The 50,250-nt window shown below is 57.0% G+C and carries 40 protein-coding genes and 1 pseudogene; 29 read left to right on the forward strand and 12 right to left on the reverse strand.

The features are described from left to right. From B498_RS20085 to B498_RS20040, 10 genes are all read left to right on the forward strand, one after another. Positions 1 to 828: type VI secretion system Vgr family protein (locus B498_RS20085; protein ID WP_008499493.1), on the forward strand; the 828-nt coding region annotated here is incomplete at its 5' end. Beyond that, on the forward strand, positions 821 to 1,318 hold the full coding sequence (locus B498_RS20080) for a hypothetical protein (protein WP_072205790.1): 498 nt from the start codon (positions 821 to 823) through the stop codon (positions 1,316 to 1,318). The genes B498_RS20085 and B498_RS20080, both read left to right, overlap by 8 nt. Before the next feature lie 75 nt (positions 1,319 to 1,393). Beyond that, a complete protein-coding gene (locus B498_RS20075; RefSeq protein WP_230964495.1) occupies positions 1,394 to 1,948 on the forward strand; it encodes a hypothetical protein in 555 nt (184 codons plus the stop codon). A gap of 3 nt (positions 1,949 to 1,951) precedes the next feature. Beyond that, positions 1,952 to 3,028 (forward strand): hypothetical protein, encoded by a 1,077-nt coding sequence (locus B498_RS20070; RefSeq protein WP_008499496.1) that lies wholly within the window; start codon positions 1,952 to 1,954, stop codon positions 3,026 to 3,028. A gap of 75 nt (positions 3,029 to 3,103) precedes the next feature. Next, positions 3,104 to 3,544 carry a DcrB-related protein gene (locus B498_RS20065; protein ID WP_008499497.1) on the forward strand — a complete coding sequence of 147 codons (441 nt, stop codon included), beginning with the start codon at positions 3,104 to 3,106 and terminating at the stop codon, positions 3,542 to 3,544. A 3-nt stretch (positions 3,545 to 3,547) separates the two neighbouring features. Further along, the gene (locus B498_RS20060) at positions 3,548 to 7,936 is read left to right on the forward strand and encodes an RHS repeat-associated core domain-containing protein (RefSeq protein WP_008499498.1); all 4,389 of its coding nucleotides are present in this window, start codon (positions 3,548 to 3,550) and stop codon (positions 7,934 to 7,936) included. Beyond that, on the forward strand, positions 7,936 to 8,595 hold the full coding sequence (locus B498_RS20055; RefSeq protein ID WP_008499499.1) for an Imm43 family immunity protein: 660 nt from the start codon (positions 7,936 to 7,938) through the stop codon (positions 8,593 to 8,595). The genes B498_RS20060 and B498_RS20055 overlap by 1 nt, the downstream gene beginning before the upstream one ends. Before the next feature lie 146 nt (positions 8,596 to 8,741). Then, complete coding sequence (locus B498_RS20050; RefSeq protein WP_008499500.1) at positions 8,742 to 9,305, forward strand: hypothetical protein; 564 nt, start codon at positions 8,742 to 8,744, stop codon at positions 9,303 to 9,305. 116 nt (positions 9,306 to 9,421) lie between these two features. Further along, complete coding sequence (locus B498_RS20045) at positions 9,422 to 9,844, forward strand: hypothetical protein (RefSeq protein ID WP_008499501.1); 423 nt, start codon at positions 9,422 to 9,424, stop codon at positions 9,842 to 9,844. Positions 9,845 to 9,986: 142 nt separating this feature from the next. Continuing rightward, a complete protein-coding gene (locus tag B498_RS20040) occupies positions 9,987 to 10,505 on the forward strand; it encodes a hypothetical protein (protein WP_008499502.1) in 519 nt (172 codons plus the stop codon). Positions 10,506 to 11,011: 506 nt separating this feature from the next. On the opposite strand, the gene ychF is transcribed toward B498_RS20040, so the two are convergent. Together ychF and pth are read right to left on the reverse strand one after the other, a co-directional pair. Beyond that, positions 11,012 to 12,106 (reverse strand): redox-regulated ATPase YchF, encoded by a 1,095-nt coding sequence (gene ychF, locus B498_RS20035; RefSeq protein WP_003856650.1) that lies wholly within the window; start codon positions 12,104 to 12,106, stop codon positions 11,012 to 11,014. Positions 12,107 to 12,232: 126 nt separating this feature from the next. Next, on the reverse strand, positions 12,233 to 12,817 hold the full coding sequence (gene pth, locus B498_RS20030) for an aminoacyl-tRNA hydrolase (protein WP_008499504.1): 585 nt from the start codon (positions 12,815 to 12,817) through the stop codon (positions 12,233 to 12,235). 274 nt (positions 12,818 to 13,091) lie between these two features. Here pth and ychH point away from each other — a divergent pair, with 274 nt between their 5' ends. Both ychH and B498_RS20020 read left to right on the forward strand, forming a co-directional pair. Next, positions 13,092 to 13,367, forward strand: a complete 276-nt coding sequence (ychH, locus tag B498_RS20025) for a stress-induced protein YchH (protein ID WP_008499505.1) — start codon at positions 13,092 to 13,094, stop codon at positions 13,365 to 13,367. Positions 13,368 to 13,488: 121 nt separating this feature from the next. Beyond that, positions 13,489 to 14,547 (forward strand): MerR family transcriptional regulator, encoded by a 1,059-nt coding sequence (locus tag B498_RS20020; protein WP_008499506.1) that lies wholly within the window; start codon positions 13,489 to 13,491, stop codon positions 14,545 to 14,547. Here B498_RS20020 and dauA read toward each other — a convergent pair. From dauA to lolB, 4 genes are all read right to left on the reverse strand, one after another. Continuing rightward, the gene (dauA, locus tag B498_RS20015) at positions 14,533 to 16,212 is read right to left on the reverse strand and encodes a C4-dicarboxylic acid transporter DauA (RefSeq protein ID WP_008499507.1); all 1,680 of its coding nucleotides are present in this window, start codon (positions 16,210 to 16,212) and stop codon (positions 14,533 to 14,535) included. The two genes, B498_RS20020 and dauA, sit on opposite strands and share 15 nt — an antisense overlap. Before the next feature lie 124 nt (positions 16,213 to 16,336). Next, the gene (gene prs, locus B498_RS20010) at positions 16,337 to 17,284 is read right to left on the reverse strand and encodes a ribose-phosphate diphosphokinase (RefSeq protein ID WP_003856663.1); all 948 of its coding nucleotides are present in this window, start codon (positions 17,282 to 17,284) and stop codon (positions 16,337 to 16,339) included. Positions 17,285 to 17,409: 125 nt separating this feature from the next. After that, entirely contained in the window at positions 17,410 to 18,279 is an 870-nt protein-coding gene (gene ispE, locus B498_RS20005) for a 4-(cytidine 5'-diphospho)-2-C-methyl-D-erythritol kinase (RefSeq protein ID WP_008499510.1), read from the reverse strand. Beyond that, entirely contained in the window at positions 18,276 to 18,887 is a 612-nt protein-coding gene (gene lolB, locus B498_RS20000; protein WP_008499511.1) for a lipoprotein insertase outer membrane protein LolB, read from the reverse strand. Before lolB ends, ispE begins: the two co-directional genes overlap by 4 nt. 201 nt (positions 18,888 to 19,088) lie before the next feature. Here lolB and hemA point away from each other — a divergent pair, with 201 nt between their 5' ends. From hemA to kdsA, 5 genes are all read left to right on the forward strand, one after another. Then, on the forward strand, positions 19,089 to 20,345 hold the full coding sequence (hemA, locus tag B498_RS19995; RefSeq protein ID WP_008499512.1) for a glutamyl-tRNA reductase: 1,257 nt from the start codon (positions 19,089 to 19,091) through the stop codon (positions 20,343 to 20,345). A gap of 41 nt (positions 20,346 to 20,386) precedes the next feature. Then, positions 20,387 to 21,469: a peptide chain release factor 1 gene (gene prfA, locus B498_RS19990; RefSeq protein WP_008499513.1), complete on the forward strand. Its 1,083-nt coding sequence runs from the start codon at positions 20,387 to 20,389 to the stop codon at positions 21,467 to 21,469. After that, complete coding sequence (prmC, locus tag B498_RS19985; RefSeq protein ID WP_008499514.1) at positions 21,469 to 22,299, forward strand: peptide chain release factor N(5)-glutamine methyltransferase; 831 nt, start codon at positions 21,469 to 21,471, stop codon at positions 22,297 to 22,299. Before prfA ends, prmC begins: the two co-directional genes overlap by 1 nt. Positions 22,300 to 22,420: 121 nt before the next feature. After that, positions 22,421 to 23,230, forward strand: coding sequence for an invasion regulator SirB1 (gene sirB1, locus B498_RS19980; protein ID WP_008499515.1), 810 nt, complete (start codon positions 22,421 to 22,423; stop codon positions 23,228 to 23,230). A gap of 36 nt (positions 23,231 to 23,266) precedes the next feature. Then, positions 23,267 to 24,121 carry a 3-deoxy-8-phosphooctulonate synthase gene (gene kdsA, locus B498_RS19975; RefSeq protein ID WP_008499516.1) on the forward strand — a complete coding sequence of 285 codons (855 nt, stop codon included), beginning with the start codon at positions 23,267 to 23,269 and terminating at the stop codon, positions 24,119 to 24,121. A gap of 115 nt (positions 24,122 to 24,236) precedes the next feature. On the opposite strand, the gene chaA is transcribed toward kdsA, so the two are convergent. Then, positions 24,237 to 25,337, reverse strand: coding sequence for a sodium-potassium/proton antiporter ChaA (gene chaA / locus B498_RS19970; protein WP_008499517.1), 1,101 nt, complete (start codon positions 25,335 to 25,337; stop codon positions 24,237 to 24,239). Between the two features lie 270 nt (positions 25,338 to 25,607). Between chaA and chaB the strand changes: the two genes are divergently transcribed. Continuing rightward, the gene (gene chaB / locus B498_RS19965) at positions 25,608 to 25,838 is read left to right on the forward strand and encodes a putative cation transport regulator ChaB (RefSeq protein ID WP_008499518.1); all 231 of its coding nucleotides are present in this window, start codon (positions 25,608 to 25,610) and stop codon (positions 25,836 to 25,838) included. A gap of 177 nt (positions 25,839 to 26,015) precedes the next feature. After that, the gene (locus B498_RS19960; protein WP_008499519.1) at positions 26,016 to 26,711 is read left to right on the forward strand and encodes a gamma-glutamylcyclotransferase; all 696 of its coding nucleotides are present in this window, start codon (positions 26,016 to 26,018) and stop codon (positions 26,709 to 26,711) included. 29 nt (positions 26,712 to 26,740) lie between these two features. On the opposite strand, the gene B498_RS19955 is transcribed toward B498_RS19960, so the two are convergent. The 3 genes from B498_RS19955 to B498_RS19945 form a co-directional block, all read right to left on the reverse strand. Further along, positions 26,741 to 26,980 (reverse strand): DUF1883 domain-containing protein, encoded by a 240-nt coding sequence (locus tag B498_RS19955; RefSeq protein ID WP_008499520.1) that lies wholly within the window; start codon positions 26,978 to 26,980, stop codon positions 26,741 to 26,743. A gap of 211 nt (positions 26,981 to 27,191) precedes the next feature. Then, positions 27,192 to 28,976, reverse strand: a complete 1,785-nt coding sequence (locus B498_RS19950) for a methyl-accepting chemotaxis protein (protein WP_008499521.1) — start codon at positions 28,974 to 28,976, stop codon at positions 27,192 to 27,194. Between the two features lie 106 nt (positions 28,977 to 29,082). Further along, positions 29,083 to 29,436, reverse strand: a complete 354-nt coding sequence (locus B498_RS19945; RefSeq protein WP_008499522.1) for a DsrE/DsrF/TusD sulfur relay family protein — start codon at positions 29,434 to 29,436, stop codon at positions 29,083 to 29,085. A 72-nt stretch (positions 29,437 to 29,508) separates the two neighbouring features. On the opposite strand from B498_RS19945, the gene nasR reads away from it, so the two are divergent. The 7 genes from nasR to B498_RS19915 all read left to right on the forward strand — a co-directional run bounded on the left by nasR (position 29,509) and on the right by B498_RS19915 (position 41,825). Then, complete coding sequence (nasR, locus tag B498_RS19940; protein WP_008499523.1) at positions 29,509 to 30,693, forward strand: nitrate regulatory protein NasR; 1,185 nt, start codon at positions 29,509 to 29,511, stop codon at positions 30,691 to 30,693. A 229-nt stretch (positions 30,694 to 30,922) separates the two neighbouring features. Then, entirely contained in the window at positions 30,923 to 32,170 is a 1,248-nt protein-coding gene (locus B498_RS19935) for a CmpA/NrtA family ABC transporter substrate-binding protein (RefSeq protein WP_008499524.1), read from the forward strand. 2 nt (positions 32,171 to 32,172) lie between these two features. After that, entirely contained in the window at positions 32,173 to 33,051 is an 879-nt protein-coding gene (gene ntrB / locus B498_RS19930; protein ID WP_008499525.1) for a nitrate ABC transporter permease, read from the forward strand. 9 nt (positions 33,052 to 33,060) lie between these two features. Continuing rightward, entirely contained in the window at positions 33,061 to 33,849 is a 789-nt protein-coding gene (locus tag B498_RS19925; protein WP_008499527.1) for an ABC transporter ATP-binding protein, read from the forward strand. 13 nt (positions 33,850 to 33,862) lie between these two features. Further along, positions 33,863 to 37,849 (forward strand): nitrite reductase large subunit NirB, encoded by a 3,987-nt coding sequence (gene nirB / locus B498_RS0121150; protein ID WP_008499528.1) that lies wholly within the window; start codon positions 33,863 to 33,865, stop codon positions 37,847 to 37,849. Further along, positions 37,846 to 40,371: a nitrate reductase gene (locus B498_RS19920; protein WP_008499529.1), complete on the forward strand. Its 2,526-nt coding sequence runs from the start codon at positions 37,846 to 37,848 to the stop codon at positions 40,369 to 40,371. The genes nirB and B498_RS19920 overlap by 4 nt, the downstream gene beginning before the upstream one ends. Positions 40,372 to 40,418: 47 nt before the next feature. Beyond that, positions 40,419 to 41,825 (forward strand): YchO/YchP family invasin, encoded by a 1,407-nt coding sequence (locus B498_RS19915; RefSeq protein ID WP_008499530.1) that lies wholly within the window; start codon positions 40,419 to 40,421, stop codon positions 41,823 to 41,825. Between the two features lie 3 nt (positions 41,826 to 41,828). Here B498_RS19915 and narL read toward each other — a convergent pair whose 3' ends face one another. Both narL and narX read right to left on the reverse strand, forming a co-directional pair. Beyond that, positions 41,829 to 42,479, reverse strand: a complete 651-nt coding sequence (gene narL / locus B498_RS19910; RefSeq protein ID WP_008499531.1) for a two-component system response regulator NarL — start codon at positions 42,477 to 42,479, stop codon at positions 41,829 to 41,831. Next, the gene (narX, locus tag B498_RS19905) at positions 42,472 to 44,268 is read right to left on the reverse strand and encodes a nitrate/nitrite two-component system sensor histidine kinase NarX (RefSeq protein WP_008499532.1); all 1,797 of its coding nucleotides are present in this window, start codon (positions 44,266 to 44,268) and stop codon (positions 42,472 to 42,474) included. Before narX ends, narL begins: the two co-directional genes overlap by 8 nt. Positions 44,269 to 44,577: 309 nt before the next feature. Here narX and B498_RS19900 point away from each other — a divergent pair, with 309 nt between their 5' ends. The 3 genes and pseudogenes from B498_RS19900 to narH all read left to right on the forward strand — a co-directional run. After that, entirely contained in the window at positions 44,578 to 45,975 is a 1,398-nt protein-coding gene (locus tag B498_RS19900; RefSeq protein WP_008499533.1) for a NarK family nitrate/nitrite MFS transporter, read from the forward strand. A 379-nt stretch (positions 45,976 to 46,354) separates the two neighbouring features. After that, positions 46,355 to 50,098: a nitrate reductase subunit alpha gene (locus tag B498_RS19895; RefSeq protein WP_008499534.1), complete on the forward strand. Its 3,744-nt coding sequence runs from the start codon at positions 46,355 to 46,357 to the stop codon at positions 50,096 to 50,098. Further along, positions 50,095 to 50,250 (forward strand): annotated as a pseudogene (narH, locus tag B498_RS23045) (nitrate reductase subunit beta); the annotation flags it as partial. The gene B498_RS19895 and the pseudogene narH, both read left to right, overlap by 4 nt.

Below are 50,250 nucleotides of genomic sequence, written 5' to 3' on the forward strand. Positions count from 1 at the left end.
CAGACCGCGAAGGTGGTGGGGCCGAAGGGCGAGAGTATCTGGACGGACAAATACGGCCGGGTGAAGGTGAAGTTCCACTGGGACCGTCTGGCGAAGGGCGATGACACCAGCTCCTGCTGGGTGCGCGTGTCGAGCGCGTGGGCGGGCCAGGGCTACGGCGGGGTGCAAATCCCGCGCGTGGGCGATGAGGTGGTGGTGGACTTTATCAACGGCGACCCGGACCGTCCGATCATTACCGGGCGCGTGTACAACGACGCGAGCATGCCGCCGTGGGCGCTGCCGGCTGCGGCGACGCAGATGGGCTTTATGAGCCGCACAAAAGACGGTTCCGTGGACAATGCCAACGCCCTGCGGTTTGAGGACAAGGCTGGCGCAGAGCAGGTATGGATCCAGGCCGAGCGCAACATGGACACCAGCGTTAAAAATGATGAAACGCACAGCGTCGGCGGAGCGCGCAGCCATTACGTGAAGAAAAATGAACTGCATCGCGTGGAAGCGAATCAGACCCAGGCTGTGAAAGGTGGCACCGAGATCCTGACGGGGAAAGGCAAGCTGGATGCGGCGGTGGAGCAGTACGTCATTGCTTCCGGGACGAAGCTGCGGCTGGTCTCCGGTGAGAGTGCCATTGAGCTGAATGCTAACGGCAAGATTAACCTGATCGGCAAAGAGTTTAACTTCTTTGTCGAAGGGGATGGTTATATCACCACGGGCGGTAAGCTTCATCTGAACACGTCGGGAACCAAGCCGGGCACGACGGCGCCGGGATCGGGGCATAAAGGGGATATTGATGCGGCGGTGCAGGCGAAATTTACGCCAAAAGATGAGTAAGGCCGGTGCGGTACTTATCGCATTATTAACGACGGGAATGGCTGAAGGAGACGCTCAGAAAAAGGATCTTTGGATGTTTATTTCCGGGATGAGCGCATCGCTTAAGACCTTATCCGTTACAACCCTTAGTAATGCGCCGTTATCGTTTAAGATGACCAGGCAAAATGAATATATCAATTTCTACAATGCCGACGATATCAAACTCGCTGATGGGACGAACATAACCGCAATTGAGTTACGTTTAAGCAAAGATAACGACGGCATGGCGCCTTTACTGAATTTTTCACCCTCCTCAGGTCAATGCATAACGCTTGATACCGTTAAAAAGCGCTATCCGCAGTTGAGGTTAACTGATTATCCGCGCGGCCGTTCGGAGAACGAAGCGACCAGCTATACAGCCCGAAAAGATATGAATGGACAAAAGGTGAGCTTCAGTTTCACCGTGAAAAATCCTCACTGTCTGGGTTCAGTCGTCATTAGCGCAGACTAAGAAATACTGCACTCATGTCCTGGCGGTTTCTTCTGGATGATAATAGCAATACACATTCAATAAATGACGATTAACGTGAAAAAACACACGCCGACATTTCTTTTTTCTGCCCTGATGTTTACCTGTCTCGGCAGCAATGTGGTTTTGGCTCAGGTGATGCCTCCCGTTCTGACAAAACGGGATTTTTCTGTGCAGATCAAAGACCAGCCTGTCGCATTGGGCGACCGATGGTCTCCTGATAGTGCCCGTAAAATTGATGTGCCGTGGGAAGGCAGCTTTGTCGGTGAGGTTCCTTTTGACGGAACGAACTATAAATTCTACCAGCATCAAAGGACTGGGTTAGAAATATTCAGTTCCAATCTCTGGTGGGATAAAGCTGAACGAAGCGTTGATGATTATATCGTGTCGCAGATTACGCTGACTGCCGAAGACTTCGCAACGCCGCGGGGTATCCATGTGGGTTCAACAACTAGAGAGCTGAACAACGCATACGGCAATGGCCTTGTTGAAAATGATTCCGGGACACAGTGGGTTTCCTATGCGTTGGGTAAAAAAGTACTCTCTTTTGGGATGAAGGGCGGCAACGTTGTGAAAATGACAATGAATTACGATAATGGTTCTTCAGAGTAAATTATGCCCAATAAATTTTTAGCATCCGCATTGTGCGCGGCTTTATTGGCTGGCGTCGTTGAAACCTCTACGGCACTTGAATTATCGCAGTACAATAAGCTCAATACGGTAAGTCGCATCGTTAATGATAGCGAAGTGACGGACATTCTCAGGAAAACGCTGGGAAATCATTACCAGGCCTTTATTGATAACTTTGATGTCTTCGGTGAACCGCATACCACTCCAGGTGGAGGATTGTTTGTTGAGGGCTGGCTAAAGGATCTCTACCAGGAAAATGCCTCAGCGCTGGTTATCAATCCTGACGGCAAAATCTTCGCGGCCTGGGTGGTTCCAGAATCAAACGTTATCCATTACCAGTCCTCTGATAATAGTCAGCCGATTAATGCCGATATTCAGCAATGGGCCGCCAGGTTCAATACGATGCAGTTTGCAGCGAACAGCCAATCGAGACCTGCGTTTGACGGGGTTTGGGCAGGCGGGGTTGGCAACGACTCGACGTTAACCCTGCAGTTAGCTGAATCAGGCAACCGTATCACCGGGTCTTATTGCTATATCTCCCAGAGAGGAAACCGCATCGACTGCCCGGAAGATGATGAGCGAAATCTTAGCGGTACGATCGCAGGAAACCGTGCGAACGTTGAGTTCAACTCATCGTTTGGCGGCGCAGGCGGACGGGCTGTTCTGGAAATAAAGGGGAGTGAGATGGAATGGCGTTTAGTTACTCCTCCTCAAAAAGGAAATTATTATGCTCCGCAGCGTTATACGTTACGTAAAGCCGCTTCGGTTCAAAACGCTGAAACCAGAAAACTGGACACCGAAAGGTTCGCTATTTCTCTTATAAATAAGTGCGGTCATTTTGATAGCGAATGTGATCAGATGGTCTATCTCGGCGTGCGCAAAAGCGATAACAGTACGATCTCCTTAAGGGGAAAAACGTTGCACGACTCCGCAGGTAAAATAATCGGCTCAACCTACAAGAATGGCGAGATCGCTTATACCGTGACGTATGCACCCGTGAAATTGGTTGTCAGCAAAGGCAGCCATGTTTTAGTCGAACAATCAGGTCAATGGCGTAAATAATAAAACAGCCAGCCAAAGGGCCAACATGGATTGGCCTTTTTGTTTCTCTCAATATTAATCATCCCGAGTTCACTTATGAAATACACCCTCCAGGAAGGTTCATTTTCCCTTTTTCCTGCTGCCTGGCAGGATAACAGCATGAACATTATTCGCGATGACGAAAGCGGGCTGTCCGTGGTGGTCAGCCGCGGCGTGATTCCCGATGGCAGCGACTACGAACAAGAGTTTCACCGCCAGTGGGATGTGTTGCGTCCTCAGATGGGTGAGATCGCCCAGAGCGAATTCCGGAACGTAAACGCCGGGCCTGACGGAAAAATTAGCGGACTGGAAGTCGAGACCACCTTTGACCGTAACGGACAGCGCCTGTGGCAAAAACAGCTGGCCGTGCAGACGCCGGGCAAACCGATATTGATGATTTTTACCCTCTCGGCATTAAGAGCCTTTACCAAAGAGGACGAGGTGCGCTGGAGCGCGCTTAAGCAGAGTCTGACGCTAAACGACAACCGGAATGTGTAAGGCATGAGCGATAACAACGCGGCCCGTAAGGGCGACGAGATTATTCACTCCAGCATTTTTGCTGATATCACCAGCATTGTGGCGGAAGGTGCCGCCTATGCGGTGATCGGTGCGGCAGTGGGGCTGGCGGCTACGGCCGCCGCGCCACTCCTCGGTGCCGGAGCCGCCGCAGCGGGCGTGGCGGCGATTGGGTCCAGCTGTCTGTTAAGCGGGATTATCGGTGGCGTGCTGGCGAACGTGGCGGGGATCACCGACGATATCAGCAACGCCGCGGAAGGGTTAGGCAATGCGCTTTTCCCGCCGTCGCCTGCGGGTAAAATCACCACCGGTTCGAACAACGTACTGACCAACGCAATCCCTGCCGCGCGCGCGGCAGGCACGCTCACGCCCGCCGATACCCCGTCCCCTGAGCCGCAGTCGCCGGGCAGCTTTGCCGATTACGCGGGCATGCTGCTTTCCGCCGCCGGACAGTTTGGCAGCGAAATGTGGCAGCCGAGCGTGGCCTCAGCCGCCGCGGGAACCTCGCCGCTGGAAGAAGATAAGGTGGCGTGTGAAAAGCACTCCGGGCCGCAGTATCTGGCGGAAGGCTCCAAAAGCGTCTTTATCAACGGGCAGCCCGCGGTGCGTGCGAAAGATCGCACCACCTGCGAAGGCACCGTTTCCGACGACGTCTCCCCGAACGTGATCATCGGCGGGGACACGCTTACGGTCCGTGATATCAAAAGCGGTAAAACGCCGGGTCTGGCGCTGGGGATGATTGCGCTCTCCCTGCTGCGCGGGCGTCCGGGCAAGATCCTGAAAAACATGCCCTGCGCGCTGGCCGCGGCCGGCGGCGGGATGCTGGCGGATATGGCGGTCAACGCCGTGTTTGGCTCCTCGCATCCGGTCCATGCCGCCACCGGCGTGAAGGTGCTGAACGACGACGACGAGCTCGACTTCTCGCTGCCGGGGCGCTTCCCGCTTCGCTGGCAGCGCAGCTACAACAGCCTGACCACCCGCGAAGGGCTGTTCGGCCTGGGCTGGGCAACGACCTTTGACAGCTATCTCTCGCTGGAAGATAACAATGCGACCTGGTTCGATGAAACCGGGCGCGAGCTGAGCTTTGAACTGCCGCCTGTCGACCGCGCGTTTTACAGCATCAGCGAAGGCATCATTATCCGCCGCAATGAGAACGGCGACGTGGCGATTGCCGACGATGACGGCGCGGTGTGGCGTCTGTATAAACCCACCCGGGCGAACCCCTCAATCCTGCGTCTGGCCTCCCTTAGCGATGAATACGGCAATGCGCTGCTGACGGCGTGGGACGAACACGGCAGGCTGGTTGGTATCCATGATGAGCCGCGGGCCATCGACGTCTCCCTGCGCTATGACGATGAACGTTTCCCGCTGCGCGTGACCGCAGCCAGCCATTTCGACGGCAACCAAACCTGGCCGCTGATGCAGTGGGGCTACGACGCGCGCGGCCAGCTGGCGAGCGCGACGGATGCCTCCGGCGTGGTGACGCGTGAATACCGTTACAACGACCACGGCCTGATGGTCTGGCACCGGATGCCGGGCGGGCTGGAGAGCGAATACCGCTGGAAAAAATTCGATCACTGGCGCGTGGTGGAAAACCGCACCAGCACCGGCGACGGCTGCCGCTTTAGCTATGATTTAGCCGCCGGGCTGACGACCGTCGAGCACTACGATGGTCAGACGCGCCGCCACTACTGGAACGCGCAGAATCTGATTGTCCGCTACGTAGACGAGCGCGGTGAAAACTGGCGCTACGAGTGGGATGATAACGAGCTTCTCACGCGTCGCATCGATCCGCTCGGCAACGCCGTCACCTTCGTCTACGACGAGATGGGCAACCGGGTGCAGGAGACCGATGCCGACGGCAATACCCGCACCACCACCTGGCTGGAGCACCGCGCGCTTCCCGCGGCCATTATCGAAGCCGACGGCAGCGCCACCCGGTTCTGGTACGACGAACATCACGGGCTGAAGCGCGTGGTGGACCCGATGGGGCAGACGACGCAGCTGCGACGGGACGAGTTTGGCCTGGTTGTAGAAGAGGTCGATGCCGCAGGCAACAGCCGCTATCAGGAGTACAACGAGGCCGGGCAGATCGTCCGTTCGACGGACTGTTCCGGGCGTATTACCCGCTATCGCTATCACCCGCTGGGCTGGCTGGTGGCTGAGACTGGCGCCGACGGTGAAGATACGCGTTACCGCTACGACGCCGCAGGGCGTCCGGTGCAGCTCGACCGCCCGGAAGGCTGGACGGAGTCGCTCAAATGGAACGAACGTGGCCTGCCGGTGAAGCATGCGGGCGCCGACGGGAAAGAGAGCGAGTTCAGATACGACGAGGCGGGGCGCTTAACCGCCACCCGAAATACGCAGGGTGAAGAGGTGCGCCGCCGCTGGGACAGCCGCGGGCGTCTGATTGCCCTGGAAAACGAGAACGGCGAAGCGTATCAGTTCCGCTGGGGGCCAGACTCGCTGCTGCTGGAAGAGGTGGGGCTCGATGGCGTGGCCTCGCAGTATCGCTATGATGCCTGCGGGCGCACGATTGCGCGCACCTTTGCCGCCGGCCATCCGGAGGCCATCACCCACGCCTTCGCCTGGAGCGCGAGCGGCCAGCTGGTCGCCCGCACCACGCTGGAAGGGCAGACCCGCTACCATTACACGCCGTCCGGGCTATTAAGCCGGATTGGGCTGCATCCGGCGCTTTCAGCCGACGCGTGGACCACCGAGGCAGAGCAGGAGCTTGCCTTTGAGTATGACGCACTCGGTCGCGTCACCCGCGAAGCGGGCGAGCACGGCGAGCTGGCGTGGGAGTATGACGCGCTGGGCAACCGCACCTCCGTCACGCTGCCCGATGGTCGCGAGCTGAAGCAGTTCTACTACGGCAGCGGGCATCTGCTCAGCATTGCGCTCGATAAGCTGTCGGTCTCCGACTTTACCCGCGACGAACTCCACCGGGAGACCAGCCGCACCCAGGGGCTGCTGACCACCCGCAGCGAGTACGATCGTCTTGGGCGCCTGCATCGCCGGGACGTCTTTACCGGCAATGCGCAGCGCCCGTCGCCGCGCCGCTGGTCCCGCCGCTGGGATTATGACTACCGCAATAACCTGGTGCGCGAAGAGCGGGACGATAACCCGTTCAGCTGGTACCGCTGGCAGTACGACAGCGCCGGGCGCCTGCTCGTTCAGGACGGCACGCTGCCTGGCCAGGAGCAGTGGCGCTGGGATGCAGCCGGTAACCCGCTCGAAGGATCTGCTGAGAAGGTCACGCACAACCGCCTGACGCAGCTGAACGGCATTCGCTGGCGTTATGACATCCACGGCCGCACCGTGGAGAAGGATAACGGCCAGACGCGCTGGCACTACCGCTACGACGGCGAACATCGCCTGACGGAAGTCATCAGCCAGCCGCGGGACCGCAACAAACCGCAGACGCAGGTCAGCTTCCGCTACGATCCGCTCGGTCGCCGCATCAGCAAAACGCGCCGCCAGATGCTGGGCGGACTGCCAACCGGCAAGCCGGTCACCACCCGGTTTGTCTGGGAAGGGTTCCGGCTGCTGCAGGAAGTGCACGGGGATGTGCCGCTGACCTACGTTTACAGCGATCAGGACAGTTACGACCCGCTGGCGCGTATTGACGGCGTTGATGCTCCGGAGATCTTCTGGTTCCACTGCCAGCCCAACGGCACGCCGGAGCGGATGACAGATATCGAAGGGCAGGTGCGCTGGGAAGGGGTAAACAGCGCCTGGGGCAAGCTGCTGCGGGAAAGCGAGACGCAGGTATCAGGATATTCTCAGAACCTGCGCATGCAGGGGCAATACCTGGACCGTGAGACAGGGCTGCACTACAATCTGTTCCGGTATTATGACCCGGACTGCGGAAGATTTACGCAGCAGGACCCGATAGGGCTGGCGGGGGGGATAAATCTTTACCAGTATGCGCCGAATGCGCTGGGGTGGGTGGATCCGTGGGGGCTATCTAATAGCGGTATATTAGATAAAGCTATGGCTGGTAAAGTTGGTGATAGACTTTCTGCTCACCATGTTATACCCGTTGAGGTGTGGAAAGAGAACCAATCATTCTTCAATAATATTGGTATCGGAAAAGACATGAACTCTGCATTTAATGGTATTCATGTTCCAGGTAGTGCATCAGCGATGAAACAAGATGCAGGGAAAGGTATGGATGTTTTCCATAGTAGTAATCATCATAACTATAGTGACATTGTCCGTCAGCGCATTGCTCGTGTTGAGCAACGATATAATTCTGGAAGATTGGATGCTAAAGGGGCGAGGATAGCTATAAGGCGGATCCAGATTGATATGAAGAATAAAATTTGGATGGGACATGTTCCCACAACAAAATGCAGGAGAATGAATTAATGTCCTATTATGTGATCATGAATGACTTTGAATCATCACTCATGCCAAGAAATTTACAGGGCATGGTTGATGAAAGATTACAAATCGATGAAAACTGGGAAATAGAAGGCTCTGCATTTTCCTTCCCTTATCGAATAACAGACGATGCATGCCCAGACCGTATTTATTTGTTGTGCAATAAAAATGTTGGGGCTTTGAAATTTGACTATTATAAAAAAGACTTTGGACACTTGATGGATAAGTCTTTATTTTCAATTTTTGAAAATTATAAGCACACTGTTTTTTTTGGCCGAGATATAACACCAGTTTCGATTGGGAATGGTCAAGTTCTTCGGGATGATTTTAAATATGTATATTTTCCAGGCGGCGATGTTATAGATGAGGATAAATCTATTCTCGAAGAGGATAAGTTCGGAGATATCATACCTTTTAAAATTGAATTCAATGATGATGCGCTTGAATATGATATACTTTCGTTGAACGACACATTGTTAGGTGGTTTTATTATTGTTAAACAAGAGGTCAAGGAAGTTATAGAAAGTAAAGGATTCCGGGGGGTGAAACTTGTTCCACTGGAAAATGCTTTAGACGTTTTCTGTGAAGATTACTTCTACGAAATAGACTCAAATCGTAAAAGAAAGGGCAATAAACTACCTTAATATTGAAGGGTGTCGTGCCATTATTGATTCTTTGTTTTTCTTTTTTAATGGCGCGAAGAAGTTCTTTGGATTATGGGTACATTTTTCAACTATGGGTCATAGTAATTTTAAGAGTAGCCAATAATGTTAACTCTTAAAGAGGAATAATGCATATAAAAAATACTATCCAAGACTTTGTTAACAAATTCAAAATGATTGATTTAAATATGGGAGAGATAGTATATACAGACGATGAGAATGAAATTTCTTTTCCTGTAAATTTAAATGGTGAAATTCGATTTTTTTATAGCCATTTGATTTTAAATGACCACCCAACATTTGATGGTGCCTTCTTTATACAGATTGTTGAGCCCCAAGAGCTAAAAGAAATGTTATCAGGCTGGAGAGTTCAAAATGATACGGCTTGGCACGATGATTATGTAATCTTTGCTGAAAGAAATGGAGATGTTCTTTTTTGTGATACCAAAAATATAACCTCTCCAGTTTATGGTAGTATCCAAAAAAGAAATTTCATCATTTCCAGTTCCTTAGCTGACTTTTTGGATTCTTTTTGTTCTGCCATTGAGATAGAACAAAGTAAATATGATGGTGATGTTACAGCTGATGATTTTAATTTTAGAGAGGACTTTCTGAAAGATATCGATTTAATGCTAAAAAACAAGCTAAAGGATGTTGAGGCAGAAGGCTTTAAGCAATTCTTTTTTGACTAGGTTAATAATAAAAACTAACACTTTTAGAACCCTCCTTGCTTCTGACAACATTTTTCGCTTAAATCCACTTTTATATAGGCAAGGAGGTCTCTTTTCGATTGATAATTAATAAAAATATGAAAAACGGTTTCGATAAATTTGATGAAAAAGTTACATCTCTTGTACAAAAAGGAAACGAGTTTCACGGCAACCAAAAATACGCCGAGGCTTTAGAGCAATACCAAAAAGCCTGGCAAGCTCTTCCTGAACCAAAGCTCGAATCTGAATTTGCCAACTGGATCTCTGCCTGCATGTACAGCGCATATTTTGATCTCGCGGATTACGCTGAGGCAAAGAAATGGGGAGAGACGACATTACGGACACGTGGATCGGATATAGACACTGCACCCTTAATCGATCTCGGCATGGTCTGTTATGAGTTAAATCAATTCGAGGAAGCGTATAAATATTTTAACGATGCTTATAACTACGGCAAAGAGCGTGCGTTTCAGGATAGACCTAAAAAATATCTAGAGTTCTATCTGCGCAAAAGAGGATAAGTTCGTTACTGTATAAAAAAAATCAAACATTACGCGTGGATCCGACTACGCCAGGTAGGTCGTATGAATTACCATCAATATGGGCAGAATGGCTTGAAGAAGTAGCGATTCCAGGCTCCGGGAATGTAAGATAGGTTACTATATGAATATCAATAAAGATGACGAACTCCTTGTGATAGTTAAGTATGAAGGAAGATTTTATTGGTTCGTTGCATTCAAGGAAATGTGGGTCTTAGACAGAGTTAAATGGGTAGAGGATTTTGTGAAAAGTGGGGTGGAAATAAACCTACAGAATATCCATAAGGAAAGATATGACATACCAGTAGTAAATGAAGAAAACGCGCAGATATTCATTGATGGTTTAATTAACGATGGTTATCCATACAATAAGAATGACATGGCTGAGGAGTTTTATAATAGGCTTTCGCAAAAAACAACTTGGTGGGATATATATGAACTTATGCCGGATTTATTTATAGACTTTGATAATAAAAGATTATATTCGGAATATGTTGAGAGTATGCATTATCAAGAATATGTTCCTGATGGTTGGCAAGGTGAACTTGTTGATTTTTGCAGTAATGGATCGTTACCTCAAGATGAAATGTTCTGGATAAAAAATGAAATTGATCATAGAAGCGTTTTGATCGCTAAAGGATAAAATATATTTTCAGCATACCCTTTTTAGACAACGCAATGGTCGATTCAACACGCTAATTAGTGTTTGTGTTAAGCGAAACAAAGCCGTTACCAACCGTTTTGACCATCTTCAACGCTCAGAGTGAAAAACTATTTTGGTCTGCATCTCCTGAAGGCGCTATTTTCTATTACTTAACATTAAACCAGTCAAAGGAAGTGGTTGTTGTATGTAATTTTACAGTAATACAAAATGGCTGGCATAATTGGTTTTATTCTTGGGATATGAATCGTAACGCGTTGTCTAGATCAGGACCTTCGTACCAAATTCACATTTAACATTAAAATTACAGCGACAAGAGTGCCTGAAACTGGCGTACGCAAAGGGGGCATACCTGCTAAAGGTGAGAGACTTGCCTGACCAGACCAGCACCCTTTTCAGACGTTAAAACTTGCGACTGCCGAAATCATTCTCTTTACCATGTAAAAAAAATCCACGCCAAAGCGTGGATTTTTTTCATTCAAAACCAATCAAACGTTAAACAGGAAGTTCATCACATCGCCATCTTTAACGATGTAATCTTTCCCTTCTGCACGCATCTTGCCTGCTTCTTTCGCGCCTTGCTCACCCTTGTAGGTAATGAAGTCTTCAAACGCGATAGTCTGTGCGCGAATAAAGCCTTTCTCGAAGTCGGTGTGGATCTTACCGGCCGCCTGAGGCGCAGTCGCACCCACAGGAATCGTCCACGCACGCACTTCCTTCACGCCAGCGGTGAAGTAGGTCTGCAGGTTCAGCAGCTCATAGCCTGCGCGGATCACACGGTTCAGGCCCGGCTCTTCCAGACCCAGTTCGGCCATGAACTCTTCACGGTCGGCGTCGTCCAGCTCGGCGATGTCGGATTCAACGGCAGCACACACGGCAACAACCACAGAACCTTCCGCCGCAGCGATTTCACGCACTTTGTCGAGGTACGGGTTGTTCTCGAAACCGTCTTCGTTAACGTTGGCGATGTACATGGTTGGCTTCAGGGTCAGGAAGCTCAGGTATTTGATCGCCGCTTTGTCTTCGTCAGTCAGGTTTTTCAGCGCGCGCAGCATGCCGGCGTTTTCCAGCTGTGGCAGACATTTTTCCAGCGCAGCCAGTTCCGCTTTCGCGTCCTTGTCGCCGCCTTTTGCTTTCTTCTGCACGCGGTGAATTGCACGTTCGCAGGTGTCGAGGTCAGAGAGCGCCAGCTCGGTGTTGATGACGTCGATGTCGTCAGCCGGATCCACTTTGTTGTTAACGTGGATGATGTTGTCGTTCTCGAAGCAGCGCACTACGTGGCCGATCGCTTCGGTTTCACGAATGTTGGTCAGGAACTGGTTACCCAGACCTTCGCCTTTGGATGCGCCTTTCACCAGGCCCGCGATGTCCACGAATTCCATGGTGGTGGGCAGAATGCGCTGCGGCTTCACGATTTCCGCGAGCTGGTCCAGACGCGGATCAGGCATTGGCACCACGCCGGTGTTCGGTTCGATGGTACAGAACGGGAAGTTCGCCGCTTCGATACCCGCTTTGGTAAGCGCGTTAAACAGGGTGGATTTGCCCACGTTTGGCAGACCGACGATACCGCATTTGAATCCCATTTCTAAATCACCTTAATATCTTGATAATCAATCCGTTAACGATAACCGATTGATGAAAAGTAAATAACTACGCCTATTATACACGTAACCCGCATGACGCGCGGTAAAAAAGCCGTATCGGGCGGATTATTGCGCTTTGAAAGCGTGTAAGCGGTTTGTCGCTTTGGTTAAGCCGTCTTGCAGCCAGATTTCCGTGCAGCGCGCCGCTTCGTCTACCGCCTCATCAATCAGTTTCTGCTCAGAAACCGGTGGCTTACCGAGCACGAAACCGACAACTTTGTTTTTATCGCCCGGATGGCCGATTCCCACGCGCAAACGGTGGAAATTCGGGTTATTGCCCAGCTTGCTGATGATGTCTTTAAGACCGTTGTGACCACCGTGCCCGCCGCCCAGCTTGAATTTTGCCACGCCAGGGGGAAGATCCAGCTCATCGTGGGCGACCAGAATTTCATCCGGATTGATGCGATAAAACGTTGCCATCGCCGCCACGGCTTTACCGCTCAGGTTCATAAACGTGGTGGGGACCAGCAGGCGAACATCCGCGCCAGCAAGGTTGATACGTGAGGTATACCCGAAGAATTTAGGTTCTTCACGCAGGGGAGCACGTAACCGCTCGGCCAGCAGATCGACGTACCATGCCCCGGCATTGTGGCGGGTAGCCGCATATTCTGCGCCCGGGTTGGCGAGGCCGACAATCAGTTTAATCGTCACGATTCAATTCCTAATGGGTTCCAGATCTGGCGCGTAGTTTACTGTCTGGCGCGCCGCTTGACAAAATTCTGCGATCGTCGCAGCGAAATACGAATAATTACTTACCTGAACAATTAGAATTTCAAGCTGTTCAACGTGTTATTTGTAAACTTTTGTCTGGGCGTTATCTGTAATTGTGATCATTCACGCAACTCATAAAAGGAGCGTTGTCTATACTTTACACACAAGGATTAGGGGCTTTTCCCCTGACAACCCAAAGTTCCGGAGGTGACACATGAAACGCAAAAACGCTTCGCTACTCGGTAACGTGCTGATGGGTTTGGGGCTGTTTGTGATGGTCGTCGGCGTAGGTTATTCCATATTAAACCAGCTGCCGCAGCTTGATCTTCCGCAATACTTCGCGCATGGCGCGGTACTGAGCATCTTCCTCGGTGCGGTATTGTGGCTCGCCGGGGCGCGCGTGAGCGGACATGAGGAAGTCTGCGATAAATACTGGTGGGTGCGCCACTACGATAAACGCTGCCGTCGAGATCAGCATAAGCACAGCTAGTGCCATGACGAAAGAATACCGAAACGACTCCCTGGGAGTCGTTTTTTTTTTGCATCAAGGGTTGACCCTCACGTAACGTAAGGCACCAGAGTGGCGGCACTGGCAAAGAAAAGGAGCAGTTATGTTGATTCAGGTGGGTGAACTGGCGAAACGGGCCGGTATCACCGTACGCACATTGCATCACTATGAGCAAACAGGAGTGTTGCTGCCTTCTGCCAGAAGCGCGGCAGGTTACCGGCTTTACAACCTGGCGGATGTTCAGCGCCTGCATATGATCCAGGCGCTGGCAAAAGCGGGGCTGGAACTTGCTGAAATCAGGGATTTCCTTGAACAGGAGTCGCTGTCGTTAACCGAGTTACTCGATGCGCAAATCACGTTGCTGGATAAACAGCTGCGTAGCATACATACGCTGCGCGACCGGCTGGTCGAACTGCGTGCCGGGCTTCTCGACGATGCGACGCCGGACCTGGAATCCTGGCTACAGACTCTGGAGTTAATGAATATGTACGATCGCTGGTTTAGCAAAGAAGAGTTACAGCAGCTGCCGTTTGCGGTGCAGAAGGACGCGCTGTCGGCTATCTGGTCAGGGCTGGTGGCAGAGGCCAACGCGCTGCTGGAGTACCATATACCCGTTACGGACGAGAGGGCGAAGGACCTGGCGACGCGCTGGATGGAGCGCCTGGAGCAGGACACGGCGGGCAAACCGGAGTTTCTTACCCGGCTGAACGAGATGCACAGCGTAGAGCCACAGATGCAGGTGCAGACCGGCATCACGCCGGAGATGACGGATTACATTACGCGCGCGTTTGCGGAATCCAAGCTCAGCATATGGGAGAAGTACCTTACTCCCGAAGAGATGGCCTTTACGCGGAAGCACTACTTTGATCGCATGATGGAGTGGCCGCCGCTGGTGGCGAAGCTGCATCAGGCGCAGCGGGAAAATCTCGCCCCCGCCTCTGACGATGCCCAAAAGCTTGCCGAAAACTGGCTGGCGCTGTTCCAGTCGTACGCGGGCACCAACCCGGAGACCCAGCAAAAGTTTCGTACGGCCATGCAGCAGGAGCCGCATCTGATGAAGGGAACCTGGATGACGCCTGCCGTGCTTGCATGGCTCCAGCAGGCGATCGGGGTGATGATGCAGAGACGTTTCTCTGCATCAGGCGGCTCACAGATCCGCTAACGCGGCTTCACGGTTAGGATAAAAAGCAAGGCGGCCAGGGATCGGCTGCACGCCTGCACGCGCCATGGTGCGCAGGGGCTGGAATTCGAGGTTACTCACCCGCAGCTCACAGCCTTCAGGCAGACGTTTCACAAAGCGCTGGAAGGCGTCCAGGCCGCCCGCATCCAGCACCGGTACGGCATCCCATTTTAGCACCACAACCCGTTTGCCCGCGATGCGAGACTCCAGATCGCTGAACAGACCTTCCGCCGCGGCGAAGAACAGCGGGCCAATCACGCGCAGAACCAGCACATCGTCAGGCACCTCCACGTTAACCGGGGAGAGGCGCGTCATTTGCGCAATACGGCGCATAAACAGCAGGGAAGCCAGCACGATCCCGACGCTGATGGCGATAACCATATCGAACAGCACGGTCAGCGACATGCAGATCAGCATCACGATGATGTCGTCTTTCGGCGCCCGACGCAGCAGGTTTACCACCTTGTGCGCCTCACTCATGTTCCAGGCCACCATCAGCAGCAGGGCGGCCATGGCGGAAAGCGGTAGCCAGGAGAGCAGTGGGGCGAGGATCAGCAGGGCGAGGATCACCAGCAGGGAGTGGATAACTGCCGAAACGGGTGACGTTGCACCTGCGCGCACGTTGGCCGCAGAACGGGCGATGGCTGCCGTGGCGGTAATACCGCCAAAGAACGGTGCGATGAGGTTCCCTAACCCCTGACCAACCAGCTCGCTGTTGGCTTTGTGCTTGGTGCCGGTCATCCCGTCCAGAACGACGGCGCAGAGCAGGGATTCAATCGCCCCCAGCATCGCCATCGAGAACGCGGCGGGCAGCAGGGCGCGCAGGGAATCCCAGCTTAAGGTAAAGCTGGATCCGGGCATATCCCACGGCAGCACCAGCTGCGGCAGCAGCTGCGGAATGCCGCTCCCCTGCGAACCGTCCGCCAGAACATAGTGGAACTGCGAGCCGATAGTGGCGACATGGCCGCCGAACATATTGACGACAGCCATCACCGCGCAGCCCAACAGCAGCGCGGGAAGATGACCGGGCAGACGGATACCCAGACGAGGCCAGACGATCAGTGTTCCGAGCGTCACAATCCCGATGGCGGCATCGCCCAGGTTGGCCGTCGGAAGCGCCATAAACAGCGCACCCACTTTCTGTAAATAGTGCTCCGGAACATGGGGCATTTGCAGGCCGAGGAAATCCTTGATCTGCATGGTTCCGATGGTGATCCCAATCCCCGAGGTGAACCCCAGCGTGACGGAAAGGGGGATGTACTCAATCAGTCGCCCAAAGCGGGCCAGACCAAACAGAATCAAAAAGACGCCGGACATCAGGGTGGCGACCAGCAGGCCTGCCAGACCAAACTGCTGCGAAACGGGGTAGAGGATCACCACAAAGGCGGCGGTCGGGCCGGAGACGCTGAAGCGTGAGCCGCCGGTCAGGGCAATGACAATCCCGGCCACGGCCGAGGTGTACAGGCCATACTGCGGTGCAACGCCGCTGCCAATCGCCAGCGCCATCGCCAGCGGAATCGCGATAATGCCGACGGTGATCCCGGCAATCAGGTCACGGATAAAACGTGACGAGGTGTACTTCTCTTTCCAGCAGGCGTCGATGAGGGCGCGAAAGGGCAGAACATGTGAGGAGGCTACGTTTTTCACAATTATCTATCATCCGTATGCGCATCATCTGTCATGTGAATGGCAGGTGAAGGAGGCATTAATCATACAAATAAAACCCAGAGACAAAAAAACCCGCCGCAGCGGGTTTTTCGGCCGTGTTCGATTAGTGTTCGAACATTGCAGAGATGGATTCTTCGTTGCTGATACGACGAATCGCTTCGGCCAGCATCCCGGACAGGGTCAGGGTACGCACGTTTGGCAGTGCCTTGATTTCGTCGCTCAGTGGGATGGTATCGCATACTACAACTTCGTCAATGACGGAGTTGCGCAGGTTGTTTACGGCATTGCCGGAGAAGATCGGGTGGGTCGCGTAAGCGAATACGCGCTTGGCACCACGCTCTTTCAGCGCTTCAGCCGCTTTACACAGCGTACCGCCGGTATCGATCATGTCGTCAACCAGCACGCAGTCGCGGCCAGCCACGTCACCGATGATGTGCATCACCTGAGAAACGTTAGCGCGCGGACGACGTTTGTCGATGATCGCCATGTCGGTATCGTTCAGCAGCTTAGCGATAGCACGGGCACGTACCACGCCGCCGATGTCCGGAGAAACCACGATGGGGTTATCCAGGTTCAGCTGCAGCATGTCTTCCAGCAGGATTGGGCTGCCGAATACGTTATCAACCGGGACGTCGAAGAAGCCCTGGATCTGCTCTGCGTGCAGGTCAACGGTCAGTACGCGGTCAACGCCAACGCTGGACAGGAAGTCAGCGACAACTTTCGCGGTAATTGGCACACGCGCGGAACGGACGCGACGGTCCTGGCGGGCATAGCCGAAGTAAGGGATTACAGCAGTGATACGGCCTGCGGAAGCGCGACGCAGGGCGTCGACCATAACAACCAGTTCCATCAGGTTGTCGTTCGTTGGAGCACAGGTGGACTGGATGATGAAAATATCACCACCGCGTACATTTTCGTTAATTTGTACGCTGACTTCGCCGTCGCTAAAGCGACCTACAGCGGCGTCGCCGAGGGAAGTGTACAGGCGGTTGGCAATACGTTGTGCTAGTTCCGGGGTGGCGTTACCAGCAAAAAGCTTCATATCAGGCACGAGAAGAACCTCAGGCATGCGTCCAGTGGTGGATAGCGTTCGCCGTAAACTGTGCGGGCCAGGCAAAGGCTATCCAGGCGGTGTATTAAAGAGCGCGATGCAACGTCTGGAACAGGGTGACGTTGTCACCGAAACTCAGTCTGCGCCAGAATGGCCTGCTGTAGGGGGGAAATGTTCATCCCACGCGCTACAAAACCATGCAGCCAAACCGGCGCTTGCTCAAGCACCTGACGAGCGGCGGATTCGGTGTCAAATTCAGCAAAGACACAGGCCCCTGTACCAGTCAGGCGCGACGGCGCGTATTCTAACAGCCAGGAAAGCACCGCATCAACCTCGCGAAAACGTTTTCTTGCGATATCCTCGCAATCGTTGCTGAATTCACAATTTAATAACGTTTCTATTGACCGAATCGGGGTATTTCTTTTCAGGTCAGGATCTTTAAAGATGACCGGGGTCGGAATGCTCACGCCGGGGTGAGCAACCAGATACCATTTTTCCGGCGGGTTGACCGGGGAGAGGATTTCGCCCACGCCCTCAGCAAAGGCCGCATGACCGCGCACAAACACCGGGACATCCGCACCCAGCCTCAAGCCTAAGGCGGCCAGTTCGTCCTGCGACAGCCCGCAGCCCCAAAGGTGGTTCAGGGCAACCAGCACGGTAGCGGCGTTGGATGAGCCGCCGCCCAGGCCGCCGCCCATCGGCAGACGTTTCTCGATACGGATGTCCGCACCGCTTCCCGCAGGCAGACGACCCGATTCCGCAGCGGCGTTCATCAGCAGACGCGCAGCGCGCACGATCAGGTTGTCCTCATGCGCCACGCCGTCGACCGGCGTCAGGAGGCAAATCTGCCCGTCCTGGCGCAGTTCGATAGAAATTGTGTCGCCATAGTCAATAAACTGAAACAGCGTCTGCAGGGTGTGATAGCCGTCAGCGCGCTGGCCGGTAATGTATAAAAACAGATTCAGTTTTGCCGGAGAGGGCCAGTGGGTCATCATTTAACGATCCAATTGTCCATTTTCAGCTTGATGCGCTGGCTGCCCTGGGTCAGTTCCATGTTGGATGGCAGCGACGGTTTACTCTTGCTGTCATAGTCGCTGTACACCACTTTCCAGGTTTTGCCGTTCTGGGTGTAGTTCACCTGGCTTAGACGATACTGATCGTCAAGCGTGTAGTCGGTGGCGTCACCCGGCAGGCCAAGGATCCACTGGCGCAGGCTGTTGAGCGGGATAGGCATTCCGGTCAGCTTGCCAATCATCTCTTCGGCATCGGTTGCGGTGTAGTGCTGGCCTTTGTTATCGGTGATCTGCGCTTCGCCCGGTTTCGCGATAAGCTCCAGCTCGGTGCTGCCCAGCGGGTTCAGCAGCAGCAGGCGATAGTTGTCCTGACCCGTCTGCTGCCAGAAGAAACGGGCATACACTTTTTGCTCATCAGAGAGATAGGCGAAGGCGCCGCGGGTCTGGTACTGGCTCAAATTACGGACGTCCTGCTGGTGCTGACGCCACTGGGGTGAATCAGGGCTTTTGCCCGGGCCTTTTGGTTGGGTGACGGTACACGCGGTCAGAACCAGTGCCGCCAGGGGCAGCAGGCGAATCAGTCGGGTCATAATGAGGACAAATCCTTGAGATACGTTGCAGTTATAACTGTTAATGCTAGCGTCGAAGGGGGCTACCGTCTACGTTCAAATTATCTCAAAGCGTTGTGTAACCTATTACTCCGAAAGGGGGCTGTCTCTTTTATTGATCTCGCGCATCCTGTATGATGCGTTCTGCTAACCTTATTAACGCTGGTACTACTCCCGCTCAACATGACCCTATTAGCACTCGGTATCAACCACAAAACAGCCCCGGTTTCGCTGCGAGAACGCGTAACGTTTTCGCCAGATACGCTCGACCTGGCGCTGGATAGCCTGCTTGCACAGCCGATGGTGCAGGGTGGCGTGGTGCTCTCGACGTGCAACCGTACCGAGCTCTATTTAAGCGTGGAAGAGCAGGACAACCTGCACGAAGCGCTGATCCGCTGGTTATGCGACTACCACAATCTCAATGAAGACGAGCTGCGCAACAGCCTGTACTGGCATCAGGACAACGATGCCGTCAGCCATCTGATGCGCGTGGCCAGCGGGCTGGATTCGCTGGTTCTGGGCGAGCCGCAAATTCTGGGTCAGGTGAAAAAAGCCTTTGCGGATTCGCAAAAAGGGCATCTGAAGGCCAGCGAACTGGAGCGCATGTTCCAGAAGTCATTCTCCGTGGCGAAGCGTGTGCGAACAGAAACCGACATTGGTGCCAGTGCGGTTTCTGTTGCTTTCGCGGCCTGCACCCTTGCACGCCAAATCTTTGAATCCCTCTCCACCGTCACCGTGATGCTGGTGGGCGCGGGCGAAACCATCGAACTTGTGGCGCGCCATCTGCGCGAGCATAAAGTGAAAAAGATGATTATCGCTAACCGCACCCGCGAACGCGCGCAGGTGCTGGCGGATGAAGTGGGGGCAGAGGTGGTTGCCCTGAGCGACATCGATGAACGCCTGAAGGAGGCGGACATTATTATCAGTTCGACCGCCAGCCCGCTGCCGATTATCGGCAAAGGGATGGTGGAGCGTGCGCTGAAGTCCCGCCGTAATCAGCCGATGCTGCTGGTGGATATCGCCGTCCCGCGCGACGTGGAGCCAGAAGTCGGCAAGCTGGCTAACGCCTATCTGTACAGCGTAGATGACCTGCAAAGCATCATTTCGCACAACCTCGCGCAGCGTAAAGCGGCGGCAGTGCAGGCGGAAACCATTGTCGAGCAGGAAACCAGTGAGTTTATGGCCTGGCTGCGCGCGCAAAGCGTCAGCGAGACCATCCGCGAGTACCGCGGGCAGGCGGAGCAGGTGCGTGATGACCTGACTGCCAAAGCGTTAGCGGCCCTGGAGCAGGGCGGCGATGCGCAGGCGATTATGCAGGATCTGGCGTGGAAACTGACTAACCGCCTGATCCATGCCCCAACCAAATCTCTTCAGCAGGCTGCCCGTGACGGGGATGATGAACGCCTGACTATTCTGCGCAACAGCCTCGGGCTGGAATAGCGCCCTATACCCATTTTCTAAGACAAGGTGCACTTACGCCTATGAAGCCTTCTATCGTCGCTAAACTGGAAGCTCTGCACGAGCGCCATGAAGAAGTCCAGGCGCTGCTCGGCGATGCCGGGACCATTGCGGACCAGGAACGTTTTCGCGCACTTTCACGTGAATACGCGCAGTTAAGTGATGTTTCTAAATGCTTTACCGACTGGCGACAGGTTCAGGACGATATCGAAACCGCGCAGATGATGCTCGACGATCCTGAAATGCGCGAGATGGCGCAGGAAGAGTTGCAGGATGCGAAAGCGCGTTCTGAGGAGATGGAGCAGCAGCTTCAGGTGCTGTTGCTGCCAAAAGATCCGGACGACGAACGCAACGCGTTCGTGGAAGTCCGCGCCGGGACCGGCGGGGACGAAGCGGCGCTGTTTGCCGGGGATCTGTTCCGCATGTACAGCCGCTACGCCGAGTCGCGTCGCTGGCGCGTGGAGATCATGAGCGCCAACGAAGGCGAACATGGTGGCTACAAAGAGGTTATCGCCAAGATCAGCGGCGACGGCGTGTACGGTCGTCTCAAGTTTGAATCCGGCGGTCACCGCGTGCAGCGCGTACCGGCTACCGAATCTCAGGGCCGAATCCACACCTCCGCCTGTACGGTGGCGGTGATGCCGGAGCTGCCGGAAGCGGAGCTGCCGGACATCAACCCGGCTGACCTGCGTATTGATACCTTCCGCTCCTCCGGGGCGGGGGGGCAGCACGTTAACACCACCGACTCCGCCATCCGTATTACCCACCTGCCGACCGGCATCGTGGTGGAGTGTCAGGACGAGCGTTCCCAGCACAAAAACAAAGCCAAAGCGCTCTCCGTGCTGGGCGCACGTATCCACGCGGCCGAAATGGCGAAACGCCAGCAGGCGGAAGCGTCTACGCGTCGTAACCTGCTGGGCAGCGGCGATCGCAGCGACCGTAACCGCACCTACAACTTCCCGCAGGGGCGCGTGACTGACCACCGCATCAACCTGACGCTGTACCGTCTGGACGAAGTAATGGAAGGCAAGCTGGATATGCTGATTGAGCCTATCGTGCAGGAATACCAGGCCGACCAGCTGGCGGCACTGTCCGAGCAGGAATAATGGATTTTCAGCGCTGGTTACGTGAGGCTGCCGGTGAGCTTTCCGAAAGCGAAAGCCCGAAGCGTGATGCCGAAATTTTGCTTGAGCATGTGACGGGTAAAGCCCGCACGTACCTGCTGGCCTTCGGCGAAACTGAACTGACCGCGGAACAGGAAGCCCGGCTCGCCGCGCTGCTTGCCCGCCGTAAAACCGGCGAGCCGGTGGCGCACCTGGTCGGCGAGCGCGAGTTCTGGTCGTTACCGCTTTACGTCTCGGCGGCGACGCTGATCCCGCGCCCCGACACCGAGTGTCTGGTTGAACAAGCGCTGGCGCGCTTACCCGCATCGTCCTGCCACATTCTCGATCTCGGAACGGGGACCGGGGCCATCGCCCTGGCGCTCGCTACCGAACGGCCCGACTGCGCGATCACGGCGGTAGATGTGATGCCCGACGCGGTGGCGCTGGCGCAGCGTAACGTGGAACGTCTTGGCCTGACCAACGTGACGGTGCTGCAAAGCAGCTGGTTCAGCGCGCTGGAGAAGCAGACGTTCGGAGTGATTGTCAGTAACCCGCCCTATATTGACGAGCATGACCCGCACCTTGCGCAGGGGGATGTGCGCTTCGAACCGCTGACGGCGCTGGTCGCCGCCAGGGAGGGTTTAGCCGACCTTGATCACATTGTGACAACGTCACGACAACATTTGCTTTCCGGCGGCTGGCTGCTGGTGGAGCATGGCTGGACGCAGGGGGAAGCCGTGCGGGCGCGCTTTACCCAGGCGGGCTACGCCGATGTCAAAACCTGCCGCGACTACGGCGGCAACGAACGCCTGACGCTGGGGCAGTGGTTATGAGCGCAGGTACTGATAAAGGCGTAAGGCTGACTGAAAGGCGGTTTGGCGTTATCATCTACATCGTTTTGAGTTTTATCTCGCCCGGGCGTCGCTGTACGCTCGGTCGTTACTGGGGTAAGTCATGAAGTCCTTAGCCGATTTCGAATTTAATAAAGTGCCGCTTTGCGATGGCATGATCCTGATTTCTGAGATGATCCGCGACGATTTTACGTCGCAGTACGTCTACGATGAGCTGGAGAATCTGGTCAGCCTGGCGCGTGAAGAGATCAATCAGGCGCGCCCGCAGGACTGGCAATTAGAGAAGCTGCTTGAGCTTTTCTACGGCGAATGGGGTTTCTGCGACACGCGGGGCGTGTATCGCCTGTCTGACGCATTATGGCTGGACCAGGTCTTAAAAAATCGTCAGGGGAGCGCCGTTGCGCTGGGTTCTATTTTGCTTTGGGTTGCGCATCGCCTGGATATTCCACTGGTGCCGGTCATTTTTCCGACGCAGATGATCCTGCGTGCGGAGTGGCTGGACGGTGAGATGTGGCTCATTAATCCCTTCAACGGCGATACGCTGGATGAACATACGCTGGACGTGTGGCTGAAAGGCAATATCAGCCCGGTGGCTGAGCTCTTCAACGAAGATCTCGACGAGGCGGATAACGCAGAAGTGATCCGCAAGCTGCTGGATACGCTGAAGTCTGCGTTAATGGAAGAGCGTCAGATGGAGCTGGCCCTGCGCGCCAGCGAAGTGCTGCTGCAGTTTAATCCGGAAGACCCGTACGAAATTCGCGACCGTGGGTTGATCTATGCCCAGCTCGATTGTGAGCACGTGGCGCTGAACGATCTGAGCTATTTCGTCGAGCAGTGTCCGGAAGATCCTATTAGCGAAATGATTCGTGCGCAGATCAACGCGATCTCGCACAAGCAAATTACACTGCATTAATCTTAATTCCGATTCACACCTGAATAAGGCGATCCTATGAAACAAAAAGTGGTTAGCATTGGTGATATCAAGGTAGCAAACGACCTGCCGTTCGTGCTGTTTGGCGGCATGAACGTGCTGGAATCCCGCGACCTCGCCATGCGTATCTGCGAGCACTACGTGACCGTGACCCAGAAGCTGGGCATCCCGTACGTGTTTAAAGCCTCTTTTGACAAAGCCAACCGCTCCTCCATCAACTCTTACCGTGGCCCGGGCCTGGAAGAAGGGATGAAGATTTTCCAGGAGCTGAAGCAGACCTTTGGCGTGAAAGTGATCACCGACGTGCATGAAGCCGCTCAGGCGCAGCCGGTGGCAGACGTGGTTGACGTGATTCAGCTCCCGGCGTTCCTGGCTCGCCAGACCGACCTGGTTGCCGCGATGGCGAAAACCGGTGCCGTGATCAACGTGAAAAAACCACAGTTCGTGAGCCCGGGTCAGATGGGCAACATCGTCGATAAGTTTATCGAAGGTGGCAACGACAAGGTTATCCTGTGCGACCGTGGTTCCAACTTCGGTTATGACAATCTGGTTGTGGATATGCTGGGCTTCAGCGTGATGAAAAACGTCTCTAATCAGTCTCCGGTGATTTTCGACGTGACCCACGCGCTGCAGTGCCGCGACCCGTTTGGCGCTGCGTCCGGTGGCCGTCGTGCTCAGGTGACCGAACTGGCGCGCGCCGGTATGGCAACCGGTCTGGCTGGCCTGTTCATTGAGGCGCACCCGGATCCGGATAACGCAAAATGCGACGGCCCATCCGCGCTGCCGCTGGATAAGCTCGAGCCGTTCCTGAAACAGATCAAAGCAATTGACGATCTGGTCAAGAGCTTCGATGAGCTGGATACCAGCAAATAATAAAAAAACCCGCTTCGGCGGGTTTTTTTATGGGGCATATTGCCGGGTGGCGCTTTGCTTACCCGGCCTACAAAACCCGTAGGTCCTGCAAGCGAAGCGCCGCTGGGCAAAAAGGCTACGCAAAAATTGTCATCAAGTAAGCCACAAACAGCGCCATATGCGCCGCCCCGTTCAGCACGTTGGTGCGTCCGGTTGAGAACGAAATCTGGCACAGCAGCAACGAGGCTACCATCACAATCATCTCTGGCGCGCCCAGCGCGAACTGCAGTTCGTTACCGGTCATAAAGGCAATCAGCGTCACCACCGGCACGGTGAGTGAAATGGTCGCCAGCACGGAGCCGAAGAACAGGTTCATGGCGCGCTGCACCTGATTGTTTAAGACGGCTTTCAGCGCCCCCAGCCCTTCCGGGGACAGGATCAGCAGCGCCACCAGGAAACCGGTAAACGCGACCGGCGCGTTCAGTTCGGTTAACAGCGTTTCCAGCGGATTGGCGTTCATCTTGGTGACGGCAATCACCGCAATCAGATGCACGATCAGCCAAACCGTATGCCACGCGCTGCTGTGGGCCGACGGCTTACCGTGGTGCGGGTCATCGTCGTCGCTGTCGTCTTCATGCTCATACACAAACAGGCTCTGGTGCGTTTTGGTCTGAATCAACAGAAACACGCCGTACATGGCTGCGGAAATCAGCGCAACCAGCAGCGCCTGACCGGTGGAGAAGTTGGCACCCGGCAGCGCCATCGGGAAGACCAGCACGATAATCGCCAGCGGGAAGAGGGCAATCAGATACTGTTTTATGCCGAACAGGTTCATATACTGGGTCGCGAATTTACGCCCGCCCAACAGCAGAGAGAAGCCCACCAGGCCGCCCGTCACAATCATAATGATCGAGTAGAGCGTGTCGCGCATCAGCGTCGGCGCGGCATCGCCGGTCGCCATAAGCGCGGAAATCAGGCTGACTTCGAGAATAACAACGGAAAGGCTGAGAATTAACGATCCGTAGGGTTCGCCCAGACGGTGGGCCAGTACGTCCGCATGGCGAACGACGCTAAAGGCGCTGGTTAAGATACCGACCAGGGCAAGAATATTGATACCAACCACCACTGGCAGTGACTGACTGCTTCCCCAGAAGAGCAGCACAGCCAGTGCCAGAACCGGGAAAATGAGAGACGTCTCCTTGTGGCGGGTCTTTACCGCCTCGTGTGTTGCTGTCATGTGCTTCTCCATCAATGCAGGTGCTTGTAATTATAGATAGATTTTTGAGGTCATTAAATTAACAGATCTCTGTTAAATGCCCTTTATTTTTTACTTAATTTTACCTTTTTTAATAATTATCATGCCTGATTCCTGTAATTCACCATATTCTCCGAATATTTATTAAATAACAATAAGTTAATATTTTCGATCATTCATAAATGAAGTGTGGGTGGCACGCTGCCATATCGTCGTCCACACTTATCTCTTTAACCAAAAGAGAGGTGAGTGATGCCTTATAAAACGAAACGCGAATTACCCGATAATGTGCAAAACGTGCTGCCCGCTCACGCGCAGGATATCTACAAAGAGGCGTTTAACAGTGCCTGGGATCAGTACAAAGATAAGGACGATCGCCGGGATGATGCCAGCCGTGAAGAGACGGCACACAAAGTCGCCTGGGCCGCTGTAAAACATGAATATGAAAAAGGAGACGACGATAAATGGCATAAAAAGAAATAGCCCTGAAATAATTCGCTGCCTTCATTTTGACTTTTCAGGCGGTTGAACTGCCGTTGTATTGCAACTGGTCCGCTAATTGCTTATCGTTATTCAACTGCTGGCAAAATGACCAGCACCTAAGGCCGGGAAGGCGAATTACAGATGTCGCAAGGAAGCATGCAGTGGCGGAGGTGGAAAGTGTTAACGCGTGATTTCTTAATGAAGGCAGATTGTAAGACGGCATTTGGTGCTATTGAGGAATCGCTTCTCTGGTCAGCTGAACAACGTGCGGCGTCGCTCGCTGCCACGCTTGCCTGCCGCCCGGATGATGGCCCGGTATGGATTTTTGGCTACGGCTCCCTGATGTGGAACCCGGCGCTCGAATTTGTCGAATCGGCAACGGGCACGCTGCCTGGCTGGCATCGCGCATTTTGCCTGCGCCTGACGGCCGGACGCGGCAGCGCGTGCCAGCCCGGGCGTATGCTTGCACTGAAAGAGGGCGGACGCACCACGGGCGTGGCGTATCGCCTCCCGGATGCCACCCTGGAAGAGGAGCTTACGCTGCTCTGGAAGCGTGAGATGATCACCGGCTGCTACATGCCGAGCTGGTGCAAGCTGGATCTTGACGACGGACGCACCGTCAATGCGCTGGTGTTTATCATGGACCCGCGCCATCCGCTGTATGAAGCGGACACCCGCACGCAGGTGATTGCCCCGTTAATTGCCGCCGCCAGCGGGCCGCTGGGTACCAACGCGCAGTATCTCTTCTCTCTCGATCAAGAGCTGACCCGCCTCGGCATGAAGGACGATTGTCTGAATGAGCTGGTGGTGAAGGTGAAGGCGTTGCTGGAAGGAAACCCGCTCAACGGCACGCTGCGACGGGGTTTTGCCTGATAATACGCCCGGCTCGCCGGGCGCATAATTTAAGCTGCTACGTAACTGACAGAATGCTCCAGAGACTGGCTGTGGCTGTCGATCAGCACATCCCAGGTGCCGGTATACGGCACGGTAAGCCAGGCGTTATCATCCTGCACGGTGAGAATATCCGCCTGGGATTGTTTTTGTGCTTTCGCACTCATCAGATGAATACGGCAGCGCTCTGAGCAACGCACCACTACCGTATCCCCGCCAAACAGTTTCAAACTTGTTTTTACTAATGCCATTTTTTACCCCGTAGTCTTAAACAACGCTCTCCCTGCAGCCATATCCGAGCGTGATGTTGTTCACAATTCACTCATGGCATAACACCAAAGGGGAGGGGGAGGGATGCTGATTTTGATCAAAAAATGGCATAACGATTAAACAAAAATGACAAAATCCCTCAAAATTTCAGCTGACGCGCGTTTTACCCGCTAAACGCGCGCCAGTAGAAAATTAAATGCGGAAATGGCCGGCGGTTTCAGCAAGGTCGCCCGCCTGGCTCTGTAGGGCGCCCGCGGCGGCGGCGGATTGCACGACCAGCTCGGCGTTCTGCTGGACCATGCGGTCGAGATGGGTCACCGCGTGGTTAATCTCGTGAATGCCTTTCATCTGCTCGCTGGTGGCGATAGAGATTTCGCGCATGATGCCGGAGACGCTGCCGATGCTGGAGCGGATCTCGTCCATGCTTTCCCCGGCCAGGTGCACGTAGCGGGAGCCGGTGGCCACGCTGTCGGTGGTGGAATCAATCAGCGATTTGATCTCTTTCGCCGCCTGGGCGCTGCGGCTCGCCAGGTTACGCACTTCGCCCGCCACCACGGCAAACCCGCGCCCCTGCTCGCCGGCACGGGCCGCCTCGACGGAGGCGTTCAGCGCCAGAATGTTGGTCTGGAACGCGATGCCGTCAATCACGCTGGTGATGTCGCCAATTTTAGCCGACGCGACTTCGATGGACTGCATGGTGCTGATCGCCTGGGATACCACCTCGCCGCCGCGCGCCGCGGCCGCGGAGGCTTTGCTCGCCTGGTCATTTGCTTCCGCCGCCGATTCGTTCGACTGCGTCACGGAGGCGGTGATCTGCTCTACGGCGCTGGCCGTCTCGCGCAGGCTGGACGCCGCCTGCTCGGTACGTCCGGAGAGATCCTGGTTACCCGCCGCAATCTCCTGAGCGGCGTTTTTCACCGACTCGCTGGCATCACGGAGCTGCACCATCACCACCGACAGCTTATCGCTGAAGGCGTTAAAGGCCTGGGCAATCTGCGCCACCTCGTCCTCACCGCTGTCAGGCAGACGCTGCGACAGGTCGTTAGTCCCGTTGGCAATGTTGTGCATCGCGTCGCGAATGTCCGACAGGCGCTTCAGCAGACGGGCAATCAGGAGGTGAACAATGGCCGCGCTCAGCAGCGCCAGGATCACCAGCGAAATCGCCGAGGCTTTAAGCAGGGAACGCATGCCGGAGGTGGCATCACCGTTGTCGAGGGCGACGACCAGCAGCCAGTTTGTGCCCGGCACGGCGGTTGCCACGAAGGTTTTTTCGACGTCGTTCAGCGTACCGTCGACAAGATTACCGCTTTTCAGCGCAGCAAAATCGATGCCTTTGATGGTCTCAGCAAACGGTTTAAGCGTCAGAGCCGGATCGTTAGCCGCAATCACGCTGCCGTCACTGTTCAGAAGCAAGCCGCTGCTGGACGGAGTTGGATGGATCCCGCGCACGTTCGCCACCACGCTGTCCATGGCCACATCGCCCGCCACCACCGCTTTCAGGGCGCCATTCTCTTTCACCGGCACGGCGAAAGTCACCACCAGTTTACCGGTACCTGCATCAACGTAAGGCGCGGTGACGACCGGGCCGTCCGTGCTGACCACCTGCTGATACCACGGGCGAATGGTCGGGTCATAATCCGCAGGTACGCCCGCGGGCTCAGAGAATTTCGCCGTTTTGCTGGCGTAGCCGACATAAACGTTGGTGAATCCACCCGCCTGCGCAAGCTGTTTAAACACCGGAACCGGGTCGTCACTCAGCGCAACGGTCTGGGCAGAGGCGATAACCGTCATCTTGCTTTTTACCCAGTCGGCAATCGCCATGTTATGGCTGGCGCTGGTGCTGGTCAGGATATCGCGCTGTGACTGCTGGTTATCCTGGCGTGTGACCTGGAAGTTAATAACGGTGTTGAGGAGAAGGGCGACGACCAGACAGCCTGCCGTCGCCGCGATGATGCGTGCACGAATCGATCTGAACATAAGTGAAATACCTGCTGTGTTGTTTCCATGCCTATCGGCAACCCCGCAGGTAAACTTGATGCTGAAACCGCGTCCATAAGAAAATAATATTTTTACGGGTTTATTATTAAAAAGTTAATACTTTATCAGCGGACAGCGTCCACTCGGCCAGTTCAACCAGCGTGCCAATTTCTACGCCATCAATCAGCGGCAGCCCGGTGATACCGCGCCCGTCGGTGCAGGTTTTGCACAGCTTCACCGGCACGTTTTGTGCGGTCAGGATCTCCAGCATCTGCTGAATGTTATAACCCTCGGCCGGCTTTTGTCCCTTCAGCCCGGCGGTGACGGCGTCCGACATTAAAAAGAGGCGTAACGCCAGGTCGCTCTCTTTTTCACGTAGCGCGATCGCCAGGCGCAGGCTGTTGAAAAGGGATTCGCTGCCGTAGGCCGCACCGTTGGCGACGATCACAATCTTCTGCATGTTGACTCCTGTTCTTATAAAGGCACGAATATTGCTTAATTCTCCGGAGTTTCGCTGTCCGGGAGAGTAAGCATGACATTAATGGCAGGCATTTCGCCAGGCGCTGCCGAATGGCTCACGCGCGCAAAGATGATGCGCCAGGAGCAGTTCAGCAAGCTGGCACAGCTGGGCGTGCTTGTGCACGGCATTAGCCAACTGGTGCATATGTTACAGTGCGAGCGCGGGGCGTCCAACGTCTGGCTCTGCTCACAGGGCAAGCTGTACGCTCCCGAATGCAAAGCCAGCCGGGCGCTGGTGGATGAAAACCTCGCAGCCCTTTACGCCATTCTTGACACACAGTCGCCGATTCCGGGAAGTGCCGTCTGTGAACGCATCGGCGGCGCGCTCCTGAGCCTGGAGACGCTTCCCGCGCTGCGTGACGGTGTGATTCAGCAGACGGTAACGGCACCCCAGGCGATGGAACACTACTCCCGCATGCTTCGCCATCTGCTCAGTATCGTGCCGCAGCTTAATGACAGCATTGACGATCCGCAAATCGCAGGACGTTTTGTCGCGCTTTATAGCCTGATGCAGGGCAAGGAGCTGGCGGGACAGGAGCGGGCGCTGGGGGCGATTGGCTTCACGCAGGGTTTTTTCGATGATGTGACTCGTCAGAGGCTGGTTGACCGCATTGACGGGCAGCAGGCCTGCTTTGAGATCTTTCTCTCACACAGCTCCGCTGACGTTCAGACCACCTTTTCAATGCACTGTCAGCCCGATCGTGAAACGGAGCAGCTCCGGCGCGTGGCCTGTACCCGCCAGCCCGCCGCCGATAACGGCCTTACGGCGCTGGCCTGGTTTGCTCTGCAAACCGCGCGCCTTGAGCATCTGCGCACGCTGGAGGAGACGATCATCGCCGATCTGATGGTCGCGGTGGACGAATGCATTCACCGTGACGATGAGTACGCGCTCCCCGGCGATGAACAGGATGACCCGCCGATCCGCTATCCGGAAAAACCGTTGCTTACCCTGGTTCGCCAGCAGGCGCGCGAGATAGAGCAGCTCTCACGTCAGCTTGCGTCGCTGCGCGATACGCTTGAAGAGCGCAAAATCATTGATAAAGCGAAGAGCGTGCTGATGACCCACCAGAATATGAGTGAGGAACAGGCCTGGACGGCGCTGCGCAAAATGGCGATGGACAAGAACCAAAGGATGGTGGATATCGCCCGCGCGCTGCTCATAGTGAAGAGTGTATGGCAGGTAACACCAAAGGAGTAGCTGCACGGTCGGTGGGCATTTTATGCCTGTTTGCGGTGCGTAAAGGCGAGTGAATAACGGTAAGCGCCGCAAGAAACAGTGTGTTAAAACCTGGCATTCACTTTGCATTATCAGATTAACCATTTTTGACGATGCGCCAACGGCGGTGCATCCGTCTTCGGGATAAAGGCGTCCACTGGTGCTTCGGCACCGTGGGCGCTTTTTTTTTGGTTTTTTTTCAGGAGTGGTCATGGCGGATTTGTCGAGACGGCGTTTTTTGCAGGCCAGCATGCTGGCGAGTAGTGCAATGCTGTTGCCGGGTGTCATTCAGGCCGCATGGGCGGCAGGCTCGGATAAACCGGAGCAGGAAACAGTACGCATCGGGTTTATCCCGCTGACAGACTGTGCCCCGGTGGTTATCGCGGCGCTGAAAGGGTTTGATAAAAAATACGGTATTACCATCGTGCCCACCAAAGAGGCGAGCTGGGCGGCGGTGCGCGACAAGCTGGTGGCGGGCGAACTCGATGCCGCGCACATTCTCTACGGCCTGCTGTACGGACTGGAGCTGGGCATCGCCGGCAAGCCACAGCAGATGGCTAACCTGATGACCCTCAACCAGAACGGCCAGGCGATTACGCTCTCCAGCGATCTGGCAGAGAAGGGCGTTCGTGACCTTGACGGGCTGAAAAAGCGGATTGGGCAGCAGGCGCCTGGCACCTATACCTTCGCGCACACCTTCCCGACCGGGACGCACGCCATGTGGCTCTACTACTGGCTGGCCAGCGCGGGCATTCACCCTTTTGACGACGTGCGCACGGTGGTGGTGCCGCCGCCGCAGATGGTGATGAACATGCGCATTGGCAACATGGTCGGCTTTTGCGTCGGCGAGCCGTGGAACGCGCGTGCCATCAACGACCGCATCGGTTTTACCGCCGCCACGTCGCAGTCTGTCTGGGCCGACCATCCGGAAAAAATCCTCGGGACGCGTCGCGACTGGGTGGAGAAAAACCCGCACACCGCCCGGGCGCTGGTGAGCGCAGTGCTGGAGGCGGCGCGCTGGATTGAGGCCTCCCCGGAAAACAAACGCGAAACCGCGCAGATCCTCTCCCGCCGGGCGTGGCTCAACTGCAAAGAGCAGTATCTCACCGGACGCATGCTCGGCGAGTACGACAACGGCCTGGGCCAGCGCTGGCAGGACGCGCACCCGATCCGCTTCTTCAACGAGGGGGCCGTCAGCTACCCGTATCTCTCCGACGGCATGTGGTTCTTAACCCAGTTCCGCCGCTGGGGCTTGCTCAAAGCCGCCCCGGACTATGCGGGCATCGCACAACGCATTAACCAGACGGCGGTCTGGCAGGATGCCGCCACGGCGGTGGGGGGCATTACCACACCGACTTCACCACTACGCAGCAGCACCTTGATGGACGGCACCGTCTGGAACGGTACCGACCCGGAAGGATACGCCAGCCGTTTCGCCATTCACCGTAAAGGGGCCTGATTATGCAGCATCTGCAAAAGACAAAATCACACGAGACGCCGGAGAGTGGAGAGGTGATTGTCCTGCCTCCGGTGCAGGTTCGCCGCCGTACGCCGACGTTTGCGCGTCGGATTAACGCGATCCTTCAGCGCATCATTCCGGCTTTTCTGGGGCTGGGACTGCTGGTGGTGCTCTGGCAGCTGGCGGCGATTAACAGCAAAGGTTTCCCGACGCCGCTCAGCACGCTCGATTCCGCTATTACCCTGTTTGCCGATCCGTTTTATCGCGACGGGCCAAACGACATGGGCATCGGCTGGAACGTTCTCGCCTCATTACAGCGCGTGGCGGTGGGCTTTGGCCTGGCCGCGTTCGCCGGGATCCCGCTCGGTTTCCTGATTGGCCGCTTCACCTTTTTTTCGCGCATGTTCGGCCCGCTGATCGCGCTGTTACGCCCGGTTAGCCCGCTGGCCTGGCTGCCCATCGGCCTGCTGCTGTTCCAGAAAGCGGAGCCCGCGTCGAGCTGGACCATTTTTATCTGCTCCATCTGGCCGATGGTGATCAACACCGCCGAAGGCGTGCGGCGTATTCCGCAGGACTACCTCAACGTGGCCCGGGTGCTGCAGCTTTCCGAGTGGACCATCATGCGCCGCATTCTCTTCCCGGCGGTGTTGCCCGCGGTGCTGACCGGGGTGCGCCTCTCCATCGGCATCGCCTGGCTGGTGATTGTCGCCGCCGAGATGCTGACCGGCGGTTTAGGGATCGGTTTCTGGATCTGGAACGAGTGGAACAACCTCAACGTCGAAAACATTCTCATCGCCATCGTCATCATTGGCGTGGTCGGGCTGCTGCTGGAGCAGGGGCTGATGCTGATCGCCCGTCGCTTTAGCTGGCAGGAAAAATAAGGAGCGAACATGAAACCATTAATCCAGGTCCAGGCCGTGAGCCAGCGTTTTTCCACCGCCAGCGGCGAATTTCTGGCGCTGCAGAACGTCTCCTTTGATATCCATGAGGGCGAAACCGTCAGCCTGATTGGGCACTCCGGCTGCGGTAAATCGACGCTGCTGAACCTTATCGCTGGGATCACGCTGCCGACGGAAGGCGGGCTGATTTGCGACAACCGCGAAATTGCCGGGCCGGGTCCGGAGCGCGCGGTGGTATTCCAGAACCATTCGCTGCTGCCGTGGCTCACCTGCTTCGACAACGTGGCCCTGGCGGTAGATCACGTGTTTCGCCACAGCATGAGCAAGGCGGAGCGCCGGGAGTGGATTGAGCACAACCTCGACCGCGTGCAGATGGGGCACGCCATGCACAAGCGCCCGGGGGAGATCTCCGGCGGCATGAAGCAGCGCGTCGGGATTGCCCGCGCGCTGGCGATGAAGCCGAAAGTTCTGCTGATGGATGAACCCTTCGGCGCGCTGGATGCGCTGACGCGCGCCCATCTGCAGGACTCGGTGATGCAGATCCAGCAGGCGCTGAACACCACCATCGTGCTGATTACCCACGACGTGGACGAGGCGGTGCTGCTCTCCGATCGCGTGCTGATGATGACCAACGGCCCGGCGGCGACCGTCGGGGAGATCCTGCACGTTGACCTGCCGCGCCCGCGTAACCGGGTGCAGCTGGCCGACGACAGCCGCTATCACCACATGCGCCAGCAGATCCTGCATTTCCTCTATGAAAAGCAGCCGAAAGCGGCGTAGCGAGGGGGCTTTGATGCGACTGGTCATTATCGGAAATGGCATGGCGGCCACGCGGCTGATTGCCTCGCTCACCGGGCGTGCTGTCGATCGTTTCACTATTACCGTCATCGGTGACGAGCCGGAGCATGCCTATAACCGCATCCAGCTTTCGCCGGTGCTGGGCGGTGAAAAAACGGCGGCGGGCATCTGTCTTCAGAATGACGACTGGTACCAGGAACGGGGCGTGACGGTGCTGCGGGGCGAAAAGGCGCTCGCCGTGAATGTGGACACGCGGGAAGTGCAAACCACCGCCCGCACGCTGGGCTGGGATGCGCTGGTGTTTGCCACCGGATCAACGCCCTTTGTTCCGCCGATCCCCGGCTGCGATGCGCCGCATGTCTTCACGTTCCGTACCCTGGAGGATATCCGGGCCATTCGGGCGATCGCCGGTCCGGCGGTAGTGCTGGGCGGCGGCGTGCTCGGGGTTGAGACGGCGGCAGCGCTGGCGCGCTCAGGGGACAACGTCACCCTTGTTCATCGCGGTCCGTGGCTGATGGAGCAGCAGCTGGATGAGCAGGCGGGCGTGCTGCTGGAAGAGGCGCTGGCGGCGCGGGGCGTGCGCTGTGAGCTCGCCTCTGGCATCGCGGCGATTGACGGGAATAGCGTGACGCTGCTGAACGGACGCAGCGTCGCCGCGGCGCGCGTGGTGCTGGCGACCGGCGTGCAGCCCAACGTCGTGCTGGCGCAGGCCAGCGGCATTCGCTGCGCGCGCGGCATCGTGGTGGATCACCAGATGCAAACCTCCGCGCCGGACGTCTACGCCATTGGCGAATGCTGTGAAATTGACGGCCAGACGTTTGGCCTGGTCGCCCCCTGTCTGGCGCAGGCGGATATCCTCGCCGCACGGCTGGCCGGAGATGTCATCGCGCCGTTTGCCCTGACCGACAACGGCGTGCGCCTCAAGGTGACCGGCGTGGAGCTGTTCAGCCTCGGTCGCGCGGCAGAGCAGGAGGGCGATGTGGTCTGGAGCGCATGGGATCCGCTGACCCGTCACTATCGTCGTTTACTGATCCATCAGGGGGCGCTGGCTGGCGTGCTGCTGATGGGGGACTGCCGCAGCGCGGCGACATTTACCGATTTACTGGCAACGGCTGCGCCCGCGCACGCGGACTGGCTGTTCGATCGTTTCACTACGCAACCGCAGGTTGCAGGACAGAACGCTATGACAAAACCTACTCTGGTGGTGGTTGGGCACGGTATGGTCGGCCATCATTTCCTCGAAGACTGCGTTAACCGCAATCTGCATCAGCAGTATCAGATCGTTGTCTTTGGCGAGGAGCGCTATGCCGCCTATGACCGCGTGCATCTGTCGGAATATTTTGGCGGCCGCAGCGCGGCGTCGCTTTCGCTGGTGGAGGGGGATTTCTTTGCCGACAACGGCATTGAGCTGCGCCTGTCGCAGCAGATTGTCGCTATCGATCGCGACGCGCGCGTGGTGCGTAGCGCCAGCGGGCACGAAACCCACTGGGATAAACTGGTGCTGGCGACCGGCTCATACCCGTTCGTGCCGCCCGTGCCGGGCCACGATTTGCCGGGCTGTTTTGTCTACCGCACCCTTGACGATCTGGACAAGATTGCGGCGCATGCGGCGGGCTCACGCCGCGGTGTCGTGATTGGCGGCGGGCTGCTGGGGCTGGAGGCGGCGAATGCCCTGAAGCAGCTCGGGCTGGAAACTCACGTGGTGGAGTTTGCGCCCAATCTGATGGCGGTCCAGCTCGACAACGACGGCGCGGCGATGCTGCGCAAGAAAATCGAGGCGCTTGGCGTCGGTGTGCATACCAGTAAAGCAACGACAGAGATCGCCGCCGCGGACGGCGGGCTGGTGCTGCGCTTTGCCGATGGCGAACAGCTTGAAACAGACATGGTGGTCTTTTCTGCCGGCATTCGTCCCCAGGACGCGCTGGCGCGCAGCAGCGGGCTGGCTATCGGCGAACGCGGCGGGATCGGCATTGACGACCGCTGTCAGACCTCCGATCCGGACGTGCTGGCCATTGGTGAATGCGCCCTGTGGGAAGGGAAAATCTTCGGGCTGGTTGCGCCCGGCTACCAGATGGCGAGGGTGGCCGCCGCCGCGCTGGCGGGAGAGGAGAAAACCTTCGCCGGCGCGGATATGAGCACCAAACTCAAGCTGCTGGGCGTGGACGTGGCCTCGTTCGGCGATGCTCACGGCCGCACGCCAGGGGCGCTGAGCTACCAGTGGACGCACGGCCCGCAGCAAATCTACAAGAAAATCGTGGTCAGCCACGACGGCAAAACGCTGCTCGGCGGCGTGCTGGTGGGTGATGCCAGCGAATACGCCACGCTGGTACAGATGATGCTCAACGGGATAGCCCTGCCAAAAGAGCCGGAAACGCTGATATTACCCGCGTCGTCAGGCAGTGCGCCAAAAGCGCTCGGCGTGGCAGCGCTGCCGGAAAGCGCACAAATCTGTTCGTGTCATAACGTCAGCAAAGGCGATATCTGTCAGGCGGTAAGTGCGGGCGCAACGGATATCGGCGCGATTAAGCAGTGCACCAAAGCGGCGACCGGCTGCGGAGGATGTAGCGCACTGGTGAAGCAGGTGATGGAGTTCCAGCTGGCGGCGCAGGGCGTGGAGGTGAAAAAGGACATCTGCGAACACTTCCCGTACTCGCGTCAGGAGATTTACCACCTCGTGCGCGTCAACCATATCCGCACCTTTGACCAGCTCATTAGTCGCTACGGTCAGGGACACGGGTGCGAAATTTGTAAGCCACTGGTGGGGTCAGTGCTCGCCTCCTGCTGGAACGAGTATCTGCTGAAACCGGCACACCTGCCGCTGCAGGACACCAACGACCGCTACTTCGCCAATATCCAGAAGGACGGTACTTACTCCATCGTGCCGCGCATGCCTGCGGGGGAAGTGACCGCAGACGGGCTGATCGCCATCGGCCAGATTGCGAAACGCTACAGCCTTTACAGCAAAATCACCGGCGGCCAGCGTATCGACCTGTTTGGCGCCACGCTCGAACAGCTGCCGGAGATCTGGCAGGCGCTGGTGGAAGCCGGATTTGAAACCGGGCACGCCTACGGCAAATCCCTGCGCACGGTGAAATCCTGCGTCGGGTCGACCTGGTGTCGCTACGGCGTGCAGGACTCCACCGGCCTCGCGGTCAGGCTCGAGCACCGCTACAAAGGCCTGCGCGCACCGCACAAAATCAAAATGGCGGTCTCAGGGTGTACCCGCGAATGCGCCGAGGCGCAGAGTAAAGACGTGGGGGTGATTGCCACCGATAAGGGGTGGAACCTCTACCTGTGCGGCAACGGCGGCATGAAGCCGCGCCATGCGGATCTCTTCGCCAGCGATCTTGATGATGACACGCTGATCCGCACCGTCGATCGCTTCCTGATGTTCTACATCCGCACGGCGGATCGCCTGCAGCGCACCAGCACCTGGATGGACAACCTGGAAGGCGGCCTCGACTACCTGCGGGAGGTGATCCTCAACGACAGCCTGGGCATCGCCCACGAGCTGGAACAGGAGATGGCCCGGGTGGTGGAAACCTACCAGTGCGAATGGCAAACCACGCTTAACGATCCCAACCGTCTGGCGCTGTTCCGCACGGCGGTGAACGACACCGCAGCGGATCAAGGTAAGCGCTGGCAGGAAATCTGCGGCATCGACGATATCCCCGAGCAGGCGGGAATCGGCGCGCGGCTTGGGCGTAAGCCGATCGCGCTGTTCCGCTTTGGCAAAACCGTTTACGCCCTCGACGATCGGGAGCCAGGCAGCAGCGCGAACGTGCTTTCCCGCGGCATTCTTGGCGATGCGGCGGGGGAGCCGGTGGTGATTTCCCCGCTCTACAAGCAGCGTATCCGCCTGCGCGACGGCTGTCAGGTGGAGAACGGCGAACCCGCGGTGCGCGCCTGGCCGGTCAAAATTGAGAACGGCAAGGTGTGGGTCGGTAATGATGCCCTGGTAATGCGTGCGGAGGCCTCATGACGGAAATCCGGACAACGTGTCCCTACTGCGGGGTCGGCTGCGGCGTGGTCGCCCGCGTGGACGGTGAAACGGTCAGCGTTCGGGGGGATGAAACCCATCCTGCGAACTTTGGCCGCTTGTGCGTGAAAGGATCGGCCCTGGGGGAAACAATGGGGTTACAGGGGCGATTGCTGCGCCCCGTTGTTGACGGTGCTGAGGTGGCCTGGGCGCAGGCGCTGGGAGCGGCAGGCGAGCGCCTCCAGGACATTATCGACAAATGGGGGCCGCAGGCGGTGGCATTTTACGCGTCCGGGCAATTGCTTACCGAGGATTATTACGCCGCCAATAAGCTGATGAAAGGGTTTATCGGCGCGGCGAACATTGATACCAACTCCCGGCTCTGCATGTCATCGGCGGTCGTTGGCTACAAGCGCGCCTTTGGTGAAGACGTCGTGCCGTGTAGCTACGAGGATGTGGAAAACAGCGATCTGGTGGTGCTGGTGGGATCAAACGCGGCCTGGACGCATCCGGTGCTCTATCAGCGGCTGGTGCAGGCAAAGCACAACAATCCGCAGATGAAAGTGGTGGTCATCGATCCGCGCAGAACCGCCACCTGTGATATTGCTGACCTGCATCTGGCGCTCACTCCCGGCAGCGACGCCGGGCTGTTCGTCGGTCTGCTTAATGTCATTCAGGGAACGGACGCGTGGCCGATATCCCGCGTGGAGGCGTTTTGCGGCCTCTCGCCGCAGGATATTGGTACGTTTTACGACTGGTTTGTGACGGCGCCCCGGGCCATCACGCTCTACACCATGGGAATCAACCAGTCCTCCAGCGGCAGCGACAAATGCAGCGCCATCATTAACGTGCACCTTGCCAGCGGAAAATTTAACCGTCCGGGCTGCGGCCCGTTTTCGCTGACCGGACAGCCAAACGCGATGGGCGGAAGAGAGGTGGGCGGGCTGGCAAATCAGCTGGCGGCGCACATGAACTTTGAGCCGGACGATCTCTCGCGGGTGGCGCGTTTCTGGGGAACGGAACGGCTTGCGCAGACGCCGGGCTTGATGGCGGTTGAGCTGTTTGACGCCATTGCCCGCGGCGAGGTGAAGGCGGTGTGGATCATGGGCACTAACCCCGCCGTGTCGCTGCCGGACAGCCACGCGGTGTGTCAGGCGCTGGGGCGCTGCCCGCTGGTCATTGTCTCTGAGGTGATGAATGATACCGACACCAGCCGGTTTGCCCATATTCGCTTTCCGGCGCTGGGCTGGGGAGAGAAGGACGGGACGGTGACCAATTCCGAGCGACGCATTTCGCGCCAGCGCGCGTTTCTGCCCGCGCCCGGCGAGGCAAAGCCGGACTGGTGGATCGTCGCGCAGGTGGCGAAACGGCTGGGGCACGGTGACGCCTTTGCCTGGCTGCATCCCCACGAGATTTTTTGCGAGCATGCGGCGCTGACGGCCTTTGAAAATGACGGCGCGCGGGTGTTAAACCTTCATGACCTGGCTACGTTAACCCGTGAGGAGTGGGAGCGGCTTGAACCCTGGCAGTGGCCTGGGGGGGATTTCCCGTGCCGAAACATTGTTCCCGTTAACCCTCTGTCGCACGGTGCGACGGTCAGCGCGTTTTACCCGCTGATTCTCAACTCCGGGCGCATCCGCGATCAGTGGCATACCATGACGCGAACAGGATATGTGGCCAGACTGATGCAGCATATCGCCGAACCCTTTGTTGAGGTTTGCCCCGCAGACGCCGTTCGGTTTTCCCTGTGCGACGGTCAGCTGGCGCGCATCAGTTCGCCGCGCGGCGTCATGGTAGCAAGAGTGCGCATCAGCGACGCCCAGCGTGAAGAGAACGCTTTTGCCCCGATGCACTGGAACGCTGCGTTTGCCCGCCAGGGAAAGGTGAATGCGCTGGTGGAAGGGCGCTGCGATCCGGTTTCGGGCCAGCCTGAGAGTAAACAAACCGCCGTCAGAATCCAGCCCTGGCAGCCCGTCTGGCAGGGAGAACTCTATGCCCGTGAAGGGCTGGAAATGCCCTCTTCGGTTTACTGGTGGCGTAAAGCTTCACGCCTGACGGTGGCGTGCGATAAACCGCTGCTGTCGTGGGTAATGGAATACGCCAGCGGCCGGGGCTGGCAGCTGCAGGTTGCGCAGACCGGTGAACGCAGCAGCGTGCTGGCCTGGCATGAAGGCCAGCTTATGCTGGGTTTCTGGGAAGGTACCGCGTTACCGGCGCTGGCGCATACGGTGATTGAAGCCGCTTTTCATTCCCCCCCCGTGCTGCCCGCAGCACGCCACGCCCTGTTGAACGGGCAGAGCGTCGGGAAGGCGATGGATCCGGGACGCATTATCTGCAGCTGTTTCAGCGTCGGGGAAGAGGCGATACGGGAGGCGATTGCCGGAGGGTGTGATTCCGTCACCGCGCTGGGGGCGAAGCTGCGCTGTGGTACGAACTGTGGTTCCTGCGTGCCGGAGCTGAAAGGGCTGTTTCAGGATAATCCTGAAATGTCCGCCAGAACTGCATTTCAGGGCTTATCGCGTTAACATAATAAGAGTTTATTAATAAACACAGGTTCTTATTGACGACGTTGATGGTTGTATCGTCCCGCATTCGTTTGCTGTTTTTACTCCCCCTTCTTACGGCCGGAGCCGTTCACGGTGCGCCGAATTCCTTTATGCACCAGGCGCAGCACCCCTTTGATAATAATGGGGATAGTCTGCCCGATCTCGGCCTGGCGGCGCCAACGGGCGAAGGGGAGAAACACCTCGCCGAAATGGCGAAAGCCTTCGGTGAAGCCAGCATGACCGACAACGGGCTGACGACCGGCGAGCAGGCGCGTCAGTTTGCCTTTGGTCAGGTACGCGACGCGGTAAGCGGGGAAGTGAACCAGCAGATTGAGTCCTGGCTGTCGCCCTGGGGAAACGCCAGCGTGAACGTGCTGGTGGATAACGACGGCAAATTTAACGGCAGCAGCGGGAGCTGGTTTATTCCGTGGAATGATACTAACCGTTACCTCAGCTGGAGCCAGCTTGGCCTGACGCAGCAGACGGATGGCCTGGTCAGTAACGCCGGAATCGGTCAGCGCTGGGTCGCGGGGAAATGGCTGCTGGGCTACAACACCTTTTACGATAATCTTCTCGATGAAAACCTGCAGCGTGCCGGGCTGGGAGCGGAAGCGTGGGGGGAAAATATGCGCCTCTCAGCGAACTACTATCAGCCCTTTGCCGGATGGCGCGCGCGATCTGACGTTCAGGAGCAGCGCATGGCGCGCGGATATGACGTGACCGCTAAAGCCTGGTTGCCGTGGTTTCATCACCTGAACACCAGCGTCAGCGTTGAGCAGTACTTTGGCGATAACGTTGACCTGTTCAACAGTGGAACCGGGTACCACAACCCGGTTGCGGTCAATCTGGGGCTTAACTATACCCCCGTTCCACTCGTCACGTTGACCGCCGGGCACAAGCAGGGCGAAAGCGGCGAGAGCCAGAATAACCTTGGGCTGAAGCTCAACTACCGCTTTGGCGTGCCGCTGGCTAAGCAGCTTTCCGCCGATGAGGTTGCCGCGACGCGATCCCTGCGCGGCAGCCGCTACGATTCACCGGAGCGCACTAGCCTGCCGGTGATGGAATTCCGCCAGCGTAAAACGCTGTCCGTCTGGCTGGCCACGCCGCCGTGGGATCTGAAAGGGGGCGAGACCGTTATGCTGAAGCTGCAGGTTCGCAGCACGCACGGCATCCGTCAGATCCACTGGCAGGGGGATACGCAGGCATTGAGCCTGACGTCGCCGGCCAAAAGTAACAGCGCAGACGGCTGGAGCGTGATTATACCTGCCTGGAATGAACAGGAAGGTGCGACAAACCGCTGGCACCTCTCGGCGGTGGTAGAAGATGAGAAAGGCCAGCGCGTCTCGTCCAATGAGATCACGCTTGCTGTGGTGCAGCCGCTGGTCGCATTGCCTGATGACGACCCGCGCTGGAAGCTGCTGCCGGAGGAGTAATCCTTAGAAAATGCGTTCCTGATGCACCCACACGGCGGCTTCAACGCGAGATTTTAACTTCATTTTCTTCAGCATATGCTTCACGTGCACTTTGACCGTGCTTTCGGTGATGTCCAGGCGGCGAGCGATCATTTTGTTCGGCAGGCCTTGGGCAATGAGCTTGAGAATGTCGCGCTCGCGCGGCGTGAGCTGGCTGACGTCACGGTCAGAGGTGGCGCGGTTAGCGCGCAGGCTGGCGGCCAGCACCGGCGTTAAGGCTTCGCTCAATACCATCTCGCCCGCCGCCGCCTGCTGCAGCGCCTTAAGCAGATCTTCCGGCTCCATGTCTTTCAGCAGATAGCCATCCGCCCCGCGCTTCAGCGCCGTGACCACATCCTCTTCATGGTTCGACACGCTAAAGACGACGATGCGTCCGGAAAGCGATTTTTCCCGCAGCTTGTCGAGGGTCTCCAGTCCGTTCATGCCCGGCATATTCAGATCGAGCAGGATCAGATCGGGATCGAGGGATTCGGCAAGCTCAATGCCCTGTTCGCCGTTGCTGGCTTCACCCACCACGGTGATATCGGGCGCCATGCTGACCAGCTGTTTCACGCCAGTACGCAGCATCGGATGGTCGTCGATCAACAGGATGGATGCCGGTTCCTGATTAGTCATGGGTATCTCCTTGAGCAGTTGTAAGCGGTTTCTCGGGAATAAAGGTGACGACAACTTCCGTGCCGCCCGACTCTCTCCGGCGAACCTGGCAATCACCGCGCAGGCTTTGGGCGCGGTCTCGCATAATGATTAAACCATAATGGTTAGTGCGTTCGGCATTTTCCGGCACGCCGCGGCCGTTATCGTGAACCGTCAGTTTCACCTGATTGTCGTGCTGGCTGACGGTGACCGTGACCGCCGTTGCTTCAGCGTGTTTAAGCACGTTGCTCAGCGCTTCGCGGGCGATCTGCAGTAAATGTATGGCCTGATGGGAGGGGACAAAGCGCGGCGGCAGCTGGTAATCCAGCTTCACCGGGAACCCCAGCCGGGCGCTAAATTCGTGACAGCTGGATTCCAGCGCCGGGCGCAGGCCCGGCTCGGTCAGCTGCAGACGGAAGGTGGTCAGCAGCTCGCGCAGCTGCACCCAGGAGGTGTTCAGCTCGTTGCGGATCTGGCTGAGCAGCTGCTTGTTGCTGTCGGGCATCTCCGCATCCTGCATCTGCAGGCAGCTCACCTGCATTTTCATACAGGAAAGCGACTGGGCGATGGAGTCGTGCAGCTCGCGGGCGATGGTCGCGCGCTCTTCCATGACGATCAGCTGCTGCTGTTTTTCCTGATGCCTGTCGAGCGCCAGCGTGGCCGTCAGCTGTTCAACCAGCGTATCCACCAGCTGCTGCTGGTCGTGGCTCAGGTGGCGTCCGGTTGGCAGGGTGGCCAGCAGAATGCCGTACTGAGTGTGGCTATCCGTCAGGCGCCACTTCAGGGTCGTGCCGCCAGAGGTCAGCGGCGGCAGGCCGCGAGGGCAAAGATGGCAGCCTTTGTCATCGCAGGACATATCGGACTGACAGGTAAATTCCTGGTGGTTCTCTTCGTCTTCCACATCGTAGACCCGCAGCTCCAGATCGCGCAGCAGGGTCAGCTTTTGCAGGCCATTCAGCACCGGTGAGAGACGTTCACATAGCGGCACCTGCATGTGCAAGCGACGGTTGGCCTGCCAGAGGAAAGAGAGGATCTCGTTTTTCTGCTCCAGCCCGGCCGTTTTTTCCTGTACGCGCTGCTCCAGCACCGCGTAGCTCTCGGAGAGCTCTGCCGACATGGTATTGAGTGCCTGGCCGAGCATGGCCATCTCGTTGCGCCCGCTAATGTGCGTGCGCTGGGTAAAATCGCGTGCGGTTACCGCGCGGGCCATCGCCAGCAGCTGTTTCCAGGGATTCAGCAGACGCGCGCGGAGCCAGACGATGGTGAAGATCAGCAGCAGCCCCATAAACAGCGCCATGGCCCGGTGCACCATCACCACCCGGTCGATGCGTAATTCGGTCGTCTGGTCGAACGCGGAGACCAGCGCGTCAATGCGGGAGACAAACCCCGCCACGTCCTGGGCAACGGCTTCTGTACTGCGTGCCTGTTTCAGGCCCGGCTGCAGCTGGGTGTGCCAGTACCCCTGAAGGGCTTTCAACTGGGATTGCTGACCGGCACGGATGGCGGCATTTTCCAGCTCGGGGCTGAACGCCGTGCGCTCCATTTCATCGATTAAAGGCCGATCGTCCTGCGTCAGCGGAACCGCCGCCAGCAGACGGTAACTCTGCATGCGTAGCGAGCCTGCCTCGTTGATGGCATGCGCATTACCCTGTACCCCTTGTACCAGCCAGCCGGAGATCGCCATGCCGGTCACGCCGATGGCGGTGGACAGCAAAACAATCAGGGCGAGCTGATTCACGAGCGTTAGCGGAGATAAGCATCTTTTTAACATAGAGTGGGCGTGCTCCTGACGTGGCCTGCTTGCAGGAATGGCGCTATTCTGGTGCATACCCTGGAGTATACCCATACCAATAAAGGATTACCCCTAAATTGCCAACGGAGTAGGGGGAAAGAGGTGGGCGCTGCAGGGAACCGTCAGTGCCGTGAAAAACCACGTCTTTTTTACCGAATTAGCCTACTCACTAAGGGTGAGGCCTTATTTTACGCCGCAAATCCTCCCACTTTTCCTTTGATTTATATCAACTTACCGCCGCCCTAAAACCCTAATGTTTGCAGCATCATTCGAGAATCAGAGGTGTCTATGAGTCACTCATCCGCTCCCGAAAGGGAAAATGGTGCCGTTATTACTGACTGGCGTCCAGAGGATCCGGCGTTCTGGCAACAGCGCGGCCATCGTGTAGCAAGCCGGAATCTGTGGATTTCCGTGCCGTGCTTGTTGTTAGCGTTTTGCGTGTGGATGTTGTTTAGCGCGGTGGCGGTAAACCTGCCCAAAGTCGGGTTTACGTTCACAACCGATCAGCTGTTTATGCTGACCGCGCTGCCGTCGCTGTCAGGCGCGCTGCTGCGCGTCCCTTACGCGTTTATGGTGCCGGTCTTCGGCGGCCGTCGCTGGACGGCGTTCAGTACGGGCATCATGATCGTCCCATGCGTGTGGCTCGGCTTCGCGGTGCAGGATACCTCCACGCCGTTCAGCGTGTTCGTGATTATCTCCCTGCTGTGCGGCTTTGCCGGGGCGAACTTCGCCTCCAGCATGGCGAACATCAGCTTCTTCTTCCCGAAAGCGAAGCAGGGCGGCGCGCTGGGGATTAACGGCGGTCTGGGCAATATGGGCGTGAGCGTGATGCAGCTGATCGCGCCCCTGGCGATCTCGGTCTCCATTTTTGCAGCCTTTGGCGGCGGTGGCGTTGAGCAGGCGGATGGTTCTTCCCTCTATCTGCAAAACGCAGCCTGGATCTGGGTGCCGTTCCTCGTGATCTTCACCCTTGCAGCCTGGTTCTTTATGAATGACCTGTCCGCGTCGAAGGCGTCGCTGAGCGAACAGCTGCCGGTGCTGAAGCGTGGACACCTCTGGGTGATGGCGCTGCTGTATCTGGCGACCTTCGGTTCGTTTATCGGCTTCTCGGCGGGCTTCGCGATGCTGTCGAAAACGCAGTTCCCGGACGTGCAGATCCTGCAATTCGCCTTCTTCGGTCCTTTCATTGGCGCACTGGCGCGTTCGCTGGGGGGCATGATCTCCGACCGTCTGGGCGGGACCCGCGTGACGCTGGTTAACTTCGTCGTGATGGCAGTCTTCTGTGCGCTGCTGTTCCTGACGCTGCCTGCTGACGGACAGGGCGGGAGCTTCATCGCCTTCTTCGGCGTGTTTATGGTGCTGTTCCTGACGGCCGGGCTGGGGAGTGCGTCTACCTTCCAGATGATCTCCGTGATCTTCCGCAAGCTGACGATGGACCGCGTGAAGGCGCAGGGCGGAAGCGAAGAGCAGGCGATGCGTGAAGCGGCAACGGATACGGCTGCAGCCCTGGGCTTTATCTCTGCGATTGGCGCAATTGGTGGCTTCTTTATTCCGAAAGCGTTCGGCATCTCACTGGATCTGACCGGCTCTCCGGCGGGTGCAATGAAGGTCTTCCTCATCTTCTATATCGCCTGCGTTGTGATTACGTGGCTGGTATATGGCCGTAATACCAAAAAAAATAAGTAAGTGTGATTATCCGTTTACGCGGCCTTCGGGCCGCGTTTTTTTGGGGTCAAAATAGTTACAACATACTGAAAGCTCTTCTCAGGAAATCCGCAGGCAACACTGTGATCGCCATCGCTTTCCAGGGCGCTCTACCCCTTAATACCTGAGATGTTAAATTTTGCCTGGTCTTTTGTAGGATGAAATTAAAATAACCTTATATTTCATATAGATATGAAATTTATAAAGATACCGCTTTGGTGGTATTCGGTGTAATCCCTCGCCTGAAAGTCCCTCGTCGTCTTGATCGTTATCAATTCTCCCTCTCTTTCAGGGCGTTACCTTCGCTGCAAATCAGCAATGTCGATTTAGAGAGCCACAGGCTCCATACAGGAGATACCCGATGAGCAAGTTTTTGGACCGGTTTCGCTACTTCAAGCAGAAGGGCGAAACGTTTGCCGATGGGCACGGCCAGGTTCTGGATACCAACCGGGACTGGGAAGACGGTTACCGCCAGCGCTGGCAGCATGACAAAGTCGTCCGTTCTACCCACGGCGTAAACTGCACTGGCTCATGTAGCTGGAAGATTTTCGTTAAAAACGGTCTGGTGACGTGGGAAATGCAGCAGACCGACTACCCGCGCACCCGTCCGGATATGCCGAACCATGAACCGCGCGGCTGCCCGCGCGGCGCCAGCTACTCCTGGTATCTCTACAGCGCCAACCGTCTCAAATATCCGCTGATGCGTAAACGCCTGATGAAAATGTGGCGTGAAGCGAAAGTGCAGCACAGCGATCCGGTTGATGCGTGGGCATCCATCATCGAGGACGCCGACAAAGCGAAAAGCTTCAAGCAGGCGCGCGGTCGCGGTGGTTTCGTTCGCTCTTCCTGGAAAGAGGTGAACGAGCTGATTGCCGCCTCCAACGTCTACACCGTGAAAACCTACGGTCCTGACCGCGTGGCAGGCTTCTCGCCAATCCCGGCGATGTCGATGGTCTCTTACGCTTCCGGCGCGCGCTATCTCTCCTTAATCGGCGGTACCTGCCTGAGCTTCTACGACTGGTACTGCGACCTGCCGCCAGCGTCTCCACAGACCTGGGGCGAACAGACCGACGTACCGGAGTCCGCCGACTGGTACAACTCCAGCTACATCATCGCCTGGGGCTCAAACGTGCCGCAGACCCGTACGCCGGACGCGCACTTCTTTACCGAAGTCCGTTACAAAGGCACCAAAACCGTTGCGGTGACCCCGGACTACGCGGAAATCGCCAAGCTGTGTGACCTGTGGCTAGCACCGAAACAGGGGACCGATGCCGCGATGGCGATGGCGATGGGCCACGTCATGCTGCGCGAGTTCCATCTGGATAAACCAAGCCAGTACTTCACCGACTACGTCCGTCGCTACACCGACATGCCGATGCTGGTGATGCTCGAAGAGCGTGACGGCTACTACGCCGCAGGCCGTACGCTGCGCGCCGCCGATCTGGTGGACGCGCTGGGCCAGGAAAATAACCCAGAGTGGAAAACCGTCGCCTATAACAGCAACGGCGAGCTGGTGGCGCCAAACGGCTCTATCGGCTTCCGCTGGGGCGAGAAGGGCAAGTGGAACCTTGAGCAGCGTAACGGCACGACCGGTGAAGAGACGGAACTGCGTCTGAGCATGCTGGGTAGCCAGGACGAGATTGCGGATGTGGGCTTCCCGTACTTTGGCGGCGAAGGTTCCGAGCACTTCAACAAGGTTGAGCTGAAAAACGTGCTGATGCACAAGCTGCCGGTGAAACGCCTGCAGCTGGCCGACGGGACTACCGCGCTGGTCACCACCGTCTATGACCTGACCATGGCGAACTACGGCCTGGAACGCGGTCTGGGTGATGAAAACTGCGCCACCGGCTATGACGACGTGAAGGCTTATACCCCGGCATGGGCGGAGCAGATCACCGGCGTTCCACGCGCGCAGATCGTGCGTATCGCCCGCGAGTTTGCGGAAAACGCCGACCAGACCCACGGTCGCTCCATGATCATCGTCGGTGCGGGTCTTAACCACTGGTATCACCTCGATATGAACTACCGTGGTCTGATCAACATGCTGATCTTCTGCGGCTGCGTCGGCCAGAGCGGCGGCGGCTGGGCGCACTACGTGGGTCAGGAAAAACTGCGTCCGCAGACCGGCTGGCAGCCGCTGGCGTTTGCCCTTGACTGGCAGCGTCCGGCACGCCACATGAACAGCACCTCCTACTTCTATAACCACTCCAGCCAGTGGCGCTACGAGACGGTCACCGCGCAGGAGCTGCTGTCGCCGATGGCGGATAAATCCCGCTACAGCGGCCATCTGATTGACTTCAACGTGCGCGCTGAACGCATGGGCTGGCTGCCGTCTGCGCCGCAGCTGGGCACTAACCCGCTGCGCATTGCACAAGAGGCGAAGAAAGCGGGCATGTCGCCGGTGGATTACACCGTCAAATCCCTGAAGGAAGGCTCCATCCGCTTCGCGGCAGAACAGCCTGAGAACGGCAAAAACCATCCGCGCAACCTGTTCATCTGGCGCTCCAACCTGCTGGGCTCGTCCGGTAAAGGTCACGAGTACATGCTGAAATACCTGCTGGGTACCGAAAACGGCATCCAGGGGAAAGATCTCGGCAAGCAGGGCGGCGTGAAGCCGGAAGAGGTGGAGTGGAAAGACAACGGTCTGGACGGCAAGCTGGATCTGGTGGTGACGCTGGACTTCCGTCTGTCCAGCACCTGCCTGTACTCCGATATCGTGCTGCCAACCGCCACCTGGTACGAAAAAGACGACATGAATACCTCGGATATGCATCCGTTTATTCATCCGCTGTCTGCGGCCGTTGACCCGGCGTGGGAATCAAAAAGCGACTGGGAAATCTACAAAGACATCGCGAAGACATTCTCCGAAGTCTGCGTGGGGCACCTCGGCAAAGAGACTGACGTGGTAACGCTGCCTATCCAGCACGACTCTGCCGCCGAACTGGCGCAGCCGCTGGACGTGAAGGACTGGAAAAAAGGCGAATGCGACCTGATCCCGGGCGTGACCGCACCGCACATCATTCCGGTTGAGCGTGACTACCCGGCAACGTACGAGCGCTTTACCTCTATCGGCCCGCTGATGGAGAAAATCGGTAACGGCGGGAAAGGGATCGCCTGGAACACCCAGAGCGAAATGGACCTGCTGCGCAAGCTCAACTACACCAAAGCGGACGGCCCGGCGAAAGGCCAGCCCATGCTGAACACGGCGATTGATGCGGCAGAGATGATCCTGACCCTGGCCCCGGAAACCAACGGCCACGTCGCGGTGAAGGCCTGGGCGGCGCTGAGCGCGTTCACCGGTCGCGACCATACGCATCTGGCGACGAATAAAGAGGAAGAGAAAATCCGCTTCCGCGATATTCAGGCCCAGCCGCGCAAGATTATCTCCAGCCCGACCTGGTCAGGTCTGGAAGACGAGCATGTGTCCTATAACGCGGGCTACACCAACGTTCACGAGCTGATCCCATGGCGCACCCTGTCCGGCCGCCAGTCGCTGTATCAGGATCACCAGTGGATGCGCGACTTCGGTGAAAGCCTGCTGGTGTACCGTCCGCCTATCGACACCCGCTCCGTGAAAGCGGTGATGGGCGCGAAATCGAACGGTAACCCGGAGAAGGCGCTGAACTTCCTGACGCCGCACCAGAAGTGGGGGATCCACTCCACCTACAGCGACAACCTGCTGATGCTGACCCTGTCGCGCGGCGGTCCGATTGTCTGGATGAGCGAAACGGATGCCAAAGATCTGGGTATTGAAGATAACGACTGGATCGAAGTGTTCAACAGCAACGGTGCCCTGACGGCGCGTGCGGTGGTGAGCCAGCGCGTACCGGCCGGGATGACCATGATGTACCACGCGCAGGAACGTATCGTGAACCTGCCGGGGTCAGAGATCACCGAACAGCGCGGCGGGATCCACAACTCCGTGACCCGCATTACGCCGAAGCCGACCCACATGATCGGTGGCTATGCGCAGCTGGCCTACGGCTTTAACTACTACGGCACCGTAGGATCGAACCGCGATGAGTTCGTGGTGGTACGTAAGATGAAGAATATTAACTGGTTAGACGGCGAAGGTAATGACCAGGTACAGGAGAGCGTAAAATGAAAATTCGTTCACAAGTCGGCATGGTGCTGAATCTGGATAAATGCATCGGCTGCCATACCTGCTCGGTCACCTGTAAAAACGTCTGGACCAGCCGCGAAGGTATGGAATACGCCTGGTTCAACAACGTGGAAAGCAAGCCGGGCACCGGCTTC

Source organism: Enterobacter sp. SST3 (assembly GCF_000286655.1).
Taxonomy (GTDB): Bacteria; Pseudomonadota; Gammaproteobacteria; order Enterobacterales; family Enterobacteriaceae; genus Enterobacter; species Enterobacter roggenkampii.

Coding starts and splice junctions, on each gene's coding strand:
- B498_RS20080 (WP_072205790.1), top strand. CDS start 821: ATGAGTAAGGCCGGTGCGGTACTTATCGCATTATTAACGACGGGAATG.
- B498_RS20070 (WP_008499496.1), top strand. CDS start 1,952: ATGCCCAATAAATTTTTAGCATCCGCATTGTGCGCGGCTTTATTGGCT.
- B498_RS20065 (WP_008499497.1), top strand. CDS start 3,104: ATGAAATACACCCTCCAGGAAGGTTCATTTTCCCTTTTTCCTGCTGCC.
- B498_RS20060 (WP_008499498.1), top strand. CDS start 3,548: ATGAGCGATAACAACGCGGCCCGTAAGGGCGACGAGATTATTCACTCC.
- B498_RS20055 (WP_008499499.1), top strand. CDS start 7,936: ATGTCCTATTATGTGATCATGAATGACTTTGAATCATCACTCATGCCA.
- B498_RS20050 (WP_008499500.1), top strand. CDS start 8,742: ATGCATATAAAAAATACTATCCAAGACTTTGTTAACAAATTCAAAATG.
- B498_RS20045 (WP_008499501.1), top strand. CDS start 9,422: ATGAAAAACGGTTTCGATAAATTTGATGAAAAAGTTACATCTCTTGTA.
- B498_RS20040 (WP_008499502.1), top strand. CDS start 9,987: ATGAATATCAATAAAGATGACGAACTCCTTGTGATAGTTAAGTATGAA.
- ychF (WP_003856650.1), bottom strand. CDS start 12,106: ATGGGATTCAAATGCGGTATCGTCGGTCTGCCAAACGTGGGCAAATCC.
- ychH (WP_008499505.1), top strand. CDS start 13,092: ATGAAACGCAAAAACGCTTCGCTACTCGGTAACGTGCTGATGGGTTTG.
- B498_RS20020 (WP_008499506.1), top strand. CDS start 13,489: ATGTTGATTCAGGTGGGTGAACTGGCGAAACGGGCCGGTATCACCGTA.
- ispE (WP_008499510.1), bottom strand. CDS start 18,279: ATGATGACCCACTGGCCCTCTCCGGCAAAACTGAATCTGTTTTTATAC.
- lolB (WP_008499511.1), bottom strand. CDS start 18,887: ATGACCCGACTGATTCGCCTGCTGCCCCTGGCGGCACTGGTTCTGACC.
- hemA (WP_008499512.1), top strand. CDS start 19,089: ATGACCCTATTAGCACTCGGTATCAACCACAAAACAGCCCCGGTTTCG.
- prfA (WP_008499513.1), top strand. CDS start 20,387: ATGAAGCCTTCTATCGTCGCTAAACTGGAAGCTCTGCACGAGCGCCAT.
- prmC (WP_008499514.1), top strand. CDS start 21,469: ATGGATTTTCAGCGCTGGTTACGTGAGGCTGCCGGTGAGCTTTCCGAA.
- sirB1 (WP_008499515.1), top strand. CDS start 22,421: ATGAAGTCCTTAGCCGATTTCGAATTTAATAAAGTGCCGCTTTGCGAT.
- kdsA (WP_008499516.1), top strand. CDS start 23,267: ATGAAACAAAAAGTGGTTAGCATTGGTGATATCAAGGTAGCAAACGAC.
- chaA (WP_008499517.1), bottom strand. CDS start 25,337: ATGACAGCAACACACGAGGCGGTAAAGACCCGCCACAAGGAGACGTCT.
- chaB (WP_008499518.1), top strand. CDS start 25,608: ATGCCTTATAAAACGAAACGCGAATTACCCGATAATGTGCAAAACGTG.
- B498_RS19955 (WP_008499520.1), bottom strand. CDS start 26,980: ATGGCATTAGTAAAAACAAGTTTGAAACTGTTTGGCGGGGATACGGTA.
- B498_RS19950 (WP_008499521.1), bottom strand. CDS start 28,976: ATGTTCAGATCGATTCGTGCACGCATCATCGCGGCGACGGCAGGCTGT.
- B498_RS19945 (WP_008499522.1), bottom strand. CDS start 29,436: ATGCAGAAGATTGTGATCGTCGCCAACGGTGCGGCCTACGGCAGCGAA.
- nasR (WP_008499523.1), top strand. CDS start 29,509: ATGACATTAATGGCAGGCATTTCGCCAGGCGCTGCCGAATGGCTCACG.
- B498_RS19935 (WP_008499524.1), top strand. CDS start 30,923: ATGGCGGATTTGTCGAGACGGCGTTTTTTGCAGGCCAGCATGCTGGCG.
- ntrB (WP_008499525.1), top strand. CDS start 32,173: ATGCAGCATCTGCAAAAGACAAAATCACACGAGACGCCGGAGAGTGGA.
- B498_RS19925 (WP_008499527.1), top strand. CDS start 33,061: ATGAAACCATTAATCCAGGTCCAGGCCGTGAGCCAGCGTTTTTCCACC.
- nirB (WP_008499528.1), top strand. CDS start 33,863: ATGCGACTGGTCATTATCGGAAATGGCATGGCGGCCACGCGGCTGATT.
- B498_RS19920 (WP_008499529.1), top strand. CDS start 37,846: ATGACGGAAATCCGGACAACGTGTCCCTACTGCGGGGTCGGCTGCGGC.
- B498_RS19915 (WP_008499530.1), top strand. CDS start 40,419: ATGGTTGTATCGTCCCGCATTCGTTTGCTGTTTTTACTCCCCCTTCTT.
- narL (WP_008499531.1), bottom strand. CDS start 42,479: ATGACTAATCAGGAACCGGCATCCATCCTGTTGATCGACGACCATCCG.
- narX (WP_008499532.1), bottom strand. CDS start 44,268: ATGTTAAAAAGATGCTTATCTCCGCTAACGCTCGTGAATCAGCTCGCC.
- B498_RS19900 (WP_008499533.1), top strand. CDS start 44,578: ATGAGTCACTCATCCGCTCCCGAAAGGGAAAATGGTGCCGTTATTACT.
- B498_RS19895 (WP_008499534.1), top strand. CDS start 46,355: ATGAGCAAGTTTTTGGACCGGTTTCGCTACTTCAAGCAGAAGGGCGAA.